Raw genomic sequence first — 43,465 nt, forward strand, 5'->3', positions numbered from 1 at the left:
AACCCCACCCGGAACCCGTCGAGCAGGATGATGGCAAGCAGCAGGCCAACCGCGTTGGCGACCAGATAGGCAAGAACTGAGACGAGAAAACGCATTCCTTCGGACCTTCTGTTGGACATTCCTTGCCCCGGGCCGATGGCACGGCCCCGGGCGTCTGCAGGGCGGGGCCCTGGACGGGCCGCGCCAGGTGGCAGTCAGCCGGTTACCGGCTCGGCACACCGCCCTCGACAATGCCCATCGGCGTCGGGCTGAGCCAGCGGTAGACGATACCGCCAACGGCGCCCCCGATCAGCGGCGCGAGCCAGAACAGCCAGAGCTGGCTGATCGCCCATGCCCCGGCAAAGAGCGCGGGCCCGGTGCTGCGGGCGGGGTTCACCGAGGTATTGGTGACCGGAATGCTGATCAGGTGGATCAGCGTCAGCCCAAGGCCGATGGCGAGCGGGGCAAAGCCCACGGGCGCCTGCCCGTGCGTCGTGCCCATGATGATGAACAGGAACATGCCAGTCATCACCACCTCGCAGAGAAAGGCGGAGGTCATCGAATAGCCCCCGGGGCTGTGCTCACCATAGCCGTTCGCCGCAAAGCCCGAGGCGGCGGCGTCGAATTCAGGCACCCCGCTGGCAATCGCGTAGAGCACCGCGGCCCCCACGATGGCCCCGGCAACCTGCGCGATGATGTAGGGCAGAACCTGCGACCCGGGGAACCGCCCGCCCGCCGCCAGACCCACCGTAACCGCCGGGTTCAGGTGGCAGCCCGAGACGTGGCCGATGGCATAGGCCATGGTCAGGACCGTCAACCCAAAGGCGAGCGAGACTCCGAGCAGACCGATTCCCACCTCGGGGAACCCGGCCGCCAGGACCGCGGCACCGCAACCGCCCAGCGTGAGCCAGAAGGTTCCGATAAATTCCGCCGCATATTTCTTGATATTCTCCATCTGAAACCTCTTCGGAGATAAATTAATTAGAATGCAAGCAAGGGGATAGTGACACCGAAGAGTTCAAGCTCAAAGCGAAATCGGCTAACCGCCCACCGGCCCGTCGCGGTCTCTATTCGGCAATCTCTTTTCCCGGAACCCGAGACAGTGAAACCGGGAACGCTCCAATACCCGGAACCCCGAGGCTTCGCCCCCACCCTGTTTCCTTTAGGCGTCTACCAATACGCCCCATCCCGAATTGCGCGCGCGGCGCTTTACCCGCACAGGGATAATTGCCACTCTCGTCGCAGGCCGGTCATTTCGCCGGGATTGCCACGAGGGTCGTTGATGCTGCATCTTTATTCCGTGATCTGGCGCTTTACCGGACGACGCCAGATCCTGCTGATCCTGTTGTCCTTCGCCATTGCGGCACTGGCGGCGGCCCCGCTCAAGTTCCAGCAGAAAATCATCAACATGCTGAGCGGCGGCAGCGGAGACCTCGGCCCCGTGCTGGTCCTCGGCGCGGGAATGTTCGGCGTGATCCTTCTGAGCCTCGCGCTGAAATGGGTGCTCGGCTACAGCTCGGGCCTGCTGGGCGAGGACGTGGTCCGCACCATCCGTCAGCGGCTGGTCGCATCGGCCCGCACCCGCGAAGACAGCAACCTGCCGATCTCGGCCGGAACGCTCTCGACCGCGATATCCGCCGAGGCGGAAGAGATCGGCGGTTTCGTCGGCTCGGCCTTCTCGGAACCGATCATGCAGATCGGCACCCTGATCAGCGTCATCGGCTTCGTGACGGCGACCCAGCCGAGGCTGGGCATCGTGGCACTGGCGATGATCATTCCCCAGATCATCATCGTCGTCGTCACCCAGCGACAGGTGAACCGGCTGGTGGGCGAGCGGGTCCGGCGCCTGCGGGCCGCGACCAACAAACTGACGGCGGAAGATCTGCACGCGGTCGAGCAGGAGATGCTGGCCGATTTCGACAGCATCTACGGAACCCGCAAGAGCATCTACAAATGGAAGCTCTCCACCAAGTTCCTGCTCAGCGCCATCGGCGGCGCGGGCACCGTCACGGTGCTGCTGCTGGGCGGCTGGCTGGTGCTGGAGGGCCGCAGCGACGTAGGCACGCTGGTGGCCGCCCTCACCGCCCTTGGGCGCCTGCAGGGGCCGACCAATGTGCTGATCGCCTTCTTCCGGATGCTCAGCGCCAACCGGGTCAAGTTCGACCTCCTGCAGACCCTGATGCGCCCGCAGTAGGGCAGCCCGAACCGGGCCGCCCCGCGTCCGATCCGCCCTAGGCGGCCGGAGTGGTGTCGATCACATAGAGCTTGCGGATGTGTTCAAGGATGACCCATTCGCCCGTCCACCCGCGCGGCAGGACCAGCAGATCGCCCGGGCCAACCTCGCGCGTGCCGCTGCCGTCCGCATTGCTGAGCGACGCCCTCCCCGAGATGATGTGGCAGTACTCGCCACCCGCCGACCGGTCGGCGGTGAACCGGCCCGGGGTGCATTCCCAGACGCCGATATGGGTATACCCATCCGCCGAGGTCCAGAGGTCGGCCGCGGCCTCTTTCTGCCCCTCGGTCAGCGAGGTCGGCTTGAGCGCAAATTCACCGACATCCACTCCGGCGAGGTTTTCAAAGGTCTTGAGGTCGATCATTCCGGGAACTTTCCAAGCTTGGTGTTGCCCGGCCTTTCTGCCCCGAAACCCCGCGCCCGCGCCACTCGCAAATGCGCTGCGCCCCCTCTCGCACTCGTTCCGGCACCGCCAAGGGATCACTTGACCATTTGGTCAGAAATTTGCTCAATAACAAGGCAGATGCCCCCTGTGGGGCAGGCGGCGAACCGGCGGCTGTCTTGACACGGGATGGCCCGCACGTGCTCTCCTTTCGCCAGGCCGATCTAAGGGCAACAACACCGCCCGGGGCTGTCCCGGGCACACAGGGACAAGGAAAAACCGGATGACTCGCATTCTCATCAACCGCCGCCGCCTGCTGGGCACCGGCGCCGCAATCGGCGCCTCCACGCTCTTCGCCCCGTCGATCCTGCGCGCGCAGGGTGGCCCGGTGAAGGTCGCCGGCATCCACGCCTCCCCGGTCGAAAACGCATGGAACTCGGTCCTGCACGCGGCAATGGTCGCCGCGAACGAGGAAGGCGTGATCGAATACACCTTCTCCGAAGGCGTTTCCGGCACCGACTACCCCCGCGCGATGCGCGAATATGCCGAGGCAGGCAACGTCCTGATCGTGGGCGAATCCTACGCGGTCGAGCGCGAGGCACGGCAGGTCGCGGGCGACTACCCCGACACCGCCTTCCTCATGGGCTCCTCCGGCGAGGAAGCGGGCGACAACTTCGGCGTCTTCGGCACCTGGAACTGGGAAGCGGCCTATCTCTGCGGGATGCTGGCCGGTGCCATGACCAAGACCGGCACCGTCGGCTCGGTCGGCGCGATCCCGATCCCCGAAGTCAACATGCTGATCAACGGCTTCGCCGACGGCGTTAAGGCGGTGAACCCGGACGTCAAGCACGTCGTTTCCTTCATCGGCACCTTCTTCGACCCGCCGAAGGCACGCGAGGCTGGTCTGGCCCAGATCGACAGCGGCGCCGACATCCTCTTCGGCGAACGCATCGGCACCGCCGACGCGGCGCAGGAGCGCGGCATCAAGGCGATCGGGTCGCTGATCGACTACACCCCGCGCTACCCCGACACGATCTTTGCCAACGCACTCTGGTCCTTCCGCCCGCTGCTGGACGCGGCGCTGGCCGATGCGACCGGCGGCAACCCGGTGGCCAAGAACTATACCCCGCTGAGCCTGATGAAGGATGGCGGCAACGACATCAACTATGTCGATGGCGTCGCCCCGGCCGAGGCCGTGGCCAAGATGGAAGAGGTCCGCGCCGCCATCAAGGCAGGCGAGTTCGAGGTGCCGCGCAACTTCGACGAACCGGCCTGAGGGCGAATGCCCGTAAGGTCCACGACAATGATCAGACCCCGCCCGGCATCCGGGCGGGGTCTTGACGCATGAGCGCCGCGATGGAGTTCACCGACGCCGTTGCCCTGTCCACGGCCATCGCCCGGGGAGAGCTGAGCGCGCAGGACGCCCTCGACGCCGCCCGCGCACGCGCCGCGGCAACGGAAGACCTCGGCGCGGTCTGCTGGCTGATGGACGAGGACCCGCCCGCCGCCACCGGTGGCGCTTTCGCGGGCGTGCCGCTGCTGATCAAGAACCTCGGCGGCCCCTTCGCGGGCATCCCGATGCGCGCAGGCTCGGCCGCACTGGCGCGGATGAAAGGCGCCTCCGACAGCGACCTCGCCGCCCGCTTCCGCGCGGCAGGCTTCCGCCCCTTCGGCGCGACCACGGTGCCCGAGTTCGGCCTCTCGCTATCAAGCGAGCCCGCCATCGGCCCCCTCTGCCGAAACCCCCTCGACACGAGCCTTAGCGCCGGAGGCTCCTCGGGCGGCAGCGCGGCAGCGGTGGCCGCCGGGATCGTGCCGCTGGCCCACGCCACCGACGCAGGCGGCTCGATCCGCGTGCCCGCCGCCTGCTGCGGCCTCGTCGGGCTGAAACCCTCGCGCGGGGCGATCCCCGGCGGCCCCGGCTTCGGCAACCACCTCGGCGGCATCGCCACCGAATTCGCGGTGACCCGCACGATCCGCGACGCTCAGGCACTCTGGCCCTGCCTCACCGGCGACGCGCGCGGCCCTGCCCCTGCCCCGCAGCACCTGCCGACCGAGGGGAGCTTCACCATCGGGCTGCTGACCGACACCCTCGGCATCGACCCGGCCCGCACCACGGCGCTGGCCGAGGCCGCAGCGTCTCTCGAGGCCGCCGGGCATAGGGTCATCGACATCGCCGCGACCGAGCTTACGCCGATCCGCCGCGCCTCGGCCCGCGCCTTCGAGCGGATCATCGCTGCCAACCTCGCAACGCTCGTCGCCTCCGGCCTCGATGCGTCCCTGACCGAGCCGCTGACCCAGGCCTTCATCGAACGCGGTCAGTCGATGTCCGCCAGCGAACTCTGGTCGGCGACCGAGGGCGCGGCGGGCGCCGCCTACAAGCTCTGGTCGCTGTTCGACCGGGTCGACGTGCTGCTGACCCCGATGCTCTCTGGACCGCCGCCGCCACTTGGGGCATTCCCGACCGACCACCGTGACACCGCCACTCAGATCGAACGCATGGATACCTTCGCCCCCTTCGCCGCGCTGGCCAATGTCACCGGCGCCCCGGCCCTGACCCTGCCCTTCGGCGCCGACGACACCGGACTGCCCCTGCCCGTCCAGCTGATCGCGCCCCCGGGCGGCGACCTGCGCCTGCTCGCCCTCGGTGCGATGCTCGAGGCCGAGGGCCGCTGGCACCACCCGATCCCGCTCTTCGGAGGCGCCGCATGACCCGCGTTCTGGAACTCTCCGGCATCACCAAGCGGTTCGGCCACGTCACCGCCAACGAGGATGTGTCGCTCCACCTCGACCGGGGCGAGATCGTCGCCCTGCTGGGCGAGAACGGCGCGGGCAAGACCACCCTGATGTCGATCCTCTTCGGCCACTACACCGCCGACGAGGGCCATGTACGTGTCGAAGGGCAGGACCTGCCGCCGGGCAAGTCGCGCGCCGCGATCCGGGCGGGGGTCGGCATGGTGCACCAGCATTTCGCGCTGGCCCCGAACCTGACCGTGCTCGACAACGTGATGACCGGAACCGAGCCGCTGTGGAAACTGCGCTCCAACCGCGCGGCGGGGCGGCGCAAGCTGGTCGAGCTCTCGCAGACATTCGGCCTCAAGGTCGACCCCGATGCCCGCGTCTCCGAACTCTCGGTGGGCGAATGCCAGCGGGTCGAGATCCTCAAGGCGCTCTACAACGATGCCCGCATCCTGATCCTCGACGAACCCACCGCCGTGCTGACCGCGCAGGAGGCCGAGAGCCTCTTCGCCACGCTCCGGCAGATGACCTCGAACGGGCTCTCGCTCATCTTCATCAGCCACAAGCTGCACGAGGTGATGTCGGCCTCCGACCGGGTCGTGGTGCTGCGTCATGGCCGCGTCGTCGCCGAACGGCGCACCGCCGAGACCAACAAGGAAGAGCTCGCCGAACTGATGGTGGGCCGCAAGGTCGAACGCCCGGCCCGTCCCCCCGCGACACCGGGCAAGGTCCTGCTGGAAGGCATCGACCTGAGCCTCTCCGGCAAGGGCGGCGCGTCCCTGCACGGGATCAGCTTTCGCCTGCGCGCGGGCGAGACCCTTGGCATCATCGGCGTCTCGGGGAATGGCCAGACCACGCTCGCCGGGCTGGTCTCGGGGCTCTACGCCCCCGACGGCGGGACGCTCCTGGTCGACGGTCAGCCGGTTCAGGTCCACGACGTCCCCCACGCCATCGCCGCCGGGATCGGACGCATTCCCGAGGATCGCAACGCCGAGGGGACCATCGGCGATATGGCCACATGGGAAAACACCGTGCTGGAACGCATCTGGTCGCCCGCCTTCTCGTCGCGCGGGGTGGTGCGGCGCGGCGCGGCACGCGCCGCGACCCAGGCCATCATCGACCGCTACGACGTGCGCGGGGCCAGCGTCGATGGCCGCATCCGGCTGCTCTCGGGGGGCAACATGCAGAAACTGATCCTTGGCCGCGTTCTCGAGGCCGGACCCGACATTCTCGTCGCGGCCCAGCCCAGCCGTGGCTTGGACGAGGGCGCCATCGCCGGGGTCCACGAACGCCTGCTCGAAGCGCGCGGGCGCGGCGCCGGGGTCCTTCTGATCTCCGAGGACCTCGACGAGGTCGTCGCCCTCTCCGACCGCATCTGCGCCATCGTCAACGGGCGGCTCTCGCCCGCGATCCCGCCCGAGCGTGCCAACGCACAGCTTCTGGGGTTGATGATGGCCGGGGACTGGACAGCCGCTGCGGCGATCGAGGCGGAGGCGTCCCATGCGGTTTGAACGACGCGACCATCCCTCGCGCCTTGTCACGGTGCTTGCCCCCATCGGCGCGATCCTGGCCGCGCTCGTGGTTGCCGGGGTGCTGATCGCCATTGCCGGGGCCAACCCCTTCCGCGCCTATGCCCTGATCCTCAAAGGCGCCTTCGGCTCGCGCCTCGGGTTCTCCGAAACGCTGACGCGCGCGACCCCGCTCATCCTCACCGGCCTTGCCGCCGCCGTCGCCTTCCGCGCCCGGCTCTGGAATATCGGGGGCGAGGGCCAGTTCTACCTCGGCGCGCTGGCCGTGCCCGCGCTGGGGATGATCCCCGCCTTTGCCGCCCTGCCGGGTCCGATGGTCATGGTCGCCTGCCTCGTCGTCGGCGCGGTGGCCGGGATGATCCTGCTGCTGATCCCGCTCGGCCTGCGCCTCAAGTTCGGTGTTGACGAGGTGGTCACCACCCTCCTGCTGAACTTCGTCGCCGTGCTCTTCGTCTCGCTGATGATCGAGGGCGTCCTGAAGGACCCGCTGGCCTTTGGCTGGCCCCAGTCCGTCCCGGTGCCCGACCACGCGGTCCTGCCCAAGCTGATGGACCGCTCGCGGCTTCACGCAGGGCTTCTGATCGCGGTCGGCATGGCGATCTTCGTCTGGTGGCTGCAATCACGGACCGTCTTCGGCATGCGCGCCCGCGCGGCGGGCCTGAGCCCCCGCGCCGCCGCCTTTGCCGGTGTACCCCTCGGCCGCACGCTGATCGCGGTCGCCTGCCTCTCCGGCGGGCTCGCGGGCCTTGCCGGCGCCATCGAGGTCATGGGGGTCAAGGGCTACGTGACCACCGACCTCTCGCCGAGCTACGGCTATTCCGGCATCGTCATCGCGATGCTGGCCAATCTCAACCCCATCGGGGTGATTGCCGCGGCGCTGTTCTCGGCGGTGATGTTCGTCGGGGCCGACAGCATGTCGCGCGCCCTGTCGATCCCATCCTACATCGCCGACGTCACCGTCGCCCTGTCGCTGCTGACCATGCTGGTGGCGATCTTCCTCGCGCAATACAGGGTCCGCAGATGAGCGTTCTGTTCGATATCCTCGGCTCGGTCGGCATGTGGGAGGCGGTGCTGCGCATCGCCACGCCGCTGATCCTCGGCACCCTCGGCGTGCTGCTCTGCGAACGGGTGGGCGTACTGAACCTCGGCATCGAGGGGATCATGACCTTCGGCGCGATGATCGGCTGGCTGACGGTCTACTCGGGGGGCGATCTCTGGACAGGGATGGTGGCCGCCGCCCTCGGCGGGGCCATGTTCGGCTTTCTGCACGCGCTGCTGACGGTGCCGCTGGGCCTCAGCCAGCATGTCACGGGCCTTGGCATCACGCTCTTCGCGTCGAGCTTCTCCTACTACGTCTTCCGCCTCGCGATCCCGACCTCCTCGTCCCCCCCGACGGTTGAACCCTTCCGCCCGCTCGAAGTGCCGGTCCTTTCAGACATTCCCTTCGTCGGCCCGGTTCTGTTCCACCAGACCGCTCCGACCTACCTCGCACTGGTGCTGGTCGCCCTGCTGGCCTGGGTGCTCTACCGGACGCCGCTGGGCCTCGCCATCCGCATGGCGGGCGAGAACCCCCACGCCGTCGACGCGCAGGGGATCGACCCGATCTGGCTGCGCATCGGCACCATCATGGCCGGGTCGGCGCTCATGGGAATGGGCGGCGCTTTCCTGACGCTGGCGGCCTTCAACTCGTTCTTCCCGACGATGATCCAGGGCCGTGGCTGGATCTGCGTGGCGCTGGTGGTCTTCGCCTCGTGGCGCCCGGGCCGAGCCCTGCTCGGCGCGCTGCTCTTCGCCTTCTTCGACGCCTTCCAGCTGCGGCTGCAAACCGTGGTCGAGGGCGTGCCCTACCAGCTTTTCCTGATGCTGCCCTACGTGCTGTCCATCGTCGCGCTGATCGTGATGGCGCGCCGGGCAAGCGTGCCGCAGGCGCTCATGCAGCCCTACCGGCGGGGCGAAAGATAAGGGCGGCGGAGCACGCTCCGCCGCCCATCCCGAGCAGAATACCCGTCTTGATCAGAAAGCCTGTCCGGGCAGCCAGAGCACCAACGCCGGGAAGGCGACCAGCAGTGCAAGGCGCACCACGTCGGCCAGGATGAAGGGAAAGATGCCCCGGATCACCGTGCCCTGCGACACGTCGTCGGTGGTGGCCTGAACCACGAAGAGGTTCATCCCGATCGGCGGCGTGATCAGCCCGATCTCGGCCACGGTGACGACGATGATGCCGAACCACACAAGGTTGAAGTCGAGCTCCTGCGCCACCGGCGCCAGCAGCGGCACCGTCAGCAGGATCATCGACATCGAGTCCATGAAGCAGCCAAGCACGATGTAGAACACGAGGATGAGCACCATGACCGACGTCGGCCCGAGGCCCGAGCTGTGGATCTGCTCGATCAGCAACTGCGGCAGACCGGTGTTCTCGAGGAAGAAGTTGAACAGCGAGGCACCGATCAGGATGAAGAAGATCATCCCCGTCAGCCCCGCCGTCTCGAACACCGACGCGCCAAGCGTCTTGCGGTTGAGCTCGCCCGAGAACAGCGCCAGCAGGAAAGCACCGACCGCCCCGACCGCAGCCGCCTCGGTGGGAGAGAACCAGCCGGCGTAGATCCCGCCGATCACCACGGCGAACAGCAGCACGACCTGCCAGACCTGCCCGAGGTAGCGGACCCGGTCCCCCCAGCTCGACCGCTCGGACCGCGGCGCCATCTCCGGCTTCAGCCGCACCTGAACCATGATCGCCCCGGCATAGAGCAACGCGCCGAGGATGCCCGGCACCAGCGCCCCGATGAACAGCTGGCCGATCGAGCTCTGTGTCAGCAGCCCGTAGATCACCAGCAGGACCGAGGGCGGGATCAGCACCCCAAGCGTGCCACCCGCCGCGACGGTCGCGGTCGAGAGCGACGGGTCGTAGCCGTGCCGCTTCATCTCGGGCAGGGCCACGCGCCCGATGGTGGCCACCGTCGCCAGCGACGAGCCGCAGATGGCCCCGAAAAAGGCGCTGGCCCCCACGGTGGTGATCGCGAGCCCGCCCTTGCGGTGTCCGATGAACGAGTTGATCACGTCGAAGAGCGACCGCGAGAGCCCCGCGTGCGAGGCGAAGACGCCCATCATCACGAACAGCGGAATGACCGAGAGAGTATAGGGAAAGATCGACTCGAAGGGGCTCGACCCCATGATGTAGGCAACGCCCATCCAGCCGTTCAGATACCAGTAGCCCAGCGCGCCGATCACGCCCATGGACACGGCGACGGGCAGACCGAGCGCGATCAGGCCCAGCGCCGCGACAAAGCCAAGAAGGCCGAGAACGGGATCACTCATGGCTCAACTCCGTCTTGAGGGAAGCGATCAGGCCCGCCACGATGGCGACCAGCGAGATCAGCAGGCCGATCAGCAGCGGATACCAGTACCACGCGATCGGAATGCCAAGCTGTTGCGACTTATCGCCGAACATCGTGCGGGTCTCGAAGGTCAGGTAGCCCTGCCACAACATGATCGCGACCAGTCCGAACGAAAGCGCGGCGGCGCAGATTTTCAACGGAACGGACAGGGCGGCGGGCATCAGGCCGATCAGGAAATCGACACCGACATGGGCCGCCGAGAGGAAGGCATAGGGCATCACCAGCCACGCACCGCCGACGACGAATAGCTGGACGAGGTCCACGACCCCCTCGATCGGGTAGCCAAGCCGCCGTCCGATGACGTCGACCACCGTCACCACCGCCGCGGCGCCATATGCGGCCACGCCGAGGGCGGCCAGCGCGTAGATCAGCCCGCGCGAGAGTCTTGCAATCTGTTTCAACGAGTCCCTCCCCGTTCATGAAAACTCCGGCCCGGGTCAGAACCCGGACCGGAGCGAAGTTCAAGAGCCTGCGTGGCTCATTCCTTGTGCGCTTCCTCGTAGGCCGCGATGCTGTCCTGCAGGGCCTTGTAGATCTCGTCGGCGTTGTCGACCCCGGCGTCCTTAACCTCTTGCAGGTAGTTCGCCATCATCGGCTCCAGCGCCTCTTTCCAGCGCGCGCGTTCCTCGTCCGACAGCTCGGTGATCTCGTGACCCGCGTCGACGGCTTCCTGCCGGCCCGGCGCATCCCATGCGTCCCACCAGTCGCCGAACTTGGCAACGAGGTCCGCCCCCGAGTACTGGTCGATGCAGGACTTGGCCTTGTCGCTCAGCTTGTCATAGGACCGCTGGTTCATGACAAAGAAGAACGACACGGTATAGGCGCCAAGGTCGAGGTGGTACTTCAGCACTTCGTTCAGGCCAAAGCTCTTGACCGGATCCCACGGGAACACGGTCCCGTCGATCACTCCGCGCTGAAGGCTTTCGTACACTTCGCCCGGCGGCAGGCCCTGAGGGTCGGCGCCAAGGTAGGAGAGCATTTCCGACACGGCCGGGCTGGGCGTACGGATACGCAGGCCCTTCATGTCCTCCATGGTCTCGACCTTCTTGGTGCTGGTGTGCAGCAGCCCGCCGTTATGGGCGTAGAGCGCGAGTACCTTGAGGCCCTTGTATTCCTCGGCAAGGTAATCCGGGTAGATTTCCCACAGGGCGTTGCTGGCCGCGCCGGCATCGTCCGTCAGGAAGGGCATGTCGATCAGCGAGGTCCGCGGGAAGCGGCCGCGCGGAATGCCGGTAAGGCCGTTGGCGATGTCCACGACACCCGCCATCACCTGTTCCTGCTGGCGCGCCACGTTGCCCAGCTGGGTGCCTGCGGGAGAGATCTCGAACTTGATCTCGCCATCGGTGCAGGCGGAAACCTCCTTGGACCACGGCTCGATGAAATCGGTATGGATGCCGTGCACGGCCGGCAAATAGTGGCTGATCTTCAGCGTGGTCTCGGCCTGCGCCGCAGTTGCCATCGTGGCGGCAACGGCCACACCGGCGGAGAGTTTTCTGGTAAGCGACATCAATCGGGTCCTCCCTGTTTGTCGAAGATTCAATGGCGGCGGTGGCTCAGAGCGACAGCTTGAGCCGCCCCCCGTTCCTGGCCCGCGAACAGCAGGTCATGACACGTTTGTTCTCGGCCCGCTCGGCGCGGGTCAGCACCATGTCGCGGTGGTCGATCTCGCCCTCGACGACGGCCACCTCGCACGAACCGCACAGCCCCTCGCGGCAGTCGCAGGCAACGTCGATCCCGGTGGCAAGGATGGCATCCAGCAGCGTGGTGTCCGCGCCGACCTGTACCACCATGCCCGAGTCGACCAGTTCCACCTCGAACGCCTGTTCCTTCTCGGGATCGAGGCCCGAGGCCCCGCCGCTGAAATGCTCGAAGTGGAAGGTGCCCTGCGGCAGATCCGTAGTCAGGTCTTCCAGCGCGGTCAGCAGGCCCTTGGGCCCGCAGGAATAGATCTGCGCCGCCTCGCCCAGCCCAGCGACCATCCCGGCAAGGTCCATGAACCTGCCTTCATCGTCGGCATAAAGCGTCAGCGCCGCCCCGTGATCGCGGGCAACCCGGTCGAGGAAGGCCATCGTGGCCTTCGACCGCCCGGCGTAGTGCAACTCATAGCTCTTGCCCTCCGCCTTCAGCCGGTCCGCCATGGCGAGGATCGGGGTGATCCCGATACCGCCCGCGACCAGCACGTAATGCGATGCGGCAGCGTCCAGCCGGAACAGGTTCGACGGACCACGCAGCCGGATCTCGGCCCCGGCCTTGAGCGTCTCGTGGATATGGCGCGACCCGCCCCGCCCCGCCTCTTCCCGCAGGATCGCGACCTGATAGGTCTCGGCCTCGGGATCGCCGCAGAGCGAGTACTTGCGGTCGAAGTCGCCGACGCAGAGCTCGATATGCGCCCCTGCGCTCCACTTGGGCAGCGGGCGCCCCTGCGCGTCCTCAAGCGTCAGACCAAGGATGCCTTCAGCCTCCCGGCGCACCTCCGCCACGCGCACGTTGCGCGCGATATCCCGGCGCGACGGCGCACCGACCTCGAAATGACGGCGCGATTTCAGCGTCGCCGGGTCGGACCGCTCTGGGTTCAGCTCCGGGTCCCACTCCACCCACAGGTGATCCGGCCCCCGGAACGAGGTGTTCGGCAGATAGGTGAACGCCTGCTCGGCCAGCCGCAGGTGCGGCAGGCGGCGCGTCATCTCTTCAAGGAAGATCCGCATCTCCATCCGGCCGATGTTCTTGCCCATGCACTGGTGAGCGCCATAGCCGAAGGTCAGGTGATCGACCGCGTTGTCGCGGTAGATGTCGAAGGTGTCGCCATCCTCGAAGTGCCGCTCGTCCTGGTTGCCCGAGGCCTGCACGATCAGCAGCTTGGCCCCCTCCGGCAGATCGACCCCGCCCACGTTGGCGGGCGCCGTCGCCTGCCGCCGCCAAGCGACGATCGACCCGGCGTACCGCAGGCATTCCTCGACCGCGTTGGGAATCAGCGCGGGGTTCGCACAGATGTCGTCCCATGCTTCGCGATGGGTCAGCAGCGTCTTGAACATGTTGGTCGAGGCCAGCGACGTGGTCTCGTGTGCCGCCACGATGATGGCCATCATCATCGAGTGGACATAGCTGTCGGTCACCACCTCGGGGATCTCGGCGTTCATCCGGATGGTGTGATGCATCCAGCCGGTCCCGTCGGGCTGGGCGCGCATCTTCTCGATGACCTCGCCCGCGTACTGCCAGAACCGGCCCACGTCATGCGCGACCTCGACCTGCTTCTCGTCCGAGGGCTTGCCCCATGTGTTGACCGAATGCGCAACGGAGAAGGTCTTGAGCGTGGCGATCTCGTCCTCGGGCACGCCAAGGAAATGCAGCGCCACCAGCAGCGGCACCTCATAAAGCATGGCCTCGACAAGGTCGACGCGGCCGCTGTCGATGAATTCGTCGATCTTCTCGCGCGTCAGGCGACGGACCATGTCCTGCTGCTTTTCGAGGTTCTCGGGCAGGAAGTGGTCCAGCAGCGCGCGGCGGCGCTCCATGTGGGCGGGCTCATCCTCGTTCACCATGGTACGGTTCATGGCGTAGTCGTAGCTCTTGAGAATCGCCATCGCCTCGTCCGTGGCGGGCGTGATCTTCTCCAGCACGTTCTTGGGCGAGAACAGGATGTTGTCGCGGAAGACCGCCTTGATGTCATCGTAACGGCTGACCACCCAGTACCCCAGCTTGGGCGAGTAGAAGACGGGCAGCTGGTCACGCGACCAGCGCAGCGCCTCGGCCGGGTCAAGCTGATAGGGTCCTTCGAAGGCGTCAAAGTCACGCGCCATCGCCTCCGGATCGGTGACAGGGCAGCGCTGTTCCGCGGTCTGGGCCCCTGCCCCGGTGAACGGGCAGGTTCCGGGGTTGGTCGTCGAAGACTGGGCAGTATCAGCCATCGCGTCGCCTCCTCTCGATCTCGATGAACGATTCCCCTTCTATGTCACGAATATCGGACAATCAATTGCTAATATAGTTACAAAATGTCCACATAGTGAGACAGACCGTTGAGTTTCGGCCCGGAATGTTGCTTATGGCGAGAGGGGAGCACGAGGGAGAACCGCCAGACGATGTCCAATGGCAAACTGCAGACGCTGGAGCGCGGCATCGAGGCCCTGCTCCTGATCGCCAAGACACCGGGCGGCCTCAAGGCGGCCGAACTCGCGGTGCGGCTCGACCTCCACCGCGCGGTCGCCTACCGGATCATCGCGACCCTGGCCGACCACGGCATGGTGCGCCGCCTCAGCGACGGTCGGATCGTGCTGGGCGCCGGGGCCTACCTGCTGGGCGCACGCACCGCCGACAGCGTCCGCGCGATGGCCCGTCCCGTGCTCGAAGAACTGGCGGAACGGACCCGCGCCACCGCCTTTCTCTCGATTGCCGAGGGCAACGAATGCGTCGTTGCCCTCACCGCCGAACCCCGCGAGGCGACGATCAACATCCATTACCGTGTCGGCACCCGGCACCCCATCGACCGGGGCGCCGCCGGCATCGCGATCCTTGCGACACGCCCGGCGCAGGAGTCGGATTCGGAGGATATCCGCTTTGCCCGCGAACACGGCTACAGCATCACCCGGGGCCAGTTGCACCGGGGCGCCATCGGGGTTTCCAGCGCCGTGCACCTGCCCGGCGACGGCTTCGCCGGGCTCGACTTCTCGATCGGGGTTGTCGCGCTGGAGGAACTCGACACCGATACGGCCGCCGAGGCTGTCCCGGCGGCCTCGCAGGCCTTGTCGCAAAGCTTTTCCTGAGCTCCGCGCAGCTGGCGCGGGTCCGGATGGGCCAGTGTCAGGAGGACACCCCGGAGGCCCGGGGTGCGCCGATCAGAAGCGGTAGACCGCCTTGAAGTAGATCGCGTTCACGTCGACATCACCGCCGCCGTCGCCGATCCCGTCGAACGAGTGATAGAGGTATTCCGCGCCGAGGGCCCAGTTGTCGTTCACCATCCAGCTGTAGCCCAGACCGAGGACATAGCTGTCGCTGCTACCGTCAAAGAAGGTGTCGACGCCATCGAAGCTGGCATAGGCATAGCCGACGCTGCCGTACATCAGTCCGCCGCTGGCCAGTTCGTAGCCGACGATCACTTTCAGGCGGGCGATCTCGTTGAAATCGGCAGAGTCACCGGTGTCCGGGTCGGTGACCGAAATGTCGGCCCAGTCGTACTGAAATTCGGGGCCGACATACCAGCTCGCCCCGAGATCCCAGAGATAACCGGCAGTGAAACCACCGATCACGCTGTCGCCGTCAAAGTCACTCACATTGAGGTCGAATTCGCTGTAGGCATAGCCGAGTTGGCCACCGATGTATCCGCCGGACCAATCCGCCTGTGCAGTCGTTGCCGCCGTGCCGAGTAGGAACGCAATTAGAGCCGTACCGCGCATTTCATTCTCCATTAACTAGTAATAATTGTGGTAATAAACCTGATCTTAGCACGTTTTGCGTGTTCCAGACAGAAGTGTGATCGCCCACCGCGTGCCAGTGGCGGTGTCCCGCCGGTCGCCCCTGTTTGACCGGGCGCCCGCGAATGCCGCCGAAAAGCCTCACCCTGCAACAGATGTCGGGATTACACCGGCCCATCCGGTCTTGAACATTGCGGGACGCCCGACGTGGTGCCAATATGACAGCTACCGACTTGCACAAGAAAGCGGGTGGCACCGAGTGTTTTATTCGAACAAATTCAAATTCTTGGCGGTATTGCTGCTGACCGGCGCCTGCACCGAGATGACCACGACCCAAGGCTCCGGCGAAGCGGGCTTCATCACCAACCTGCCGGAATCCGTGGTCGCGATGGCGGCGCCCAACCAGAATCTCCAGGCGGTCCGGATCATGCCGGAAGATGGATGTTACTGGTACAAGTACGTCGGGCCGGTCGAGACGACCTACCTGCCGCTGCGCACGACAGACGGGCGGCCGATCTGCACGCCCCGGACGTCCTAGAACGCCCCGGGGCCCTGTGCCCTAGCTGCTGGCCGAGACGTAGGTTTCGGGCCGATAGAGATAGGCCGTCGCTCCCGGCGAGACCTTGTCGTACAGCCCGATGATATGCGCCATCACCATGCGGACGCAGCCGGAGCTTGCCCGCCCGCCGATGGAGCTGGGATAGGGGCTGCCGTGGATCCGCAGGTGGGTGTCGCGCCCGCCCTCGTAGAGGTAGAACGCCCGCGACCCGAGAGGGTTCGACGGACCGCCCGGCATCCCGTCGGCATGTTGCGCATAGGTGCCCGGATCGCGCTGGATCATCTCCGGTGTCGGCGTCCAGCGCGGCCATTTCGCTTTGCGCCGGATCGCGTAGGTCCCGGGCTCGTAGAGGTTGCCCTTGGCAATCGCCACGCCATAGCGCAGCGCCGAGCCGTCGCCCTGCGTGTAATAGATATAACGCGCAACCGCATCGACATGCAGGTTGCCCGCCGGAAGGTTCCGGTTGGTTTCAACCACCTGCGGCAGGAACCTCGGGTGCAGGCCCCAGGGGTTCGACGTCGCGGGGTTGTAGTTCGCGGGCGTCACCTGGGCGTCCCACGCCGCCCAGCTTGAATTCGGAGAGGTCTGCGCCATCGCGCCGGTAATCGGCGTCGAGAAGAGCGCGGCAGTGGTCGAGATGAAATGACGTCGTGTCAGCATACCGGATACCCCAGTCGGCTTGATCGTTAAGAAATTGTTAGCACGGGGACCAGCAAGCCGGAAAGACTGCGGCGGTGCCATTCACAACTGCGTGATAGCGCGCGCCCTGCCCCTCCTGTCTCTCCGGTGCATCCCGAACAGACGGCAAAGGCTTGAAAAGACTTCGGGCGCTCGCGCGCCCGAAGTTGGTAACTTTACCCGCCGAAGTCGTCGAGCATGATGTCCTCTCGGTCCACGCCCAGATCCAGCAGCATGTTGATGACCGACTGGTTCATGATCGGGGGACCACACATGTAGAACTCGCAGTCTTCCGGGTTCGGGTGGTTCTTGAGGTATTCCTCGTACAGCACGTTGTGGATGAACCCGGTGTAGCCGGTCCAGTGATCGTCCGGCAGCGCATCGGACAGCGCCACGTGCCATTCGAAGTTGTCGAACTCCTTGGCCAGCTCGTCGAAATCCTCGACGAAGAACATCTCGCGCTTGGAGCGCGCGCCGTACCAGAAGGTGATCTTGCGGTCGCGGTTCTCCAGCCGCTTGAGCTGGTCGAAGATGTGCGAGCGCATCGGTGCCATCCCCGCGCCCCCGCCGATGAAGACCATTTCCTTCTTGGTGTCACGGGCGAAGAACTCGCCGAAGGGACCGGAAATGGTAACCTTGTCACCGGGCTTGAGGTTGAAGATGTAGGACGACATCTGGCCCGGCGGAATGCCGGTCGAGTTCGGCGGCGGCGAGGCGACGCGGACGTTGAGCATGATGATGCCCTTCTCGTCCGGGTAGTTCGCCATCGAGTAGGCGCGCTCGATGGGCTCTTCGACCACCGACTCGTATTGCCACAGGTTGAACTTGTCCCAGTCCTCCCGGTACTCCTGCTCGACGTCGAACTGCTTGTACGAGAGCTTGTGCGCGGGCGCTTCGATCTGGATGTAGCCACCGGCGCGGAAGTTCACGTCCTCGCCTTCGGGCAGTTCCAGAACAAGGGCCTTGATGAAGGTCGCAACGTTCTCGTTCGAACGGACGGTGCATTCCCACTTCTTGACCCCGAAGACCTCTTCGGGAACCTCGATCTCCATGTCCTGCTTGACGGCAACCTGACAGGACAGCCGGTCGCCACAGGCGGCCTCACGCTTGGTGATGTGGGTTTCCTCGGTGGGCAGGATCGACCCGCCGCCCGAGTGGATGCGGACACGGCACTGCGCGCAGGTGCCGCCGCCGCCACAGGCGGAGGGCACGAACATCTTCTGCGCCGCCAGCGTCTGCAGCAGCTTGCCGCCGGAGGGGACGGAGATGGTCTTTTCACCGTTGATGGTGATGTTGACGTTACCGCTGCTGACCAGCTTGGAGCGCGCCGCCAGGATCACCGTCACCAGGACGATGACGATCAGCGTGAACAGCAGGACGCCAAGTGCGAAAGTCGTCATTGTTGGCCTTTCCTTACAGTTTCACGCCGCTGAACGACATGAAGGCCATCGCCATCAGGCCAGCGGTGATGAAGGTGATGCCGAGACCCTGCAGCCCGTCCGGGATGTCGGAGTACTTCAGCTTCTCCCGGACCCCCGCCATCGCGGTGATCGCCAGCGCCCAGCCGAACCCGGAGGACACGCCGTAGGTCGCCGCCTCGGCAAAGTTGTAGCTGCGCTCCACCATGAACAGCGAACCGCCCAGAATGGCGCAGTTCACCGTGATCAGCGGCAGGTACACACCCAGCGCGTTGTAGAGCGGCGGGAAGTACTTATCGAGGATCATCTCGAGGATCTGAACCAGCGCGGCGATCACCCCGATGTACGAGATCAGGCCGAGGAAGGTCAGGTCGACGTCACCGAAACCCGCCCATGCCAGCGCACCGGGCGCCAGCAGGTAGTTCAGCAGCAGGTTATTGGCCGGCACGGTCAGCGCCTGCACGACCATCACCGAGATCCCGAGGCCCATGGCCGTCGAGATCTTCTTGGACACGGCAAGGAAGGTACACATGCCGAGGAAGAACGAGAGGGCAAGGTTCTCGATGAAGACAGCCTTGACCGCGAGGGAAACGAGACCTTCCATCAGTGTGCCTCCACCGTCTGGATCTTGTATTCACGCTCTTCGACCTGACCCGGTTTCCAGGTGCGGATGCCCCAGATGATCAGGCCGATCACGAAGAACGCAGAGGGCGGCAGCAGCAGCAGGCCGTTCGGAACGTACCAGCCGCCGTTGTTCACCGTCGGAAGAATGGTGATGCCGAACAGCGACCCCGAGCCGAAGAGCTCGCGGAACACCGAGACCACCATCAGCAGCAGGCCATAGCCCAGCCCGTTGCCGATGCCGTCGATGAAACTCGCGATCGGCGGGTTCTTCATGGCAAAGGCCTCGGCGCGGCCCATCACGATGCAGTTGGTGATGATCAGGCCCACGAAGACCGACAGCGTCTTGGAGATCTCGTAGGCATAGGCCTTGAGCAGCTGGTCCACGACGATCACCAGCGAGGCGATGATGACCATCTGCACGATGATCCGGATCGAACTCGGGATCTGGTTGCGCAGCATCGAGATGAACATCGACGAAAAGGCCGTCACCAGCGTCACCGCCAGCGCCATGACAAAGGCCACCTGCATCGAGGAGGTCACCGCCAGCGCCGAACAGATGCCAAGGACCTGCAGGGTGATCGGGTTGTTGTCGACCAGCGGGTCGATCAGTTGCGAACGATATGTCTGGGCCATCAGTCGACCTCTCCTGCCTTCAGCCGCTCAAGGAAGGTGCCGTAACCGGCCTCGCCCATCCAGAAACGCACCAGGTTGTCCACCCCGCGCGAGGTCAGCGTGGCCCCGGCGAGTGCATCCACGTAAAAGTCCGTCCCCTCCGGCGGGGGCGACTTCGCGACGGTGATCGCAAGCTTGCCATCCTCGGTAAAGAGCTTCTTGCCGTTCCACAGCGCTTTCCAGCGCGGGTTGTCGACCTCTGCCCCAAGACCCGGCGTTTCACCCTGCTGGTAGAACTGCAGGCCGAAGATGTCGTTGCCGTTCTCTTCCAGCGCGATGAACCCGTAAAGGGTGGACCACAGCCCGTAGCCCTCGATCGGCAGGATCACCTTGTCGATCCCGCCCTGATCGTCGCGCAGCAGGTAGACCATGCGATAGACCTGCATCGTGCCGCCAAGGCCAGCCGGGTCCTCGTCCAGCGCCCGCACGATGGCCGGGTCGCCGCTGGCCGCCAGCTGGTCGAAGGTTTCGATGTCGAACTGGTCGGTGAACTCACCGGTCGACAGGTCCAGCACGTGCGGTTCAAAGGCCGCAAAGGCCTCGTTCACCGGAACCGACGGGTCATAGACCCCGGCAACCTGCAGGATGTTCACCCGCTTGTCGCGCAGCTTGTTCTCTTCCTGCACGGGGCGCAGCGCCACAGCGGCGGCCGACACCACCATCGAGGCCACGAGACACAGCACGACGGCCACGATCACCGTCTTGGAAACGGAGTCCGCCGGCATTTCGAGGAAACGACGGATCAGGCCCTTTTGCTCGTTGGCTTCAGGCATTGCGTTTCGCCCTCCGTTTGATGTTGGCCTGAATGACGAAGTAGTCGATCAGCGGGGCAAATACGTTGCCGAAGAGGATGGCAAGCATCATGCCTTCCGGGAACGCCGGGTTGATCACCCGGATCATCACCACCATGAAGCCGATCAGCGCGCCGTAGATGTAGCGCCCGACGTTGGTGTGCGAGGCCGAGACGGGCTCGGTCACCATGAACACCAAGCCGAAGGCATAGCCGCCCAGCACCAGGTGCCAGTACCAGGGCATCGCGAACATCGGGTTGCTGTCGGAACCGATCCAGTTCAGCAGGCTCGAGAACGCGATCATCCCGGCAAGGCAGCCGACGATCAGCCGCCAGTTGGCGATCCGTGTCGCCAGCAGGAAGACCAGACCGATCAGGCAGGCGATGGTCGAGGTCTCGCCAAGGCAGCCCTGGATCGTGCCGATGAACGCATCCATCCACGTGATCCCGTGCGCGGGCAGCGCGGCATAGCCGTCCGAGGCGCCGACCGCGAGGGCGGTGGCCCCCGAGAACCCGTCGACCGGGGTCCAGACCGTGTCACCCGACATCTGCGCCGGATAGGCGAAGTACAGGAAGGCACGGCCCACCAGCGCCGGGTTCAGGAAGTTCTTGCCGGTACCGCCAAAGACTTCCTTGCCGATCACCACGCCAAAGATGATGCCCAGCGCCACCTGCCACAGCGGCGCGGTCGCCGGCATGATCAGGGTGTAGAGCATCGAGGTCACGAGAAAGCCCTCGTTCACCTCGTGCCGGCGCACCACGGCAAAGATCACTTCGAAAATGCCGCCCGCCACCAGCGTGACGATGTAGATAGGCAGGAAATACAGCAGCCCGTGCAGCATGTTGGCCAGCGGGTTGGCCGGGTTGAACCCGATCCCCAGCGCCTCGATGATCGCCGCACGCCAGCCCGAGGGCCCGAGTTCGGCAATCGCGAGGTTGGTCTGAAGCCCGGTGTTGTAGAGCCCGAAGAGGATACAGGGCACCGTGGCCAGCACCACGTAGGTCATGATCCGCTTCATGTCGATGTAGGAGCGGGCATGCGGGGCAACCGTGGTCACCGTCTTGGGCGTGTAGATGAAGCTTTCGACCATCTCGTAGAGCGGGAAATACTTCTCGTACTTGCCGCCCTTGGTGAACTGCGGCTCGAGTCTGTCGAAGAATGCGCGGAGACCCATCGGCCTTACCCCTCCTTCTCGATCTTGGTGAGGCTGTCGCGCAGGGCGATGCCATATTCATACTTGGCGGGGCAGGCAAAACCGCAGAGCGCGAGATCTTCCTCGTCCAGCTCCATCACGCCAAGCGCCTGGGCGGTGTCGGTATCCATCACCAGCAGCGAGCGCAGCAGCTGCGTCGGCAGGAAGTCCTGCGGCATCAGCGTCTCGAAGGTCCCGGTCGGCACCATCGCGCGACGGCCGCCGTTGAGGTTCGAGGTCAGCGCATAAAGCTTGTTGCTCAGCGCCGAACCCAGCACCGGCTGCACCGCGTACTTCGATGCCATCGGGCGGATCCAGCCCATCGGGATCTGCTCGCGGTCTTCCTTGATCAGCGTCACCTGCCGGGCATAGCGGCCCAGGTAGGCCGTCGCCCCCTGCCCCGCGCGGCCGCTCAGGATCGACCCCGAAATCACCCGCACCTGCTCCGAACCGGTCAGGTCGGCGGCGCAGAGCTCGGTCATCGAGGCTCCGGCAATGGTGCGGACAAGGCGCGGACGGCTGCACATCGGCCCGGTCAGGGCCACGATGCGGCGGCTGTCCAGCTTGCCGGTCAGCATCAGACGCCCGATGGCGATCACGTCGTGGTACCCGATGGTCCAGACGGTCTTGGACGCCGAGGGCGGTTCGAGGAAATGCATGTGCGTCCCCGCCAGCCCCGCCGGGTGCGGCCCGGAGAAGGCGACAGCGGTGATACCCGGCAGGTCGGCCCCAGGGATCGATGCGCCGGTCTCCTGGCAGAGATAGGTCTTGCCCTCGGTCAGCAGCGCGACCGCGGCAAGCCCGCGGGCAAAGGCCGCCGGATCGTCGTTGATGATCACCGCGGCATCCGCCGAGAGCGGCTCGCTGTCCATCGCGGTCACGTAGATCGCGGCGGGAGTCGCGTCCGCGGCAGGAACCTTCGAATAGGGCCGCGTCCGGAACGAGGTCCAGAGGCCCGAGGCGCAGAGGCGCTCGGCCACGCCCGCGGCGGTGCTGTCATCGCCCACCTGCGAAAAGTCCAGCGGCTCGGCGGCGGCGGGATCGACCTCGATCTCGACGCTGACGAGAACACGGCGCGCGCCACGGTTGATCGCCTTGATTCGCCCCGAAACCGGCGCGGTGACCTGAACCTCGGGCGTGTCCTTGTGCGCGAGAATCGGCGCACCGGCGGCGACGACATCTCCCTCCTGAACCGCGAGGCGGGGCTTCAAGCCTATGTAATCCTGCCCCAGAACGGCAACGGTATGGACTGCTTCCTGGTCTTCTATCCCGTCGCCGGGCGCCCCCAGCACCGGCACATCCAGACCTTTTCTCAACTTGTGTTGCTGCACGTCTTATGTCCTGTCGATTTTCCGGCTGTCTTATGCGACAGCGAGCCACGGTTTGGAAGGCGGTTGGGCGTACTTATTAAATCCGTGTTGATCCCAGTGCCGTTCTGCCTCAGAAGCAAGCTGAACGCACCTTAGTAAATTCGCAGCTTATCCGGAGTAGGCCCGTGTCTAACCCTCTTCTCCTTTCTCGCCGTAGCTTCATGGTCATGCCGCTTGCCCTGGCAGCCTGCAAGAAAGGATGGTCCGTCCTCGAACTGAGCGGACTGACGATGGGAACCAGCTACTCGATCACCGCCATCGACCACAGCAAGGAGGTCAAGCAGGCCGATCTGCAGGCAGCGGTCGACACCGCGCTTGCCCGGGTGAACACGCAGATGTCGAACTGGGACGCGACCTCGGAAATCTCGCGTTTCAATGCCGCCTCCGCAGGTGAAACGCTGTCCGTCTCGCCCGAACTTTTCCATGTGATGCAAGCAGCTTCCGACGTTCACGCCGCCAGCGGCGGCGGCTTCGACGTGACCGTGGGCGCGCTGATCGACCTCTGGGGCTTCGGCGCCGGGCACACCCGCACCGACATGCCCAGCGACAGCGACATCGCACAGGCGATGGCCTGCTGCGGCCAGTCGCAGTCGGTCGAACTGGGCAACGGCTCCTTCACCAAGCTCAAGTCCGAATCCGAGATTTACCTGTCCTCCATCGGCAAGGGCTTCGGCGTTGATCAGGTCGCGGCCGTGATGAAGGACTTCGGCATTACCGACTACATGGTCGAAATCGGCGGCGACCTCTACACCGCGGGCAAGAACCCCGATGGCCAGGCATGGCGAATCGGCATCGAGACCCCGCAGAGCTTCGATCGCGGCGTGATGAAGGTCGTCGGCGTCTCCGACATGGGCATGGCGACCTCGGGCGACTACCGCAACTTCTTCGACTACGACGGCAAGCGCTACTCGCACATCATCGACGCCACCACCGGCCGCCCGGTCACCCACGATACCGCATCGGTGACCGTGCTGACCGAGAACGCGATGCTGGCCGACGCATGGGCCACCGCCCTGCTCGTCCTCGGCCGCGAGCGCGGTCTCGAAATCGCAAATGAGCGTGAGATGGCGGTGCTGTTCATTGACCGCGACGCCGGAAACACCACATCCGGGTTCAAGACCATCGCCTCCGAGCGTTTCGCGGCCCTCACCGCCTGAACCGCTTTCCCCGGAACCGAACGCAGGGCTAACACATGTCGACCTTCCTTCTGGCTTTCGGACTGCTGATGATCGTCATGGCGGGCATGGCGATTGGCGTGATGTTCAGCGGGCGCACCATCAAGGGCAGCTGCGGCGGGCTGAACGCCGTCGCAGGCGCCGACAAGTGCCTTGTCTGCAAGAAGGACATCGACCCCGACAGCCCGCTGCGCGACCGGCTGGAATGCCCGCGCGCGCGCCAGATGCTGGAACGGGCCGAGGCCAGAACCAACTAGGCGCCCCGCGCTCTCCCTCAAATCACGACCTGCCCGGCGTCACCCCGTGGTGACGGGCAGGAACCCCAGCGTCAGCAGCGCGGCGGCGGCCACCAGACCGAACAGCCACAGCTTGCTGCGCGGCCCTTCGGCCTTCCACACCCGCCGATAGCTGTATCCCGCAAGGCAGGCGATCACGAACAGCACCGTGGCCATCGCCGGAGAAAGTGCGAACTCGCCCAAGTTGTGCTCCCTTGCCGGAAATCGTTTACCCGGCCGCGTTTTGCAATACGTTGTAGGGGGAGAACAAGGGAGAGACTGCCATGCCTGCTTCTTATACGCCAAAGACCCGCGACTCGGTCGAGCACGAAAAGACCAACAGCCAGTCGCTCGACACCAACCTGCCCGCCGCGCAGGTCACGGTGCGTCACGTTCTGGACAGCAAGGGGAGAGACCTGTTCTGGATCACCCCCGACACCACCGTGGGTAAGGCCGTCGAGGTTCTGCGCGACAAGCGCATCGGCGCGCTTCTGGTCCGGGACGAGGAAGGGATCCTTCTCGGCATCCTCTCGGAGCGCGACATCGTGCGCCGTCTGGCCGATACCCCGGGCCGCACCCTGCCCCAGACCGTGGCCGAACTGATGTCGAAAGAGGTGCAGACCACCAGCCCCGGCGAATCGCTCGTCCGCGTGCTGCGGCGCATGACCGATGGCAGGTTCCGCCACATGCCGGTGATGGAGGATGGCCTGCTGATCGGGATGATCTCGATCGGCGACGTGGTGAACTATCGCCTGACCGCGCTGGAATACGAGGCGCTCAAGCTCAAGCAGCTGATCGTCGGCTGACCCCGGCGCCAACGCTCACCGGCCGGCCTTCACCTCGATTCCGAGGGCCGGCCCTCTCTCCCGCGCCCTGCAAGGCGCCGCATGTGACCGCGCAGCCGGTCGCTCCATCCCTTGAACAGGCCACGCTTTCCCAGCGGCTCAAAGATCGCGTCCGGCTCCACCGGGTCCAGTATCTCGTTGTCCGCGATCACCGCCTCGATGGTGCTCAGTTCGGGCATCTCGAAGTCGATCAGCGTCCGCCCCCCTGACTGCGCGCGCAGCGCGTCGATGGCGGCGATCAGCGATCCGCGCCGCGCCAGCTCCTCCGCGACCGCCTCTGGCGTCGTGTCGAGGTGCTCGGCGATCAGGTCGTTGCGCCGCAGGGCAATGCGCTCGGCCACGTCCTCGCCCGAGGTCGCATCCTTGCTCAGCACCACGTCGCATTCGGTATCGAAGCGCAGCGAGCGGTTGTTGAAGTTGGAAGAGCCCACGCGGATATAGCTGTCGTCCACCACCATCACCTTGGCGTGGACATAGATCTCCTCCCCCTTCGCGGTCACCGGATGGTAAAGCCGCAGCCGGTCGTGCCGGTCGACCCGTTCCAGCGCCTCCATCAGCCGCGCCCGCGCACTGTCCATGGCGATGGGCTCCAGCCAGCCTTCCGCCGAAACCGGGTTGATGATGACGATCTCCGGCCCGTCCTCCTCGACCAGCCTGCAGGCGATGGCCTGCGCCACCCGGCGCGAGGCAAAGTACTGGCTCTCGGCATAGATGATGTTCTTGGCCGAGTTGATCAGGTCGATATACATGCTCTCGATCTCGTGGACCGGCTCGTGTTCCGCCGTCTCGGGCCAGGTCCGCGCGATGGCAATGCGGATGTCGTTCAGCTCCGGTTCCAGCCCATCGGGCCAGCACGACCCCGTCGCCTCGACCGGCGGCAGGGTCTCTCCCGTCGCCGCCGCCCAGCGCTCGCGCGCAAGGTCGCCCATCGCCCGCGCCGCCGGCCCGTCAAAGGCGCTGGTCGCATCGTGCCAGGGTTTCATGATCGTTCCGTTCGGCGCGGTCCGGATCGGGTCGTCGTCCTTGTGGGCCCGGCTGTCCAGCCGCCCGATGGTCATGTCGATGCCCCCGCAAAAGGCCATGCGGTCGTCGATCACCACGATCTTCTGATGGTGCGACCCCGCAAAAGGATGCGCGCTGTCCAGTTGCAGCGTGATCCGCTTGTGCCACTTCCACTGCAGGATCTTCACCAGCGTATTGCCCCGGAACACCGCCTTGAATGCCCCCGTGTCCCAGCGCAGCAACCGGATCTCCAGCGAAGGCGTCCGGTTCGCCAGCCACAGGATGAAATCGCCAAGCGTCTCCGGCCCTTCCGCCGTCTCGCTGCCAAGCTTGATGCGCGCATCGAAATCCCAGCCGATCAGGTAGATGCTGTGCTGCGCCCGGGTCATCGCCTCGCGCACGGCGACGAAGTAATCCGCACCGTCGACGATCATCGCGAACCGGCCGGCGTCCTCGACCCGCCAACAGTTCTTCCCCGGTTGAAACAAGGTATCGGACCCCGTCATTGCCAGCTCCTGCGCACCTGACCCGGGAGTTTAACGCCCCCGGCGCGGATTTGGTCCATGACATTTTCACAAATACGCGGCCCCACCGACGGGAGGCACCCGGTCGCGGGCGCGCGGACGCCAGCCCGCGCAACCGGCGCTCATTGGAGCAGGATATCATCACCCGCCCGTCACAACTCCCGGTTCTCCGGCAAACCGGTTGAAAAAAGTATCGTTTTCACGGCGGGCCGTTACAACTCACCGGAAAGAAGGTCATGAACAAGGAACCAGCCATGGAATTCATCGAAACTCTCGAGAGCCTGCGGGAGGTCTACGGCGCCGCCAGCGAGGGCGCGCTCAAGAAACAGATGGCAGTGCTGGATCCCCATGCCCGCGCCTTTCTCGCCCGCTCGCCCTTTGCGGCGATCGGCACCCAGACTCCCGGCGGCCTTGGTGACGTGTCGCCCCGTGGCGACGGTCCCGGCTTCGTCCGCGTCCTCGATGACCACACCATCGCGATCCCCGACCGGCCGGGCAACAGGCGGCTCGACACGATGGAGAACATCGTCCGCAACCCGGCGGTCAGCCTGCTGTTCATGATCCCCGGCATGAACGAAACCCTGCGGATCAACGGCAAGGGCCGGATCACGACCGACCCGGCGCTCTGCGAAACGCTCGGCATGAACGGCCGCCCGGCCCTCTCCGTGCTCGTGATCGAGGTGCAGGAGGTCTACATGCACTGCGCCAAAGCCTACATCCGCTCGGGCCTGTGGAAGCCCGAGACATGGCCGGACCGCAGCGAGATGCCGAGCCTCGGAGAAATCCTGCGCGACCAGACCGCCATCGCCGAGGAAGCCAGCAAGATCGACGAACGGCTGGAAGAGAATTACCGCACCCAGCTCTGGTAGGCCGGTGCCGACGGCGCCCCCCGGGCCGGGGGCGCCTCAGGCGGCGCCGCTTCCCGGCACCACCGCCAGCCGCACGGCTGCCCCATTGCGCGACGAGGTTTGGCGACCCTCCAGCAGGGCGCAGAGCGACAGGGCGGCATGCACCACCGCCCCTTCGATGCGACCAGCCGTGAGCAGCGCCAGCAGATGCCGCGCCTCCCGCGTTTCATCCGCCCGGATGTGGGCCAGAAGCGAAAGGATCATCCGCTCGTCGGTGGTCAGCGTTTCGCGCGCCTCGGAGCAAAAGGCGTCCCCGTGGGTCAACGCGCGGCCCCGGCTCTGCAGCAGCGCGCCGACAAAGGCCTGCGTGCGATGTGCAATGGCCAGCCCGCGCCCCTCGCCCCAGACCTCGGCGGCAAGATCATAGCCCTGCCGCCAATCGCGCCCCGCCGAAGCCTGCAGGGCCGAGAGAAAGCAGCGCAGCACCGGCAGCAGCCTGCGTTCGACCGGGTCCAGCGCCTCGACCATCGGTTCGCTCATCGCCTGTGTCATCCGCGCATCCCCAACAGCCCGCGACGGCGCCCGACCATATCGCGGCGCTCGGGCAGGATTTCCACGAGCTCCTCCATCGCCCCCAGCACCGGCGCGATATCGTTGCCTTCGCAGAGCAGCATGGTCTCCACATGGGCGCTCCCCGCATCCCCGCGCCCGACCGCGACAAGCGCCAGCATCAGCCGCCGCTCCTCGGACGTGACCGCGCGCGAACAGGACGGGCAGCGCGCCGGGTTGAACATGAAGGTCGACCGCCGCGCACCGCGCACGGCCTGCAACACGCCAAGGATACGATGGGCGATACCCGGCCCGGCCTCGGAACCAAAAAGCGCTTCGGTCTCGCTCAGCGCCTCCATCCAGGCCTGGCTCTCCGGCCGCGCAAAGCTATGGAAGAAGCAGCGCGCGACGCTCAACACCCCGCGTTCCGCACCCGTCAGGTTCAGGTCATCGACGCTCTCGCCCCGCGCCGGGGCGCGCCGTTCGCAACCGTGTCCGTTTGCCCCTGTCATTGCGCCCTCGCCCGACCGGTGGCGCGTGCCGTTGTCTTTCGCAATTCCGATGCTCCCAGCTGGCATCGCGGAATGCGATGCAACGTGATCCGACCGGGCGAACCGTCTCGCGGCGTGGCTGGGCGCGACTTACCTGACTATTTTAGTATGAATTGTCAACCGCGCATTTCGTCCCCGTCGGCGACGGCCGGGGAACACCCCGGCCGCCATCGCCCCGGCGCGCATGGCGACAGGGAAGCTCAGGCAAAATCCTTCGAACGGCAGTCGGCGAGCCTCTCGAACAGGCGGGCGACGGCCTCGGCCCCCGGATCGACCTGCCCCTTCAATTGCTCGGCGTTCAGATAGGAGGATCGCCCCGCATTGGCCGTGGTCATGTCCGCGGTCCGGTTCGCCCCCTCTCGGGCCGCCCGGGCGGCTTGGGTCAACCCCTCGGGCAGGTTGTCCAGCGCGGGCAACAGGGCGTCGATCATTGTCCGGTCCCCCTCCCGCGCGCCACCGATCTCCTGCATCCGGGCCAAGCCGACCTTCAGGGCCTCGCGCTGCGAATGCCCGCTCGACGCGGCATCCCCCGCCGCAGCAAAGAAGATCGCCAGCAGCACCCCGGAGGACCCGCCCATCGTCTCGCTCAATTCCAGACCGATCGCCCGGTAGAGCTGCGTGTGATCCGCCAGCGGAAGACGGTCCATCGCACTCAGCAAGGCCCGCGCGGCACCGGCAAGGGTCGAGCCGGTGTCACCATCCCCCGTCCGCGCATCAAGCAAGTTGAGATCCGCCTCGGCCTCGATGAACACCTCGCAACAGCGGGTCAGGAACGCCCTCGTCTGCGGATGATCCGATGGCACCGGGCGGATCGGGCGCAGCCCGTCCGGCAGGGCCACGACGCGCACCTCGCCCAGCGTGGACAGCCCCGGCCACGCCACCAGCGGAGTCGTAGCCGAAAGCGCCTCGATACCTTCGGCGTCCGGCGCATAGACAGACACCGAGAAACCGCGCATGTCGAGCGAGGTCATCATCGGCGATGGCCCGATCACATGCGTCAGCCGCTCCCCTATCGGCGACTTGGCAAGCTCGTAGGCCAGGATCTGCATCTCGAGGACAGAGGTCCCCCCGAGATTGTTCAGCAGCGCAACATAGGGCCTGCCGGGCTCCATCTGTTCGCTCAGCCGCTTCGACACCATCTGCATCGCCGTTTGGGCGTCGGAATAGCTGACCTGTTCAACCCCCGCCTCACCGTGGATGCCAAGGCCAAGCTCGGCCTTGCCGGGCAGGATACGCTGCTCCTTGGGCGTGCCCGGAACCGTGCAGGTGTCGAGCGACATCCCGATCGATCTGGTCCCCGCGATCACCCGCTCGGCCGCCGCCGTCACGGTCTCCAGATCCGCGCCGCTCTGCGCCAGCGCGCCCGCGATCTTGTGAACGAACAGGGTCCCCGCAACGCCCCGCGCCTGCGGCAGATCGGGGAGCGCGATGTCGTCGTCGACCACGACCATGCTGACCTTCAGGCCAAAGGCACGGGCGCGCTCGGCCGCAAGGCCAAAGTTGAGGCGGTCGCCGGTGTAGTTCTTGACGATCAGCAGGCAGCCCGCCGGGCCGGTCACCGCGAGGATACCGGCAAGCACCGCATCCACCGATGGCGAGGCGAAGACGTCACCGCAGACCGCCGCCGTCAGCATCCCCTCTCCCACGAAGCCCGCATGCGCCGGCTCGTGACCGGACCCGCCGCCCGACACCAGCGCGACGGCGGACTTGTCCCAGTCGCTGCGCAACACGACGCGGATGTGGGGATAACCGTCGAGCCGCGAAAGTGCCCCGCCAGACGCGCGGATCAGGCCGTCCACGGCCTCCGCGACAATGTCCTCTTTCTTGTTCACAAACTGTGTCACAGGGTCCTCCCTCAGTAAACGCGGGCGCCGGAGGCGTCGAAATAGAACGGGTCGACCGGCAAGATCCGAAGCGTATCGCCAGCGGACAGGGTCGTATGCGCATCGGTCACGGTGATCAGGTCGTGATTGCGAAAGCTCAGGTGCAGCCGGGTCTGGTCGCCCAGATGCTCGACACGTTTCACCGTGCTCTCATCCCCCTCCCCCTGCCGGATCTGCTCGGGGCGCAGGCCGATGCTCTTGGCCCGGGCCGGGGCCCCGGCGAACAGGGTCGCGGGCAGCACGTTGATGCGCGGCTGCCCAAGGCGGCTGGCGGCATAGATACTGACCGGATTCTCGTAGATCTCGCGCGGCGTTCCGAACTGCACGAGGCGCCCGTGATCCAGCACGCCCACGTGGGTCGCCATCGTCATGGCCTCGATCTGGTCATGCGTCACGTAGAGAAAGGTCGCGCCCGACTGCGACTGGATGTTCTTCAGTTCCACCCGCAGGTCTGCCCGCAGCTTGGCATCAAGCGAGCTCAGCGGCTCGTCCATCAGGTAGACCGACGGGTTGCGCACCAGCGCCCGCCCGATGGAAACGCGCTGCATCTCGCCCCCCGAGAGCGCCGTCGCCTTGTTGTCGAGCTTGTGCGAGATGCGCAGGGTCTCGGCCACCTCGGCGACCTTCCGGGCGATCTGTTCCGGCGGGGTCTTCAGCAGGGGCGATTTCAGCGGAAAGGCAAGGTTCTCGCGCACGGACATATGCGGGTAGAGCGAGTACTGCTGAAACACCATCGCCACGTTGCGCTGCGCCGGAGTCAGGTCGGTGACCGTTGTGCCCCCGATCTGCACGGTCCCGCTGTCGGGCTGTTCCAGCCCCGCCACGCTGCGCAGCACGGTGGTCTTGCCCGCGCCGGTGGGACCGAGCAAGACGACAAAGGCGCCATCCGGTATCGTCAGCGACACGTCGTCCAGCGCGAGGGTCTGCCCGAAACTCTTGGTGATGCGGTCCAGAACGACTTCAGCCATGACGCAACACCCCCTCGTTGGCGGCAGAGCGCAGCGCCTGACCGGTCTCGCGGTTGAAAAGCGTCACGGTCCGCTCGTTGAAGCTCAGCCCGGTGGTCTCGCCCTCGCGAACCCTCTGGCTGCTCGCAATGCGCGCCTTGATGTCTCCAAAGCGCGAGCTGAGCGTCACGATCTGCGTCGTCCCGAGGTATTCAACCGCGATCACGGTCCCACGATAGGCGGCGCGGTCGTCCAGCCGCACATGTTCGGGCCGGATTCCCAGCGCCAGACTGCCGCTGTGCCCCTCGCGCGCCTCGGGCACCGTGACCGGCGCATCGCCCAGCATGACGCCCATCGCGCCCGGCTGCACGGCCCCATCGAAGGCGAGAAAGTTCATCGGAGGCGAGCCGATGAACTCGGCCACGAACATGGTCGCGGGCCAGTCGTAAATCTCCTGCGGCTTGCCGAACTGCTCGACCACACCGTGGTTCATCACCACGATCTTGTCGCCCATCTGCATGGCCTCGAGCTGGTCGTGCGTCACGTAGACCGTCGTCGCCCCCATCCGGTCATGTAGCGCACGCAGTTCCTCGGCCATGTGCTCGCGGAACTCGGCATCCAGCGCGCCGAGCGGTTCGTCCATGAAAAAGGCCTTCGGATCCCGCACGATGGCGCGGCCCAGCGCGACGCGCTGACGGTCCCCGCCCGAAAGCCCGCCCACCGGGCGCGTCAGGATGTCCTCGATCCCGAGGATGCGGGCGACCTCGCCCACCCTCCGCTTGATCTCGGCCCGAGGCATCCCCTGGCTCTTGAGCGGATAGCTGATGTTTCCGCCCACCGTCATATGCGGGTAGAGCGCGAACATCTGGAACACGAAGGCGATATCGCGGTCCCGGGCCCGCTTGCGCCCCACCTCCTCGCCGTCGATGTAGATCTGCCCCGACGTCGGCAGTTCGAGCCCCGCCATCATCCGCAACGTCGTCGTCTTGCCGCAGCCCGAGGGGCCGAGCAGCATGAAGAATTCGCCGTCCTCGATGGTGAAGCTCGAGGATTTCACCGCCGTGAAACTGCCGAAATCCTTGCGGACGTTCTCGATCCTGATCTGGGCCATGTCCTACTCCGGGAAGTGGCTGACGATGATGAACATGACGGTGCCGAGCAGCGTCACCGAGAAGGACCAGCTGAAGGCCCAGAGAAAGAAGGGCTGCATCAGCATCACCACTCCGACGCCGATGAGGACGGAGGCCGCCATCTCCCACGGGCCACGCACGAAGATGCGGCGCCCCGCCCCTACGCCCCCGCCGGGGCCTCGCCGAGAGGAGGCGCCAGCGGTCGGGTTGGCTTCGGTATCCAATGGAGGCTGTGTCATTTCCGAACCGCTCCGAATGTGATCCCCCGCAGCAGGTGCTTGCGCAGAAGGATGGTGAAGACCATGACCGGCAACAGGAAGATCGTCGCCCCGGCGGCCACGGCGGGCCAGTCCTGGCCGCCGACGCCGATGATGGTCGGAATGAAGGGCGGCGCCGTCTGGGCCGTGCCCGATGTCAGCAGCACCGCGAAGGCGTATTCGTTCCACGCGAAGATCAGGCAGAAGATCGCGGTGGCCGCGATGCCAGTGGCCGCCTGCGGCAGCACCACCCGGTTGAAGGCCTGAAAACGGGTATAGCCATCGATCAGCGCCGCCTCCTCGTACTCCATCGGGATCTCGTCGATGAACCCCTTCAGCAGCCAGACCGCCAGCGACAGGTTGACCGCAGTATAAAGCAGGATCATCCCCGCATGGGTGTCACTCAGGCCGAGCGAGCGGAACATCAGGAAAATCGGGATCGCGACCGCAATCGGCGGCATCATCCGCGTCGAGAGGATGAAGAACAGCAGGTCGTCCTTGAGCGGCACCCGGAACCGCGAGAAGGCATAGGCGGCCAGCGTCCCGAGCACGATGGTCAGAAAGGTGGAGCCGAACCCGATGATCACCGAGTTCAGAAACCGCTCGCCAAAGCGCGAGGGTCCGGCAATGACGAGCCCGCGATCGTGGACGATCTTCTCGTACCATGTCTGCGGCGGATGCTGGGCCAAATACTCGGCCGTCTGCCGGGTCTGCGTGGTGAAGAGATTGACGTACCCCTCCAGCTGCGGCTCGAACAGGACCTTGGGCGGATAGGCGATGGAATCCGCCGAGGATTTGAACCCCGTGGCGATGATCCAGACCAGCGGCAGGATGGTGATGACTGCATAGAGCGCGACCAGCACACCCGCGATCCACTTCTGGCCCGGCGACGGCTCGGTTACCGAGAAATCACTCATCGCCCGCTCCTCCTCGCGAGGCCCCGGCCCAACTCCGCGGCGCGACCTACGCCTACGTCCCGGGCCCGCCCCGGGACCCCGAGACCACAAAGCACACCCCCCGCGCCCCCACGGCACAAGCCCAGAGCGCGGATCGACCCAACAAAGCGCATCGCCTGCATCATCGTTCCTTCACCTTGTTCAGGGCCTTCACGTAGATCGAGGCCAGCCCGAAGACCGTCACGAAAAGGATGATCGCGTAGGCCGAGGAATAGCCCGTGCGCCACTTCTCGAAGGCCTCGCGCTTGAGGTTGATCGAGGTCAGCTCGGTGGTGGACCCCGGCCCTCCGCCGGTCAGCTGCACCACGAGGTCGAACATCTTGAAGTTCTCGATGCCCCGGAACAGCACCGCCAGCATCAGGAAGGGCAGCGCCATGGGGAGGGTGATGGTCCAGAACTGCCGCCAGTTCGACGCCCGGTCGCATTCCGCCGCCTCGTAGATCGAATCCGGGATCGACCGCAGGCCCGCAAGACAGATCAGCATCACGAAGGGCGTCCACATCCACGTGTCGACGATCACGATGGCCCAGGGCGCCAGCGCCACGTCGCCGATCATGCTGAAGCTGGTGGGATCGGCGCCGGTGAAGAAGGCCACCGCGTAGTTGAACAGGCCGATCTGCGGTTGGTACAGGAAGGTCCAGAAGTTGCCGACCACGGCGGGCGACAGCATCATCGGCAGCACGATGATCGTGGTCCAGAGGTCGTTGCCCTTGAACTTTCGGTTGATCAGCCACGCCAGCGTGAAACCGATCAGCACCTGGAACACCAGCGTCCAGATCAGAAAATGCGCCGTCGCCTGCATCGTCGCCCAGATGTCGGGATCGGTCAGGATCCGCTGGTAGTTGCGCAGACCGACCCACTCCACCTCGGCATTGGGCCGGTTGGCGCGGAAGTTGGTAAAGCTCAGGCGGATGGTCCAGATCAGCGGAAAGATGTTCACCGCCAGCAGCAGGAAGATCGTCGGCGCCACGAAGATCCAGGCGATGGCGCGGTCCGAGAGCCCCCTGATCCGCCGTGCAACAGTGGGCGGCGTGGCCACGGCGGCCCGCTCGATCATCGAATTGGTCATCTGTGGTCCCTTGCGTGCCTTGGTCTTCATCTCGCGTCCCGTAGGGTGGCCGCGGGCTGACAGGCCCCGCACCGGACCGGCCGGTGCGGGGCAACGGGTCAGATCTTGCCGTCGTCCTCGAAGACCTCGGTCCAGTCCTTGACCAGCGCGTCGAGCGCCTCCTGCGCGGTGCCCTCACCTGCGACCACGTACTTGTGGACCCGGTCCTGCATCGAGAGCAGCAGCGAAGCGTAGGACGGTTCCGCCCAGAAGTCCTTCACGATGGCCATGCTGTCGAGGAAGGTCTGCGCAAACGGCTGGCTGGAGGCAAAGTCCGGGGCCTCCACCACCGCACGCATGGCCGAGGCGCCGCCCATGTCCCACCATTTCTGCTGGATCTCGGGCTGGGCGAACCACTTGATGTATTCCAGCGCCGCATCCTGGCTGTCGGAGTAGGACACCACCGAGATGCCCTGCCCGCCCAGCTGGGCAAAGTGGCCATCGGGCCCGGCGGGGTTCGCGAAGTAACCCGACTTGCCGCCGCCCACGTTCGGGTCGGCCTCGACCCCCGGCCAGATGAAGGCAAAGTTCATCTGCAGCGCGACCTGCCCCGACTTGTAGGCGTCGATATCCTCGGACATGTACCAGTCGGACGACCCCGGAGGGGTGCAGCAGTCGTAGAGCTCCTTGTAATACTCGAGCCCCTTCGCCGCTTCCGGCGAATTCACCACGCCCTCAAGCTTGTAGGGCTCCTCGGGGGTGCCGTAGCTGAAGCCGTAGTTGTAGAGCGCGTTGGTCACGCCCATGGTGATGCCTTCCGAGCCGCGCTCGGTATAGATCGCCGCGCCATAGACCGTCTTGCCGTCGATCTCGCGCTTCTGGAAGAACTTGGCGACCTCCATCAGCTCGTCCAGCGTCTTGGGCGCTTCAAGCGCGCGGCCGTACTTTTCCTTGAACTCGGCCTGAAGCTCGGGCTTGTCGAACCAGTCCTTGCGATAGGTCCAGCCCACGACGTCGGCATAGGCCGGCAGCGCCCAGTAGTTCGGCGTGCCCTTGGGCCATTCGGCATAGCCCGTCACCGTCGCGGGAAGGAAATCATCCATGCTGATCCCTTCGGCCTCGAAGAAATCGTTCAGCTTGATGTAATGCCCGGCCTCCGCGCCAAGGCCGATCCACTGGCTGTCCCCGATCATCAGGTCGCAAAGCTCACCGCCGGAGTTCAGTTCGTTGAGCATGCGGTCCGCGAAGTTCGGCCAGGGCACGAATTCAAAGGACATCTTGTGCCCGGTCAGGGCCTCGAAGTCCTTCGACAGTTCCACGAGTGCGTTGGCTGGGTCCCAGGCCGCCCAGCAAAGAGTGAGGTCGTCAGCCCTTGCAGCAGCGCTTCCCGCAACAATAGCGGCGGCCGCGACGGACATGGTCCGATTAAAATCCATTTGTTGTCCTCCCTGATCAGCTCGGGGACCTCCTCGCCCCACAAAGCTGAGCAATTATTACTTGAGGTACGTACATCAGAGCAAGTAAAATATGATGTACGCACCTCAAGCTCGTTGCGTTCGCCCCCGGATTGGGCGACAACGCTGACCCGTAAGTTGACGGAGACCGCCCCGATGCGCCCGACCACGAAAGACCTCGCCAAGGCCGCCGGCGTCAGCCTGGCGACCGTTGATCGCGTGCTGAACAAGCGGTCCGGCGTCCGCGAGGAAACCGTCAACGCCGTCAACGAAGCCATTCAGAAGATTGGATTTGTCCGGAACCAGAACGCCGCGAACCTGGCCCGCGGGCGCAACTACCGTTTCGAGTTCCTGCTGCCGGAAACCGGGGACGATTTCCTCGCCACCGTGATCGGCCGCATCAAGGAGGCCCGCACCGCCCTGCGCCTCGACGAGATCAACGTCTCCTATCGCTGCGCCCTGCCGAACAACCCGCACAGGGCGGCAGAGATTCTGGCCGGGGTCTCGCCCGAAGACTCGGACGGGGTGGCGATCATGGCCCCCGAGAGCCCGCAACTGCGCGACGCGACGACTCGACTTGTCGAGCGTGGCGTCCAGGTCGTCCACTTCATCTCCGGCCAGCCCGACCTGCGGCCGGTCGATTTCGTCGGGGTCGACAACAACGCGGCCGGGGCCACCGCCGGGCGGCTGCTGGGGCGGTTCCTCGCCCCCAGGACCGGCAAGATCGTCGTGGTCTCCGAAACCATGAACTCGCTCGACAGCGTCGAGCGCCGCCTTGGCTTCGACAAGGTGCTGAGCCGGGATTTCCCCAACCTGACTCCCCTTCCCTCGCTCGAAACCTTCGGAGACCCCGAGCGGACCAGCCGGGTGGTCCGGACCTCCTACGAGAACCACGCCGACATCGTCGGGGCCTATATCCTCGGCTCCGAGGCCCGGCTGGCGATCGAGGCGATCCGCAAAGCGACAGATCCGGCCCTGCAGGTGATCATCGCCCACGAGCGCACCCGCTACACCGAGACGATGCTGCGGGAACGCGTACTCGACGCCGTCATCGCGCAAAACCCCGGCCACCTCGTCCGAAGCGCGATCCGACTGCTCAAGGCCCGCTGCGATCAGCGTCAGCCGCTCGTCTCCCAGGAACAGATCCGCATCGAGATCTTGATCGAAGACAATCTGGATCTCCGTTGATCCTCAGGCACGGACCGTGGGGCCTGCTTCGGATGCCGCCGCATTGTCTGCGCGGCTGGTGTTCCCGGAACACGAGACCGGACCGGCCCTCAACGCAACAACCTCGCTCCCAATACCTGTCCGAACAAACGAACCCGGGCCGAGGATATATCCCCGGCCCGCGAGACTTGCGCTTTGATGCGGTTACAGGTCGCCGACTGGCGTCGCCTTGATCCCCGGCCACTTCGCATAGGCGCCGGCGATCACCGCCTCCTTGTCTTCGAGGTACTTGTCGAAGATCGCCTTGTTGACGAAGAGGTAGAGCTTGCCATCGACGATATCGGCGTAGCGCACGTCGCCGTCCAGCTTCTTGCCCACGAAGACCCCGAAGGCACAGAATCCGCCGAACTGCGGCAGCATCGCCGCCGGGTCCGCATCGAAGGCCGCCTTGGTCTCGGTGGTAGCGAAGTAATAGTCGACGCCCTCGTGCGCCGAGGTGAATTCCGCATCCCCAAGAATCGGCGCGTCGGCCTTGAACATCGAAACCGGATCGAAGCCATGCATCCCGAGGGGATGCCCGGACAGCGTCAGGCCGTTGGCCACATTGGTCTCGTCGGCGGCAAAGGCCGCAGGGGCAAGCGCGATGGCAAAGGCCGCTGCGGTGATCAGAATGGAAAATCGGGTCATTGTCGTTTGTCCTTGTTTCGGAAGGGTTTGGGTGAAGGAAGGGGTCAGACGCCACGCGTGATGCGCTCGACGGCGTCGTCGGTCCACCAGACGCCATTGGCGACCATGCGGAAGTTGATGATGGCGGCGAGATAGCCGTCGCCCTCCGGCACCTTGGCACCGGCAGTCGCGTCGCGAACCACAGCGACTTCGAAGCCAAGCTCCAGCAGCTCGTACAGGTGGGCCTGGGTGCAGAGGTTGGCCGACATCCCCGCAAGGATCACCTTGTCGATCCCGCGCTTGCGCAGCTGCAGGTTCAGGTCGTTCTGTGCCGGGCTGTAGACCTTGTGAGGCGAACAGATGACCGTCTCGCCGTCCTCGATGTAGGGCTTGTACTGCGGCATCCAGTCGGCCCCGGAACCCTGGAACCCGTCCAGCGACAAAGGACCGGGGCGGTCGAACATGCCGATGGCGTGCATCGTCTTTTCCAGCGTCCCCTCGAACGCCCACTTGTGGTCATGGGGATAGTAGTAATGGGGCGAGATGAACACGGGCATCCCGGCAGCCTTGGCCGCGACGAAGAGCCGTTCGATATTGTCGACGGTGCCCTGCTCCGTCACGCTTTCGCCGACGACACCCCAGGTCACCCCGTCCTCGGACAGAAAGTCGATCTGCGGGTCCGTGACCACCAGCGCGGTGCGGCCCGGGGTGATCTCCATGTCGACCTGGGGCAGCCCTGGCGTTTCGGGATCGGCATAAAGCTCCTTTGCTTCCGGTGTCGCAGCCTGCGCCGATGCGGCACCCAGGCTGACGGCACCGGCGGCGGCGCCTGCCAGCAACCGGCGGCGCGCCATGTCAACGCGCTCCGGCGTGACATCGCATCCACAACTGTCGTGATGTTCATGTTCCATAATGGTCTCCAGTCTTGAGGTTTCGAAGTCAGGTCTTGAGGTCCGGCGGCGCGATCTCCGCACCGACGGGGTCTTTGACCGGGCCATCGCCCGGCCGCCCCGCAGCCCCGCGCGGGCGCACGGCAAGCGGGAATTCTGTTTTCTGGAAAGGAGGTTGGGCGTCGTCGCGCCCCTGAGCGGTCCGCGCGATCAGCCCGCCCGCTGATCCTCCGCAAGGCTCACCAGCCGGCTACCCAGCGGCAAATGGCCGGGCAGGAGCAGGAACGAAACGGCCCCTGCAAGAACGGCTGCGGCAACCGCGGCGATCAAAGACGACGTCATGTCCTTCATGTCGATTTCTCCTGTCTCTCGTCGTCAGCAAGGTCGCGGCCTGGTGGTGCGCGGCGCTGCTTGACCTGATGACAACAGGTTAGGAAATCGCAGGGCGCCCGGTATCGGCCCGGCCTGCCAGCCTTTGGGCCGCACCTGCCAAGCGGGCGATCCCGGGCACATGGCCCTGCCCGGCGAGGGTCCGGCGGTACTGCGCGGGCGACACGCCGACCGACCGCTTGAAGGCACGGCCAAAGGTGCTCTGCTCGGAAAACCCGGTCATGAACGCGATCTCGGCAATCGAGCGGTCCCCCTCTTCCAGAAGTTCCCGCGCGAGCTGCATCTGCGCCTCGCCCAGAACATCGCGAAAGGTCGTCCCCTCCTCCGCAAGGCGGCGGAAAAAGGTTCTCTCGCTCATCCCCATGTCGCGCGCGATCGCCGCCGCCTGCGGAATGCCCGAGCTGAGCGTGGCGGCGATGCGGCGCATGAGCTGGTCGTGCAGCAATCCCCCCTCGCACGGCAGATCGAGCGCGTCTTCCAACTGCCCCGTCAGAAACCCGCAGAGCCCCTCGTCGCCCAGACGGCTCTCCAGCGCCAGCGTGGCGCTGGACATGACGATGCCGTCTTCCCGGGCCCCGAAGGTCACCGGGCAGCCGAAGAAGGCGGCATAGCGCCGGGGATCACCAGCGCAGGCATGCCGGAACGAGACTTCCTCGAAGGCGATGTCGAACCCCGCGATGCGGCGCAGCGACTTGACGACCCCGGCAAGCGCCCCTTCGTTGCGAAGAACCAGCGCCGGGTGACTGGCCGTCAGCGGCTTGAGCGAAAGCGTCGCCAGCTCACCGCTCTCTTTCAGCGAATACACCGCGGTATCCGTCAAAACCTGAAAGTAGCGCTCCAGCCGGACGAGGCTGTCGCGCAGGGTCGGCGCTGTCTTGAGCGCAAATCCAAGAACGCCCAGTTGATCCGGTTCGAGCGCGTCGGCATAGGCCGCCACGAGCGCAAGCCGGTCGGGCTGACGGGTCATGAGCCAGCCCAACATCTCGAAGTAGCTCTGATCCTCGACCTTCCCATCCGCCCTCAGGCGCAGCCGATAGACCGTGGCCTCATCGGACCGGACCCTTCCATCCGGCAGGAGGGTCAGACCGACGGCACGCGCAAGGGCGTGGGTAAAGGCGGATGTGACGCTGGCCATCGCGGTCTCCAGATATGACTTCGGGGAAAAATCATGGGAATGAAAATGAAGCACCGCCCCGGGCGACCGGGGCGGCGTGCGCGTCGTGTCAGGACCGGAGAGAGCGTGCCTCCAACTCGGCGATCCGTTCGTTCAGCCTCGCGATCTCGGCGCCATACTCCGCGTCGGTGCGCCTCTGGGGGATATGCTTGGGGCAGTTCCAATCGAAGGCCTCGACCCTGATGATGGCCGCCCGCTCCGCCGGCGGGCCATCCGGCCGGTTCAGCGCGGCCACCACGTCCGGCGCCTCGGTGAAACTGACGCGCCCCAGGAGTTTCAGGCGGCGCCGCTGCGCAAAGTCTACCGCGAGGATCGAGACCCTGTCGTTGCCCCTGAGGTTGCCAAGACTGACATACTGCTTGTTGCCGGTGTAATCCGCATAGCCAATCGTCCTCGGGTCGATCACGCGCAGAAATCCGGGCGCCCCGCCCCGAAACTGGACATAGGGCCAGCCGGTCTCGCTCACCGTGGCCTGAAACACACCGTCCCGCGCCTCGATAAACGCGGCCTCCCGCGCCGTGAGCTCCGTGCCCCCATCGACCTCGTCCGAGAGCAGCCGGTCATAGAACTCGTCCGATCCATGGCGCGCCTGCTCGCTGCGAACGCTCGGAGTGAACGCGAGTTTTGCATAGGCATAAGGCATGGCAATCCTCCTAGAGGCCAAGGTCGCCGAGGCCGGGATGATCCGCCGGGCGGACATCGCCCTCCCAGAACATCACCCGTTCCGCCACGCTGATCGGAAGGTCGTTGATCGATGCAATCCGGCGCTTCATCAGCCCGTCGCCGTCAAATTCCCAGTTCTCGTTGCCGTAGGCCCGGAACCACGATCCACTTTCATCACGGTACTCGTAGGCAAAGCGCACCGCGATCCGGTGACCATCATGCGCCCAGAGCTCCTTGATCAGGCGATACTCCTGCTCCCGCGCCCATTTGCGCGAGAGAAAGGCGACGATCTGGTCGCGCCCGCTGAACCGTTCCGCCCGATTCCGCCACTGGCTATCAGGCGTATAGGCCAGGGCGACCTTCTCGGGATCGCGGCCGTTCCAGGCATCTTCGGCAAGCCGCACCTTCTGCGTTGCGGTCTCCGTGGTGAAGGGAGGGATCGGGGGACGGGTCATCTTGGTGTCTCTCTCATGTGAGGGCCATGCGCCCTGCTGCATCTCCAATATAAACAGACAGGTCTGTCTATTTGTCAAACCATATGACGCTGATGTGATCGCGCCCCTCCTAACCGTTATCTCTGGAAACCGGGCAAGAACTGCTTAATATAAGACAGAACAGTCTGTTTATTCGGAGTAAATCTTTGGCCACCCGCCGCGATCACCTGATAGATACCGCCCTTCGGCTGTTCTACCAGCAGGGCTACCACGCCACCGGGATCGACAGGATCCTCGCCGAATCGGGAGTCGCAAAGATGACTCTCTACAAGCATTTCCGGTCCAAGGACGAGCTGATCCTCGCCGCGCTCCAACTGCGCGACGAACGCTTCCGCAACTGGCTCATGGCCGAGATGGAGGCCGCTTCGCCGGACCCGGTCGAGCGCCTGCTGGCGATGTTCGACGCCCTTGAGCAGTGGTTTCTTGGCCGCGCGTTCAAGGGCCTCGGCTTTTCCGGCTGCGCCTTCATCAACGCCGCAAGCGAGTTTGCCGACCAGTCTCACCCAGCCCACCGGCTCGCGGCCGAGCACAAGGTCCGGGTCGTCGAGTACCTCGAAAAGCTCTGCCGGGAGGCTGGCCTGACCGACCCAAGAACAACCGCCGAGCAACTCGCCCTGCTCAAGGAAGGCGCCATCGCCACCGCGCAGGTCAGAAACATGCCCGAGGCGGCGCAGTCAGCCAAACAAATGGCACGCGTGCTGCTCGCGGCAGCGGCCTGACGGAGCACCGGGCCCTATCGGCCCGCGAGCCAGGTCGCGACATCGAGATGGAACCGCATCGATGGCAGTGGCTGGCGGTGCTGGCAGACTAATGCGAACCAGTCTCCATATCGCAGGAGAGCGGTTTCGTTATTCGGTGCAGAGGCCGCGCCACTCGGCCAGAGCGGCGACGCGGTTCGACTTGAAGTGGGAACGACTGGAAACGCTGCGTTCCTGGTTGAAGTGATTGAAGACGGAGGCGTGCACGGCGACGAATTTCTTCAGACTTCGCATTTTCCGGAAACGGAGCATCGCCCGCTCACGTCGTCGGAACGGCAGGTGTGAATTCTCGGCCCTGTTGTTCGCCCGGCGACAAGTTTCGTGCCGCACGCCGGCGCCAATATCCCAGAGAGCGGCACCATAGGGCCCGAGGCGATCCGTCACGATTGCCTCCGGCCGGCAATGCTTGCGCATAGTTTTCATGAGGAATTTCAATGCGGCTTTCTTGTCGCGCGTCTTTATCACGAAACTTTCCAGCACCTCCCCCTCGTGATCAACGGCCCGCCAGAGGTAGTGCCGCTCACCATTGATTTTCACGAAGATCTCGTCCAGGTGCCACCGCTTTTGCGACCAGAAGCGCAAGCGCTCGGCACGTTTCTGCCGGATCTCGGACGCGAACATCGGGCCGAACCGGTGCCACCAAAACCGCACCGCCTCGCGGCTGACGTCGATGCCGCGCTCATGCAGAAGGTCTTCCACATTCCGCAGTGAGAGCGGGAACCGAACTGACCTGCCCCCTGCCGGTCCCTCATTCATAACGAGAGTCTGCAGGTTGGGTTTGGGTATTCTGGTTCCCGATCTGGCGCAAGCTCGCCGGGCGCGGAGCCCTCAAGCTGCTCAAGCGCTCGGCGGG

46 protein-coding genes and 1 pseudogene (1 of these 47 running past the window's edge) are annotated in these 43,465 nt (G+C 65.4%); 14 read left to right on the plus strand and 33 right to left on the minus strand.

The window, feature by feature from the left end:
• Together DDT93_RS23655 and aqpZ are read right to left on the minus strand one after the other, a co-directional pair.
• On the minus strand, positions 1-95 hold the 5' portion of the coding sequence (locus DDT93_RS23655; RefSeq protein ID WP_109468386.1) for a phage holin family protein. 286 nt of this gene lie to the left of the window's left edge; the window shows 95 of its 381 coding nt (coding positions 1-95); its start codon is at positions 93-95; the stop codon falls past the left edge of the window.
• Positions 96-202: 107 nt separating this feature from the next.
• A complete protein-coding gene (aqpZ, locus tag DDT93_RS23660) occupies positions 203-934 on the minus strand; it encodes an aquaporin Z (protein WP_109468387.1) in 732 nt (243 codons plus the stop codon).
• A 327-nt stretch (positions 935-1,261) separates the two neighbouring features.
• Here aqpZ and DDT93_RS23665 point away from each other — a divergent pair, with 327 nt between their 5' ends.
• Positions 1,262-2,173: an ABC transporter transmembrane domain-containing protein gene (locus tag DDT93_RS23665; protein ID WP_109468388.1), complete on the plus strand. Its 912-nt coding sequence runs from the start codon at positions 1,262-1,264 to the stop codon at positions 2,171-2,173.
• Between the two features lie 37 nt (positions 2,174-2,210).
• On the opposite strand, the gene DDT93_RS23670 is transcribed toward DDT93_RS23665, so the two are convergent.
• A complete protein-coding gene (locus DDT93_RS23670) occupies positions 2,211-2,576 on the minus strand; it encodes a cupin domain-containing protein (RefSeq protein WP_109468389.1) in 366 nt (121 codons plus the stop codon).
• 301 nt (positions 2,577-2,877) lie between these two features.
• On the opposite strand from DDT93_RS23670, the gene DDT93_RS23675 reads away from it, so the two are divergent.
• The 5 genes from DDT93_RS23675 to DDT93_RS23695 all read left to right on the plus strand — a co-directional run bounded on the left by DDT93_RS23675 (position 2,878) and on the right by DDT93_RS23695 (position 8,824).
• Positions 2,878-3,870 (plus strand): BMP family protein, encoded by a 993-nt coding sequence (locus DDT93_RS23675; RefSeq protein ID WP_109468390.1) that lies wholly within the window; start codon positions 2,878-2,880, stop codon positions 3,868-3,870.
• A 68-nt stretch (positions 3,871-3,938) separates the two neighbouring features.
• On the plus strand, positions 3,939-5,306 hold the full coding sequence (locus tag DDT93_RS23680) for an amidase (RefSeq protein ID WP_109468391.1): 1,368 nt from the start codon (positions 3,939-3,941) through the stop codon (positions 5,304-5,306).
• The gene (locus DDT93_RS23685; RefSeq protein WP_109468392.1) at positions 5,303-6,844 is read left to right on the plus strand and encodes an ABC transporter ATP-binding protein; all 1,542 of its coding nucleotides are present in this window, start codon (positions 5,303-5,305) and stop codon (positions 6,842-6,844) included. Before DDT93_RS23680 ends, DDT93_RS23685 begins: the two co-directional genes overlap by 4 nt.
• Entirely contained in the window at positions 6,834-7,886 is a 1,053-nt protein-coding gene (locus tag DDT93_RS23690) for an ABC transporter permease (protein WP_109468393.1), read from the plus strand. Before DDT93_RS23685 ends, DDT93_RS23690 begins: the two co-directional genes overlap by 11 nt.
• Positions 7,883-8,824, plus strand: a complete 942-nt coding sequence (locus DDT93_RS23695; RefSeq protein WP_109468394.1) for an ABC transporter permease — start codon at positions 7,883-7,885, stop codon at positions 8,822-8,824. Before DDT93_RS23690 ends, DDT93_RS23695 begins: the two co-directional genes overlap by 4 nt.
• A gap of 51 nt (positions 8,825-8,875) precedes the next feature.
• Here DDT93_RS23695 and DDT93_RS23700 read toward each other — a convergent pair whose 3' ends face one another.
• The 4 genes from DDT93_RS23700 to DDT93_RS23715 form a co-directional block, all read right to left on the minus strand.
• On the minus strand, positions 8,876-10,177 hold the full coding sequence (locus tag DDT93_RS23700; RefSeq protein ID WP_109468395.1) for a TRAP transporter large permease: 1,302 nt from the start codon (positions 10,175-10,177) through the stop codon (positions 8,876-8,878).
• Positions 10,170-10,658 carry a TRAP transporter small permease gene (locus tag DDT93_RS23705; RefSeq protein WP_109468396.1) on the minus strand — a complete coding sequence of 163 codons (489 nt, stop codon included), beginning with the start codon at positions 10,656-10,658 and terminating at the stop codon, positions 10,170-10,172. The genes DDT93_RS23700 and DDT93_RS23705 overlap by 8 nt, the downstream gene beginning before the upstream one ends.
• Before the next feature lie 77 nt (positions 10,659-10,735).
• The gene (locus DDT93_RS23710) at positions 10,736-11,764 is read right to left on the minus strand and encodes a TRAP transporter substrate-binding protein (protein ID WP_109468397.1); all 1,029 of its coding nucleotides are present in this window, start codon (positions 11,762-11,764) and stop codon (positions 10,736-10,738) included.
• 46 nt (positions 11,765-11,810) lie between these two features.
• Positions 11,811-14,162 (minus strand): cytochrome P450/oxidoreductase, encoded by a 2,352-nt coding sequence (locus DDT93_RS23715; protein ID WP_109468398.1) that lies wholly within the window; start codon positions 14,160-14,162, stop codon positions 11,811-11,813.
• 171 nt (positions 14,163-14,333) lie between these two features.
• Between DDT93_RS23715 and DDT93_RS23720 the strand changes: the two genes are divergently transcribed.
• Positions 14,334-15,014, plus strand: coding sequence for an IclR family transcriptional regulator (locus tag DDT93_RS23720; RefSeq protein ID WP_109468399.1), 681 nt, complete (start codon positions 14,334-14,336; stop codon positions 15,012-15,014).
• A gap of 72 nt (positions 15,015-15,086) precedes the next feature.
• On the opposite strand, the gene DDT93_RS23725 is transcribed toward DDT93_RS23720, so the two are convergent.
• The gene (locus DDT93_RS23725; RefSeq protein ID WP_157960272.1) at positions 15,087-15,644 is read right to left on the minus strand and encodes an outer membrane protein; all 558 of its coding nucleotides are present in this window, start codon (positions 15,642-15,644) and stop codon (positions 15,087-15,089) included.
• Positions 15,645-15,984: 340 nt separating this feature from the next.
• On the opposite strand from DDT93_RS23725, the gene DDT93_RS23730 reads away from it, so the two are divergent.
• Positions 15,985-16,200, plus strand: a complete 216-nt coding sequence (locus tag DDT93_RS23730; protein ID WP_232825552.1) for a hypothetical protein — start codon at positions 15,985-15,987, stop codon at positions 16,198-16,200.
• A gap of 21 nt (positions 16,201-16,221) precedes the next feature.
• Here DDT93_RS23730 and DDT93_RS23735 read toward each other — a convergent pair whose 3' ends face one another.
• The 7 genes from DDT93_RS23735 to DDT93_RS23765 form a co-directional block, all read right to left on the minus strand.
• Positions 16,222-16,881 (minus strand): L,D-transpeptidase, encoded by a 660-nt coding sequence (locus tag DDT93_RS23735; RefSeq protein WP_109468402.1) that lies wholly within the window; start codon positions 16,879-16,881, stop codon positions 16,222-16,224.
• Positions 16,882-17,075: 194 nt separating this feature from the next.
• The gene (gene nqrF, locus DDT93_RS23740; RefSeq protein WP_109468403.1) at positions 17,076-18,299 is read right to left on the minus strand and encodes an NADH:ubiquinone reductase (Na(+)-transporting) subunit F; all 1,224 of its coding nucleotides are present in this window, start codon (positions 18,297-18,299) and stop codon (positions 17,076-17,078) included.
• A gap of 13 nt (positions 18,300-18,312) precedes the next feature.
• Entirely contained in the window at positions 18,313-18,921 is a 609-nt protein-coding gene (gene nqrE / locus DDT93_RS23745) for an NADH:ubiquinone reductase (Na(+)-transporting) subunit E (protein WP_109468404.1), read from the minus strand.
• Positions 18,921-19,574 (minus strand): NADH:ubiquinone reductase (Na(+)-transporting) subunit D, encoded by a 654-nt coding sequence (locus tag DDT93_RS23750; RefSeq protein ID WP_109468405.1) that lies wholly within the window; start codon positions 19,572-19,574, stop codon positions 18,921-18,923. Before DDT93_RS23750 ends, nqrE begins: the two co-directional genes overlap by 1 nt.
• Positions 19,574-20,386, minus strand: a complete 813-nt coding sequence (locus DDT93_RS23755; protein WP_109468406.1) for a Na(+)-translocating NADH-quinone reductase subunit C — start codon at positions 20,384-20,386, stop codon at positions 19,574-19,576. The genes DDT93_RS23750 and DDT93_RS23755 overlap by 1 nt, the downstream gene beginning before the upstream one ends.
• Positions 20,379-21,578 carry an NADH:ubiquinone reductase (Na(+)-transporting) subunit B gene (locus DDT93_RS23760; protein WP_109468407.1) on the minus strand — a complete coding sequence of 400 codons (1,200 nt, stop codon included), beginning with the start codon at positions 21,576-21,578 and terminating at the stop codon, positions 20,379-20,381. The genes DDT93_RS23755 and DDT93_RS23760 overlap by 8 nt, the downstream gene beginning before the upstream one ends.
• A gap of 5 nt (positions 21,579-21,583) precedes the next feature.
• Positions 21,584-22,927: a Na(+)-translocating NADH-quinone reductase subunit A gene (locus DDT93_RS23765; RefSeq protein WP_109468408.1), complete on the minus strand. Its 1,344-nt coding sequence runs from the start codon at positions 22,925-22,927 to the stop codon at positions 21,584-21,586.
• Positions 22,928-23,091: 164 nt separating this feature from the next.
• On the opposite strand from DDT93_RS23765, the gene DDT93_RS23770 reads away from it, so the two are divergent.
• Complete coding sequence (locus DDT93_RS23770; protein WP_109468409.1) at positions 23,092-24,123, plus strand: FAD:protein FMN transferase; 1,032 nt, start codon at positions 23,092-23,094, stop codon at positions 24,121-24,123.
• A gap of 35 nt (positions 24,124-24,158) precedes the next feature.
• Complete coding sequence (nqrM, locus tag DDT93_RS23775) at positions 24,159-24,398, plus strand: (Na+)-NQR maturation NqrM (protein ID WP_109468410.1); 240 nt, start codon at positions 24,159-24,161, stop codon at positions 24,396-24,398.
• Between the two features lie 39 nt (positions 24,399-24,437).
• On the opposite strand, the gene DDT93_RS23780 is transcribed toward nqrM, so the two are convergent.
• On the minus strand, positions 24,438-24,620 hold the full coding sequence (locus tag DDT93_RS23780; protein WP_109468411.1) for a hypothetical protein: 183 nt from the start codon (positions 24,618-24,620) through the stop codon (positions 24,438-24,440).
• Positions 24,621-24,700: 80 nt separating this feature from the next.
• Here DDT93_RS23780 and DDT93_RS23785 point away from each other — a divergent pair, with 80 nt between their 5' ends.
• Entirely contained in the window at positions 24,701-25,222 is a 522-nt protein-coding gene (locus tag DDT93_RS23785; RefSeq protein ID WP_109468412.1) for a CBS domain-containing protein, read from the plus strand.
• Positions 25,223-25,251: 29 nt separating this feature from the next.
• Here DDT93_RS23785 and DDT93_RS23790 read toward each other — a convergent pair whose 3' ends face one another.
• Positions 25,252-26,769, minus strand: coding sequence for a phospholipase D-like domain-containing protein (locus DDT93_RS23790; RefSeq protein WP_109468413.1), 1,518 nt, complete (start codon positions 26,767-26,769; stop codon positions 25,252-25,254).
• A 254-nt stretch (positions 26,770-27,023) separates the two neighbouring features.
• On the opposite strand from DDT93_RS23790, the gene DDT93_RS23795 reads away from it, so the two are divergent.
• On the plus strand, positions 27,024-27,656 hold the full coding sequence (locus DDT93_RS23795; protein ID WP_198654955.1) for a pyridoxamine 5'-phosphate oxidase family protein: 633 nt from the start codon (positions 27,024-27,026) through the stop codon (positions 27,654-27,656).
• 36 nt (positions 27,657-27,692) lie between these two features.
• On the opposite strand, the gene DDT93_RS23800 is transcribed toward DDT93_RS23795, so the two are convergent.
• The 9 genes from DDT93_RS23800 to DDT93_RS23835 form a co-directional block, all read right to left on the minus strand.
• Positions 27,693-28,187: a hypothetical protein gene (locus DDT93_RS23800; RefSeq protein WP_157960273.1), complete on the minus strand. Its 495-nt coding sequence runs from the start codon at positions 28,185-28,187 to the stop codon at positions 27,693-27,695.
• A complete protein-coding gene (locus DDT93_RS23805; protein ID WP_109468415.1) occupies positions 28,184-28,696 on the minus strand; it encodes a hypothetical protein in 513 nt (170 codons plus the stop codon). The genes DDT93_RS23800 and DDT93_RS23805 overlap by 4 nt, the downstream gene beginning before the upstream one ends.
• A 239-nt stretch (positions 28,697-28,935) precedes the next feature.
• The gene (locus DDT93_RS23810) at positions 28,936-30,579 is read right to left on the minus strand and encodes a dihydroxyacetone kinase subunit DhaK (RefSeq protein WP_109468416.1); all 1,644 of its coding nucleotides are present in this window, start codon (positions 30,577-30,579) and stop codon (positions 28,936-28,938) included.
• A gap of 11 nt (positions 30,580-30,590) precedes the next feature.
• Positions 30,591-31,586 carry an ABC transporter ATP-binding protein gene (locus tag DDT93_RS23815; protein ID WP_109468417.1) on the minus strand — a complete coding sequence of 332 codons (996 nt, stop codon included), beginning with the start codon at positions 31,584-31,586 and terminating at the stop codon, positions 30,591-30,593.
• The gene (locus tag DDT93_RS23820; RefSeq protein ID WP_109468418.1) at positions 31,579-32,676 is read right to left on the minus strand and encodes an ABC transporter ATP-binding protein; all 1,098 of its coding nucleotides are present in this window, start codon (positions 32,674-32,676) and stop codon (positions 31,579-31,581) included. Before DDT93_RS23820 ends, DDT93_RS23815 begins: the two co-directional genes overlap by 8 nt.
• Positions 32,677-32,679: 3 nt before the next feature.
• The gene (locus DDT93_RS26595; RefSeq protein ID WP_157960274.1) at positions 32,680-32,934 is read right to left on the minus strand and encodes a hypothetical protein; all 255 of its coding nucleotides are present in this window, start codon (positions 32,932-32,934) and stop codon (positions 32,680-32,682) included.
• Positions 32,931-33,869 carry a carbohydrate ABC transporter permease gene (locus DDT93_RS23825; RefSeq protein WP_109468419.1) on the minus strand — a complete coding sequence of 313 codons (939 nt, stop codon included), beginning with the start codon at positions 33,867-33,869 and terminating at the stop codon, positions 32,931-32,933. Before DDT93_RS23825 ends, DDT93_RS26595 begins: the two co-directional genes overlap by 4 nt.
• Before the next feature lie 160 nt (positions 33,870-34,029).
• Positions 34,030-34,977, minus strand: coding sequence for a carbohydrate ABC transporter permease (locus tag DDT93_RS23830; RefSeq protein ID WP_109468433.1), 948 nt, complete (start codon positions 34,975-34,977; stop codon positions 34,030-34,032).
• A 98-nt stretch (positions 34,978-35,075) separates the two neighbouring features.
• A complete protein-coding gene (locus DDT93_RS23835; RefSeq protein WP_109468420.1) occupies positions 35,076-36,392 on the minus strand; it encodes an ABC transporter substrate-binding protein in 1,317 nt (438 codons plus the stop codon).
• Between the two features lie 174 nt (positions 36,393-36,566).
• On the opposite strand from DDT93_RS23835, the gene DDT93_RS23840 reads away from it, so the two are divergent.
• Complete coding sequence (locus tag DDT93_RS23840) at positions 36,567-37,598, plus strand: LacI family DNA-binding transcriptional regulator (RefSeq protein WP_109468421.1); 1,032 nt, start codon at positions 36,567-36,569, stop codon at positions 37,596-37,598.
• 183 nt (positions 37,599-37,781) lie between these two features.
• On the opposite strand, the gene DDT93_RS23845 is transcribed toward DDT93_RS23840, so the two are convergent.
• The 6 genes from DDT93_RS23845 to DDT93_RS23865 form a co-directional block, all read right to left on the minus strand.
• Positions 37,782-38,264, minus strand: a complete 483-nt coding sequence (locus DDT93_RS23845; protein WP_109468422.1) for a YHS domain-containing (seleno)protein — start codon at positions 38,262-38,264, stop codon at positions 37,782-37,784.
• Positions 38,265-38,308: 44 nt separating this feature from the next.
• A complete protein-coding gene (locus DDT93_RS23850) occupies positions 38,309-39,154 on the minus strand; it encodes a cysteine hydrolase (RefSeq protein WP_198654956.1) in 846 nt (281 codons plus the stop codon).
• 189 nt (positions 39,155-39,343) lie between these two features.
• Positions 39,344-39,484 carry a hypothetical protein gene (locus DDT93_RS26600; protein WP_157960275.1) on the minus strand — a complete coding sequence of 47 codons (141 nt, stop codon included), beginning with the start codon at positions 39,482-39,484 and terminating at the stop codon, positions 39,344-39,346.
• 79 nt (positions 39,485-39,563) lie between these two features.
• The gene (locus DDT93_RS23855; RefSeq protein WP_109468424.1) at positions 39,564-40,658 is read right to left on the minus strand and encodes an AraC family transcriptional regulator; all 1,095 of its coding nucleotides are present in this window, start codon (positions 40,656-40,658) and stop codon (positions 39,564-39,566) included.
• 88 nt (positions 40,659-40,746) lie between these two features.
• Complete coding sequence (locus tag DDT93_RS23860) at positions 40,747-41,340, minus strand: pyridoxamine 5'-phosphate oxidase family protein (RefSeq protein ID WP_109468425.1); 594 nt, start codon at positions 41,338-41,340, stop codon at positions 40,747-40,749.
• A gap of 10 nt (positions 41,341-41,350) precedes the next feature.
• Positions 41,351-41,815, minus strand: coding sequence for a nuclear transport factor 2 family protein (locus tag DDT93_RS23865; protein ID WP_109468426.1), 465 nt, complete (start codon positions 41,813-41,815; stop codon positions 41,351-41,353).
• A gap of 185 nt (positions 41,816-42,000) precedes the next feature.
• Between DDT93_RS23865 and DDT93_RS23870 the strand changes: the two genes are divergently transcribed.
• Positions 42,001-42,573 carry a TetR/AcrR family transcriptional regulator gene (locus DDT93_RS23870; RefSeq protein WP_109468427.1) on the plus strand — a complete coding sequence of 191 codons (573 nt, stop codon included), beginning with the start codon at positions 42,001-42,003 and terminating at the stop codon, positions 42,571-42,573.
• A gap of 129 nt (positions 42,574-42,702) precedes the next feature.
• Here the strand turns inward: DDT93_RS23870 and DDT93_RS23875 are convergent.
• Positions 42,703-43,338: pseudogene (locus tag DDT93_RS23875) on the minus strand (IS6 family transposase); the annotation flags it as partial.
• Positions 43,339-43,465: the final 127 nt, after the last annotated feature.

Origin of the sequence: Albibacillus kandeliae, assembly GCF_003116585.1 — a bacterium.
Taxonomy (GTDB): Bacteria; Pseudomonadota; Alphaproteobacteria; order Rhodobacterales; family Rhodobacteraceae; genus Albibacillus; species Albibacillus kandeliae.

Excerpts from the sequence above, each read along its gene's own strand:
- DDT93_RS23835 (WP_109468420.1), bottom strand. The coding sequence starts at position 36,392 with ATGGATTTTAATCGGACCATGTCCGTCGCGGCCGCCGCTATTGTTGCG.
- DDT93_RS23680 (WP_109468391.1), top strand. The coding sequence starts at position 3,939 with ATGAGCGCCGCGATGGAGTTCACCGACGCCGTTGCCCTGTCCACGGCC.
- DDT93_RS23730 (WP_232825552.1), top strand. The coding sequence starts at position 15,985 with ATGACCACGACCCAAGGCTCCGGCGAAGCGGGCTTCATCACCAACCTG.
- nqrM (WP_109468410.1), top strand. The coding sequence starts at position 24,159 with ATGTCGACCTTCCTTCTGGCTTTCGGACTGCTGATGATCGTCATGGCG.
- DDT93_RS23840 (WP_109468421.1), top strand. The coding sequence starts at position 36,567 with ATGCGCCCGACCACGAAAGACCTCGCCAAGGCCGCCGGCGTCAGCCTG.
- DDT93_RS23790 (WP_109468413.1), bottom strand. The coding sequence starts at position 26,769 with ATGACGGGGTCCGATACCTTGTTTCAACCGGGGAAGAACTGTTGGCGG.
- aqpZ (WP_109468387.1), bottom strand. The coding sequence starts at position 934 with ATGGAGAATATCAAGAAATATGCGGCGGAATTTATCGGAACCTTCTGG.
- DDT93_RS23850 (WP_198654956.1), bottom strand. The coding sequence starts at position 39,154 with ATGGAACATGAACATCACGACAGTTGTGGATGCGATGTCACGCCGGAG.
- DDT93_RS23670 (WP_109468389.1), bottom strand. The coding sequence starts at position 2,576 with ATGATCGACCTCAAGACCTTTGAAAACCTCGCCGGAGTGGATGTCGGT.
- DDT93_RS23675 (WP_109468390.1), top strand. The coding sequence starts at position 2,878 with ATGACTCGCATTCTCATCAACCGCCGCCGCCTGCTGGGCACCGGCGCC.
- DDT93_RS23695 (WP_109468394.1), top strand. The coding sequence starts at position 7,883 with ATGAGCGTTCTGTTCGATATCCTCGGCTCGGTCGGCATGTGGGAGGCG.
- DDT93_RS23710 (WP_109468397.1), bottom strand. The coding sequence starts at position 11,764 with ATGTCGCTTACCAGAAAACTCTCCGCCGGTGTGGCCGTTGCCGCCACG.
- nqrF (WP_109468403.1), bottom strand. The coding sequence starts at position 18,299 with ATGACGACTTTCGCACTTGGCGTCCTGCTGTTCACGCTGATCGTCATC.
- DDT93_RS23665 (WP_109468388.1), top strand. The coding sequence starts at position 1,262 with ATGCTGCATCTTTATTCCGTGATCTGGCGCTTTACCGGACGACGCCAG.
- DDT93_RS23700 (WP_109468395.1), bottom strand. The coding sequence starts at position 10,177 with ATGAGTGATCCCGTTCTCGGCCTTCTTGGCTTTGTCGCGGCGCTGGGC.
- DDT93_RS23735 (WP_109468402.1), bottom strand. The coding sequence starts at position 16,881 with ATGCTGACACGACGTCATTTCATCTCGACCACTGCCGCGCTCTTCTCG.
- DDT93_RS23800 (WP_157960273.1), bottom strand. The coding sequence starts at position 28,187 with ATGACACAGGCGATGAGCGAACCGATGGTCGAGGCGCTGGACCCGGTC.
- DDT93_RS23805 (WP_109468415.1), bottom strand. The coding sequence starts at position 28,696 with ATGACAGGGGCAAACGGACACGGTTGCGAACGGCGCGCCCCGGCGCGG.
- DDT93_RS23825 (WP_109468419.1), bottom strand. The coding sequence starts at position 33,869 with ATGAGTGATTTCTCGGTAACCGAGCCGTCGCCGGGCCAGAAGTGGATC.
- DDT93_RS23845 (WP_109468422.1), bottom strand. The coding sequence starts at position 38,264 with ATGACCCGATTTTCCATTCTGATCACCGCAGCGGCCTTTGCCATCGCG.
- DDT93_RS26595 (WP_157960274.1), bottom strand. The coding sequence starts at position 32,934 with ATGACACAGCCTCCATTGGATACCGAAGCCAACCCGACCGCTGGCGCC.
- DDT93_RS23715 (WP_109468398.1), bottom strand. The coding sequence starts at position 14,162 with ATGGCTGATACTGCCCAGTCTTCGACGACCAACCCCGGAACCTGCCCG.
- DDT93_RS23760 (WP_109468407.1), bottom strand. The coding sequence starts at position 21,578 with ATGGGTCTCCGCGCATTCTTCGACAGACTCGAGCCGCAGTTCACCAAG.
- DDT93_RS23755 (WP_109468406.1), bottom strand. The coding sequence starts at position 20,386 with ATGCCTGAAGCCAACGAGCAAAAGGGCCTGATCCGTCGTTTCCTCGAA.
- DDT93_RS23815 (WP_109468417.1), bottom strand. The coding sequence starts at position 31,586 with ATGGCTGAAGTCGTTCTGGACCGCATCACCAAGAGTTTCGGGCAGACC.
- nqrE (WP_109468404.1), bottom strand. The coding sequence starts at position 18,921 with ATGGAAGGTCTCGTTTCCCTCGCGGTCAAGGCTGTCTTCATCGAGAAC.
- DDT93_RS26600 (WP_157960275.1), bottom strand. The coding sequence starts at position 39,484 with ATGAAGGACATGACGTCGTCTTTGATCGCCGCGGTTGCCGCAGCCGTT.
- DDT93_RS23865 (WP_109468426.1), bottom strand. The coding sequence starts at position 41,815 with ATGACCCGTCCCCCGATCCCTCCCTTCACCACGGAGACCGCAACGCAG.
- DDT93_RS23830 (WP_109468433.1), bottom strand. The coding sequence starts at position 34,977 with ATGACCAATTCGATGATCGAGCGGGCCGCCGTGGCCACGCCGCCCACT.
- DDT93_RS23750 (WP_109468405.1), bottom strand. The coding sequence starts at position 19,574 with ATGGCCCAGACATATCGTTCGCAACTGATCGACCCGCTGGTCGACAAC.
- DDT93_RS23690 (WP_109468393.1), top strand. The coding sequence starts at position 6,834 with ATGCGGTTTGAACGACGCGACCATCCCTCGCGCCTTGTCACGGTGCTT.
- DDT93_RS23795 (WP_198654955.1), top strand. The coding sequence starts at position 27,024 with ATGAACAAGGAACCAGCCATGGAATTCATCGAAACTCTCGAGAGCCTG.
- DDT93_RS23820 (WP_109468418.1), bottom strand. The coding sequence starts at position 32,676 with ATGGCCCAGATCAGGATCGAGAACGTCCGCAAGGATTTCGGCAGTTTC.
- DDT93_RS23720 (WP_109468399.1), top strand. The coding sequence starts at position 14,334 with ATGTCCAATGGCAAACTGCAGACGCTGGAGCGCGGCATCGAGGCCCTG.
- DDT93_RS23785 (WP_109468412.1), top strand. The coding sequence starts at position 24,701 with ATGCCTGCTTCTTATACGCCAAAGACCCGCGACTCGGTCGAGCACGAA.
- DDT93_RS23860 (WP_109468425.1), bottom strand. The coding sequence starts at position 41,340 with ATGCCTTATGCCTATGCAAAACTCGCGTTCACTCCGAGCGTTCGCAGC.
- DDT93_RS23685 (WP_109468392.1), top strand. The coding sequence starts at position 5,303 with ATGACCCGCGTTCTGGAACTCTCCGGCATCACCAAGCGGTTCGGCCAC.
- DDT93_RS23855 (WP_109468424.1), bottom strand. The coding sequence starts at position 40,658 with ATGGCCAGCGTCACATCCGCCTTTACCCACGCCCTTGCGCGTGCCGTC.
- DDT93_RS23725 (WP_157960272.1), bottom strand. The coding sequence starts at position 15,644 with ATGCGCGGTACGGCTCTAATTGCGTTCCTACTCGGCACGGCGGCAACG.